Consider the following 57,671-nt stretch of genomic DNA (forward strand, 5'->3'; position numbering starts at 1 on the left):
CACTACACGTCTGTCACTGAGTCGCTGTACTAATGGCAGGCTATAGGCCAGTGTTTTACCGGAGCCAGTCGCGGACTGTCCGACGAGATCACGGCCGTCCAGCAAAGCTGGAATCGCTTGAGCCTGAATGGGGGTTGGTTCTTTAATGTCCATTTTCGCTAATACCGAGCGTGTGGCAGCATGCAATGGAAAATCCTGAAATGATGGCATGAAAAAAAATCCTTTCGACCATATGCGCCTTTTGTGGACGCGCAACAGCTCCCTGGAGTAATAAGTGTCAGCAGGGAGTATCAGGAGCAGGCCGTAGCAGGATACGGGAGCAATGCTGCTAGCTGATATCAGGTACGAACGTGAGTGCAGGAAGAGTTTATCTATAGAGGATTGCTCAAAGCCCTTTAGTGTCTTTACCGGGGAACAGTAGTGCGAGCAGTCTGTTCCAGGCCATGCAAACATTCATAACTCTGCGAGTATATATTATTGCATGTGGTTTGTCAAGCAAAGGAAGAGGCGTAGGGCCAATTATCTGGCCCTATTCCTCAGGAATTGCTGACTATCTGGTTGATGTTTTGCAGTTCATCCGGACTGAATTCTACATGGTCAAGTGCGGCAACGTTCTCTTCGATCTGTTCGATGCGTGAAGCCCCGATCAGGACACTGCTGACAGCAGGATGTTGCAGGCACCAGGCGATAGCCATCTGGGGGAGTGTCTGGTCGCGTTGCCTGGCAAGTGTATTGAGGCGGCGCACTTTCTCGCGTTTTTCCTGGCTGGCTACATTTTCAAGACTTTTTTTGCCCCATACATTGGTGGCCCGTGAGTCGATTGGTAGCTCCTCTCCCAGATATTTGTCGGATAGCAAGCCTTTTGAGAGTGGACTAAACGCAATCACACCGATGCCATTGTTCTGAGTATGTTCAAATAAATCCTGTTCACAGCGGCGTTCAAAGATGTTGTAGCGTTGCTGATGGAGCAGGATTGGTGTGAGCGCCAGGCGTTGGGTGACCTGGATAGCTTGCTCGAGTTGTGCGCCTGAAAAATTACTGATCCCGATGTAGAGTGCTTTGCCCTGGCGAACGATCAGATCGAGGGCGCCCATGGTTTCCTCTAATGGTGTCTGGGGATCAGGTCGGTGTGCATAAAAGATATCAACATAATCAAGTTGTAAGCGACGCAGGGATTGATCCAGACTGGCGACCAGGGATTTCTTCGAGAGCCATTCTCCATAAGGTCCTTCCCACATGTGGTAGCCAGCTTTCGTCGAGATCAACAGTTCATCGCGGGGCATCGCCCGCAAGATTTTTCCGACCAGTTGTTCAGCGGCTCCTGGTGGACGACCATAGTTGTTGGCCAGATCAAAGTGAGTAATACCCAGATCAAAAGCACGATAAAGACAGGAACGGGCCGAGGCTTCATCGCGATAACTCCCATAGGTCTCATGGGCCCCTAGCGAGATCGCTGGCAACTGTAGTCCTGAGCGCCCACACCGATTATAGTGCATCTGCTCATAGCGGTTCTCATTAAATACTTCCGGCTGCCCTGCAAGTACTTGTTCCATGTGTTCTCCTTTATGGGGATAGAACTTAATGCCCGGTTCAATGGAAAAATATGCTCCCTTTTACTGTACACCTGAGTCCAAAGTCGCCTGATACAACAATAAATGAGTGCTGCAGGTGCGAGGCTTTATAGCGAGAAGCTGAGCACAGTATGAGGTCCATCTCACAGAAATACTCAGTAAGCAAACTCCAACTTTTGGTTGAGGGTATTTGTGTTTTTATGTACTACTATATTTGAGTAGTAGCTAGTTGTTTTTGTAGTTTTACATTCCCATCTAAGGAGAAAAAACATGGCCGTACAGCCTGATAAAAACAATCAACTGGTTGTCAGTGTGTTTGATAATATCATGAAAGCCAAGCAGGCTCAGAAAGATATAGAACTGTGGGATGAGGCGCAAGCCGCTATAAAGCTTGGTGGTAGCGCTATTATCTATAAAGATACAGTTGATGGGAAGATTAAGCATGAGCAGAGTGCGAAGTTTGACTGGAAAAAAGGAGCTTTGATTGGTCTGCTGTTGGTTCCACTGACAGGTGGACTCTTACTACCAGTCTTTGGAGCGGCGGCTGGCCTGGCAACTACGTGGTTAAAAGGGATCAAACGAGAAGACATTGATAAGATTGCTTCGCAGGTCAACGCAGGTAAGGCTGCCCTGGCAGTTCTTTGTGATGAACATGAGATGCCGATGGTATCCGCGGAACTGACGCGGTTAGGTGGAACAACCATTACCGGTTATAAAATTCCTGATAAGACGGCTGTAGATGTGCAAAATGCGGTGCAGAGTGCGGCGGATAAAGGGCAGATCGGTTCGCATGGTAGCGTAAGTTAAGCTGATGCTAGCGACTCCTTCCCTTATACCAGGGAAGGAGCCTTATTCTGTTCCCCTTCACGCATGCTGGAAAGATTAATTATCCCATGGCTGGCGTTTGGGTGGAGTTGAGTTCGAGGAGGATGGCAATAGATTGCTTCCAATGAGTTCGCTGATCAGAGGATCAAGATCGGTTCCACCGGGCATGTGATAGAAGGTCATGTGTGTGCGTTTGGTTTCACGTACGCCCTGGATCATGCGCGCCAGTTCGCTCTTTATTTTTTTTAGTTCTTGTTCATTGACGGCTGTACGCTGTAATCGTGTGATGAGCATGTTGACCGCACTACCAACTTGCCAGAGTACGTTTTCCTGACTGTAAGGCGCGCGCACATTAAGATTACCATTGGCGGCTTCTACCAGCGTTTGCAGCAATATTTGAATACCGATGTCCAGCTCTTTTTTCTGCTGGACCATCTGGCTTTCTAATTGGGCGATAAGTTCGGCCTGATTAGCGCGCTCAATGGCCCTGGTGGCATTACGTACCCACAGATAGGTGATAAAGGCCACAATGATCTGAATGGCGATTGGACGCAGGAGTATCGTATAGTCAGTCTCGGTCAATACCTGGTGTAAGTCGGGAGTATGTGGCTGGAATATCAGATCCAAACAGATGAATGCGCAATTGAAAAGTGCTATATAAATAACGTTTCTGGCTGGAAGAAATGATACTGCGATAATGATGGATAGAACAAATAAATCATAGATTGGCAGAGAGTTCTGAGTGAGCTCAAAATGTGGATAAGATAACATGATTGAGATCAGCGCTGCATCCACTGCAATAACGAGCGTTATGCCCAACCATCTGATTTTCCCTTGCTTATTGAAGATCATTGCAAGAAATGTGGCTATGATCAAACCGATGACTGCTGGTAATACATGATAATTGGTGCTGGTTAGACCCGCAGGTATAAATGCAGCACAGGCGAGAAAGGAGATTAACAGGAAAATACTGGCTATCCGTGTACGGTTAAGGGGATCATCTTCAATTTTCACCTTCCGCTTGTCTGGTTCAACCAGGTGATACCACCAGGACAAGAAGCTTTTCTCTTCTTGCTCTTTCATCACAAAAGCTGCTGAATCTGGCAAGTTCGCGTAGTGACGATTGGCTGTTGATCTCTTTACATCCATGCCAAGAGCACTCCTTGTTGTTTGTATGTAGCTGTTAAATAGACACTAGCATGCTCTCTCCTTATTTACCACTTTTTCTTTAGCAGGATCACGAGAGAAAAATAAGTGGATATAGTATGAGAGAAAAACAGGCTACTGTTGTTCGTTTGACGGTAAAAAGACCAGTTAAAATTCAGGCGTGGATAAAATAAGTGCTTCATCGCGAATACTATCAATAAATTATATTTTTGTCAATAGTTATAGGATGTAGTACTTGATTATAAATTAAGTTTATCGCATGGTTTTTGCATAAAATTCAAGTTTATGCTCTTTGACATACGCTGCTATAAAAGATTACGCGCTGGCCAGATCTCCTGTCTGTTTCGCTTCAATTTGAGTATAAAGTAATTGTTGCATCGCATGGATGTTAGAGATGATGAGCCTGGACTCAAAAAGAACGAAGCTTAAGCGGGCCGAGGCGATTTTATCTTGTGTGCGTAGTTTACTGCGCTTTGCTTCGAGCTGTCTCAAGATAGAATCTACATCTGGCACTGAAGTGTTTGTCTGTTCGCCACGTAGTGTGGCGCTCAAGGATTCCAGCATGCCGGCAATTGCGGCTTCCAGCGGTGCGAGCATGGGTAAAGGAGGATGTGATGGCATATTCAATAAATAGGCTTCGAGTGAGATGATATTTTCGGCTATCTGCTCAGCATTGGTGAGCATACATTGGGTGGTGTTTTTATCAAAAGGATATTTTTCTGGTTCTTTCAGGGCTTGATTAACCGAAGCCTCAGCATTGGTTCGTGCCAGGCGTGCCTGCTTGCGGCATTCGAGAATGCTGGCGGGATCATAGTTATCCGGATCAATATAAGCGTTTATGACTTCGATATAATAATAGTTTAATGCTTCGAGCCTGTCTGCGATGCGCGTAGATATCCTGAGATGTTCCCAGGTGGGCCAGAGCAGATAGACTATCAGTGCAAGCATACCACCAATAATTGTATCGACGGTGCGATAAATTCCTAGCTCAATCGTATGTTTATCAACAAAGTTTAAGAGGACAATAATTTCTATCGTCATAAAATAGGAAAACATCCCATAGTTGGCGATGAGCAGGGCATAGGCACCGAAAGTTACGATGACTTCTATAATGAGCAGTGTTGTATAAGTGGGAGGTAAGATATCCAGTAGCAATGAAATCGATAATGCGCCCAGCATGGTGCCGAGCAAACGTGCGATGCCACGTGTGAATGTGGTGGTAAAGTCTGGTCGCAGCACCAGTATCGCGGAAATCGGGATCCAATAGCTACGCTCAAGGGGTGAAAAGCGATAGATCATAGAGGCGATGACCATCACAATCGCCAACCTGATGGCGTGCCGAAAAACAGTAGATTGGAGGGTGAGGTTGGCCTGGATCGTGCTCAAAGGATTTTTGAGTTGAACTCGGGTATGGGCTTTCAGCTGTACGCGCCATTGTGGTAGCTGTGGACGCCAGGCAAGTACTGGTCGGCTTTTATGTGTTGAGCGGTTGAGTTTGTCTGCGTTACGTAAATGGGCGCGCAGGGATTTGTAATGAATTTGAATCTGTTGCAGTTTGTAGTTATCAGGTTCATGCTGAACGAGCTCTTTGATCAGTCTATCTATATACTCATAACGCTGTGTTTGTTTATCCGCTAGCGCTGTCTGTGTAATATCTTCGGCCATAGCATTCAGGATATTTTTTAGCTCTTTTCTGATTTCGGCCGCTGTTTGTTCGTATTGTTCTCCCCCTTGTTCGATGAATAGTTGTAGCGTGTCGGACATGATTGTCAGTCGCAGGCGAATACTGCCTGCTTGTTCAAAAAGGCGATAAAAAATTTTAGCTTTTTTCCCAACAGGCTTATTTGTCGTGAAAATATCCTCGGCTCGCCTCAAATCGCTACTTATCTGACGTATATTATCAATGTCATTCGGATCTTCTGCATAATCTGCCAGGGACTGATAGATAGTGATGAGTAGCTGGCTTTCTGAGCCGACCTTTTGTCTGAATGGGATAACTGAGAGCATGATCTGGAGAAGGGCTCCGATAAACATCAACAGCGCTTGCAGCAGGGCCTGGACAGGACTGAGCGTGAAGTGGGTCAGAATAATCATGGCGATGGTGGATTGGAGTCCAATGATCATTGCATTCTGATTGATCGCCAGGAGGAGTCCTGTGGCAAAGCTCCAGATGCCAATGGTCAGGATCGAAAGCCAGGGATAGGGTTCGGTCAGGGCACCTATACAAGCCGAGATGGCTACGCCCAGTCCAACTAAGATCATGGTACGCAGGCGGATACGATGAGTAGACGTCAGGCTCACACTCCCCAGGCTTGATGCTCCACCAGCAATCGAGACGCCCTCAATAATATGTCCTGTGATTACACCGAGGACTAATGGTAGAACAAAACCGATGGTGCTAACAATTGAACGAATAATAACAAGCTGTGAACGATCAAAACGAAAAACCATTTTCCATGCGTGCTTGAGCGCTTTTAGCCATGATTGACTTTGAGCACGTAGATTGGCTTTGGATGCTTGCTGCTGTCGGGTGGATCTTGTTGTTGACGCCATAGATTTTTAATTCTTGCTAGCAAATACTACCTACTTCTTTCTCTACCTTCTATCCTTTTCACGGTGATTAGTTGACTAATGATACAAACAGAGTTGCCGTGATAATCTGCTTGATTCCATCCCAGGATGATGATGCAGCTATCCCTTCATGAACCACGTGTGGCCTTGCCTGGCATGTCTTGCCAGTTAGCAAATTACAGCATACAATGAGCTTGTTTTAAATCCTTTGTCTGATACCAAAGATGTGGCACAGCTATAAATGAGCAATGCTATATCTGTGTATATAAATCTATTAGATAAGCTTGTCGATAAAAGGAGTAAAGATGCAACTGGCCTTTCTTGTAGGTATCACAACCCTCTGCGTCACAGTTTTTGTGTACCTCTGGTTAGTTAGACTGGAAAAAAGCAGGCAAACAACAATTCTGGCGGGACAAGGTTTGGTACCAGGCACAACGCCCATCTCCCCACCTTCGCAGGCAGCAGTGGCTTCGTCACCTTTCGCATCTGCTCCTGCGGCAGGACCAGTTTGGGGCGCCCCACCACCCTCAGGGGCACTGTCACCAGAGCCCCCTTCGGGCGCATTGCCACCAGAGTCACCCTCAGGCGCATTGCCACCAGAGTCACCCTGGGGCGAACTGCCATCAGCGCCACCCTGGGGCGAACTGCCACCCTCAGGCGCATTGCCACCAGGCCCCCTCCGGGAGCACCAGCCTTGGGTGCTGCTGATAACCAGTCGCCATATCAACCAGATATTCCTGTCTGGCAGCGCAAGAGACCGTTTGAAGAGGTGGTGAATAACAGCTTTGAGGTTGAAGACGCTGTCGTTTTGCAGACACCTGTACCAGCAACCCCATCTGGCAAAGCTTATTATTTGATTAAGCGCAGAATGCGTATCACGTATAGTCGTTTTGCTCATGTCGGTAAAGCCTGCTATATTTCCATCAAGATTGCGGGGGATTTAAATGATCTTTCAGCAATGACCAGAATTCAGCATACAACCTTGCAAGTTGCCCCCAATAACTGGTTGTTACTCAATGCCTATGAGCCCGAGCCAGTATTACAGGCTGAGTTGCATTTTGCCGATGGCGAATTTAGCTGTAGTCGTAAGGTGTTGCGGCAAAGATTATTGCGGCAGGCGGAAACAGAGTTTCAATTTGTGGTGAAACCACTGAAAGATGAAGATTGCCTGTTGACAGTCGAACTTTTCTATATCCATGAATCCGCCGCCAGTCTGGTTCAGGATGATACAAAAACAATTGCTGAGAAGATCTTATTAACCAATCTGGTGATTACCGCGACCAGTTTCTTTGGCTTCCATGCGGGCCAGCTCGCACTGGTAAAGCGTTTGATCAGCATTATTGGGGTGGCCCTGCTTATTTTTTTAGCCATTCGTGATGGACAATTTGCTACTAATTGTGATCTTCAGCAGCTTAATTGTACAACCGACGTTGGCAAGATATTCGAATATTTGATTTTGATACTTGCTAACATTGTCAGTGTACCTGTATTGGATGAGTTGAAGGAGCGCCTGACCAGAACACGCCATTAACAGAGCTATAGAAGACTGGATAAATTTCAGATGTGTAAAAGGTTCTGGGATAATATATTATTGAAAAGATAGCTTTGAGTGCATGGTATACTTGTGATGAATGTGACAGGAAATAGAAGTACCATGGATGATCTTTTGGCCCTTCTCTATACTTTCTGTAGAAAGGAGTTACGTTATGCAAACTCAAAGCGCACGACTAAGTGATGAGGAGATTCAGGTACGGCTCCTGGCAATTTCCGATTGGCAGTTAGAGCGAGGCGAATTACAAAGTACTTTTTCGTTGGCTACATTTCCACAGGCGATCTTTTTTGTTGATGCAGTCGCTCACGTTGCTGAAACTGAGCAGCATCATCCTGATATTTCGATCTCTTATGACAAAGTAACGTTGCGTGTGGCAACCCACGCTGCCGGTGGTATTTCTGAAAAGGATTTCACGCTGGCCAGGCGTATCAGCCAGCTCTGGCAGGTGCTACGGCCCCTCTAAGTATGGCTATTTACCAACGCTTCTTTTTACAGTGTTGTACACTTCATTGATTGGGATACGTTTTCGCGCTACTTGCAGAACGTATCCTTTTGATTTGAGGATGCATGCACAAGTATTTGTGCATACGCATGTGTTTGTTACCTGAAATGATTCCACACAGCATCTCAGGAATATTCGAGAAATTATGTATCAGGAGTTTTCAATTATGGCTTCATCAACACAAGGCAAGGTTCAGGTGGGAGAGCAAGCCCCTGATTTTACATTGCCGACCCAGGATGGACGTACGGTAAGTTTAAAGGATTACCTTGGTCAGAAAGCAGTCGTGCTCTATTTTTATCCCAAAGATAACACCCCTGGCTGTACGGCTGAGGCCTGTGCTTTTCGCGATAGTTATGAAGTATTTAAGCAGGCCGGCGCTGAAGTTCTGGGTGTGAGTTCAGACTCTGTGGATGCGCATCAAAAATTTGCCACCAAATATCGATTGCCTTTTATCCTGTTGAGTGATAAAGACGGGGCGGTTAGAAAGCTGTATGGAGCCGTTTCGGCGTTTGGATTGTTGCCTGGCCGGATTACCTATGTAATTGATAAAGAGGGGATTGTACGCCATGTGTTTTCTTCACAGCTTGCGGCCGAGAAACACATCGATGAGGCACTTATCACTTTAAATGCTGCGAAATAATCCACCAGAATAGATTTTTGAGGGAGACCGGCGCAAGGTATGTGCCTTGCGCCGGTCTCCCTCAAATCAGGAAAAGCCATCTGACGTTATTTACTTGTTTCGACTTCTGACTTTTCTGTCGGTGCAGATTTGGCTGGTGTAGACTTTGCGGGTTCAGTGCCTGCGGCCTTGTTCTGATTTTGTCCCGAGCCACGCGCTCTAACTCTAACTGTGAGCGTTCTTTCTGGCGGCGAGCGCGGCGAATATCGATAAGCTTATTCCAGGCTTTATAAAGAATAGGATTATAGATGTAGTCCTGGGTATTGATCACCAGGCGAGAGAAGCCATCAAATCCTTTTTTGAATTCATAGACGCCCCACATTTCTTCGCCGGGCTTCAAAATATTGGGAATAGCGCGGAAATCGAAGAAGCTACAACCATTCTCCCGGGCCCACAAGAAACAATGATACTGGATCAAATAGGTGGCTTTAAGGTTGCGTTTGCTATTGGTTGAGCCACCAAACATATCCCAGCACCAATCACCCATTTTGATCAGCATTTTGGTCGCAATTGCCTCGCCATCATGCTCAGCCAGGAAGAGCACGGCCTGTCCACGTTTCTGATACCGGGTAAACATCTCTTTATGATAGTCTTTGCTGTGAATAAAGAAGTCATCCCGCTCACCGGTGACGGAAAGGATATTGTAGTAGGTATCAAAGTCCGCATCGGTGGTCGCCTCCCGAATGGTAACCCCTTTGCGTTGTGAGGAGCGCACATTCTGGCGCCAGGTCATCTTAAAGTTGGCCAGCAGCGTCTCAGGATCTGGTCGCACGTCCAGCACCCAGCTACGGCGCGAGACACCTGTGTGGGTGTTGGTTTTGAAGCCCAGTTTCTTAAAGGCATTGAGCCAGTCTTCAACCTGTGTATCATCGTCTGGAATATTTGGATCTATCCGTAAAACAATCGCACGCTCTTTGCGGGCAATGCCCTGAGCATGCTTGACCAGGGCAGGCAGCGCTGGCGAATCTGGTGCCTCTAGCACTGGACCACGAATGCAGTAAAGATAATTCAGGTGCAAAACAGGCAAAGGGATAGCAACGACGTGGAGCTGCATAACGCCGATCAACTGGCCATTACTCAATGCCCCCAACCGATAGACGCGTGCTTTTAGATACTGGTTCAGCTCACCCCACTCATATGATTGCATTAGATGTACATATTGTTGTTGACTTACGAAGGCATTCCACTGCTCTCGGTCTGTAATCTCTTGAATAGTTATATTAGTTGATGTATTCATGATAGATAATACTTTCCGCTGAATTATGGATTGATACCGATCTTACAATAGACGCGTGCATAACTGTTCAACACAATATGATCCGGTGCATTGTTTTGACATCTTCTCTTCATTATTTTTGATGCCTGCTCCCTGGTGACCTTGTGCGCAGAGGCGATCACAATTTTTCTGCGCAGATGCCTGCCTGTTTACGTCTTTCTGTCTTTTTCTATTTTGACTTCATCTCAACCTCTGACCAGACCACGTATGAAACCATGTGGATTGACCAACAGGATCCCGATAGGGCATAGAGTTTGATACCCTATAGTTCTGTCGAGATGACGCACAACATCCTAAAAAAACGTTCGTTCTGCTTTGTTCGTGTTCTCTGCCGTTGTGACTATCTTTTTCTGCTTCGCACCGTGAATCTTTCTGTGCCACAGACCAGTTATTCTTTTAGCACTTTATTTGTATACCATATTTCGTAGCTGAACCGATAGCAGACAGAACTTTTGGATTATTCCGGGGCGCGTATTCGTAGGGATTGGGCTGTCGAAAAAAAGCTGCTTTTTCGACACAGCCGTTGATAGGCTGTGCGAGCACACGGTATGCTTCAACCCACGATTAGTCTGATTTCACCATGAATAGCCTGATACGTAGTGTTCTGTCCTGTATGCCATAATTTCTGGCACTAACCTCTTTAACGGAGAGATTGGCTTCTGTATATAGTGATAGTAAGTGTTGTGCTTTGGGATCGCAAAGTATCGCCAGACATGGTTTTTTGTCCAGTCTTTCAGGATGCTACGTTTAGGTTATGATGACGCGTTGCATGTGGATGTTACCGCTAGGATGACGTGTCGGTACTAATAGGGACTTTGTCGGTAAAACCATCGGACTTTGCGTAGTTGCTCCGGGTAAGCTACATTATTTTTCTCTCATTATTTGTTTATCAGTGGTGACTAGTAATAAGTGTTTACCCTAAAACCTATTATTCAACGTCTTGATTCTATAAATTGAACTGTATATGCATTGCCAGTGCTTTTACTATGAATGCATAAACATCAAAAATGCAGCGTATGTTTTGTATTCATATAATACAGCTCAGTTTAAACAGCAGGCTCGTAATAGTGTCATCTACTGGAAGAGTATTTGTGAAGTGAGTATAAGGAGGTCAATCATGGCCCGACATAAACAAACAGATACTGTTGAAGTACATGGAAAGAACGATCCTGAAATGGGCGGTGATCTGCTCACAGTAAGAGAGGTTGCTCGTCATTTAAGGGTCGATGATACAACTGTACGCCGCTGGATTAAGTCCGGAGCCTTAGAAGCTGTTGCGCTGCCGCATAGTGGTAAGCGTTGCGGTTACCGTGTACGTAAGAATACGCTGGATGCTCTGTTCAATACAGGAACACCATCCACTGTCTAGAAGTCTGTCAGACATCATGTGATGGGGAGGTTGGGATGCAAGGGGCGGCGAGCCCCTTGACTGGGGATCGGGGGCTGTGCCCCCGTCATCCCCCCCCCCCTCCCGCCCGCGTAGCGGGCGCGCAACCTATCACACGACATTTGACAATATACTAGTTTTGTTATAAAGGGAGAGGAGTGACACCTGTGGGTGTTGCTCCTCTTTTGTATAATTTGATAATTGAGAATCCTTTACGTTTAACTACTTAACCCATATCAGGTGGGTCTTGATTAATGCTGGGATTTTTTACTGCTTAGCTTATTGGCTCAGCAGTTGAAGCTATAAAAATAGATGACTCGTGCGTAAGAAAGAGTTGCAGAAGAATATTTATTGTAAGGAGTGTCTGCATGATGCAATGGTTGACCGCCATTGGCGGTATTGTTTTGTCCGATCTTGTTTTGAGTGGTGATAATGCCCTGATTATAGGGGCCGCAGCTGCAGCCCTGCCGCGTACTCAACGTAAATGGGCCATTATTATTGGTGGTGGGGGGGCTGTTATCCTCCGTATTATCTTCGCCATTGCTGCGACCCTGCTTTTGCAAGTTCCGTTGTTGGGTGTGTTTGGTGGCCTTATTTTGCTGGTAATCGCAATCCGACTTTTGTTAGAGCGAAGCAAAGAATCCAGAAAATCTGACTCTGAGAAGCAACACGAGCAAGATAGACTAACCCAAAAAGGTGCCGATGGCTTCCTGGCCTCGTTACTCACCATTCTGGTGGCCGACGCTACTATGAGCCTGGACAATGTGCTGGCGGTTGGCGCGTTAGCTGAAGGTAGGATCTTATTTCTCGTTATCGGATTACTGCTCAGTATCGCGATTTTGTTAGCTGGTAGCTCGCTGATTGCTAATCTGATGGATCGTCTGCCCTGGTTATTGGATGTTGCCTGTCTGGTATTGGCCTGGACAGCTGCCCATATTCTGCTGGGTGATGATAGCTTGCAAGGTTTTTTTGATAGCTTACCCTGGATACAGTTTGTGGCCCCAGCCATTACAATTGCTATCGTGTTTGCTGCAGATATTTTTCTGCATAAACGTGATAAACGGATGCAGAAAAATCAAATAGTTTCATAACAATACACGCAGTCACCCATCGAGCGACTGCGCGTATCACTGGCTGATGAAGAAGAATTCAAGAATATTTGGGTGGCGTCTGTGGTTGTGAAATGTGATCACCATCTGTATCATGTCGAGGATAGGTGCCACTTGATTGTGAAATTGGCACGCGGGTATAGGATAGGGTTTTACCCTGTAGCGCGGCGATCAATGGATCAATAGCGGTTTGTGTGAATGAGATGCGTGGTGATAAGCGTTGCTGTTCAGCTATCTGGATTGCCCGAACTGATGAAGAAACGGCTTGCTCCACACGTTGTAGCTCTTTCTCGGCCAGTACTGCTCGCTGTAAGCGTACAAGGAGAGTGTTTAATGCACGGGCAATTTGCCAGAGTGCATTATCCTGGGTCAGGGGCGCACGCGCATTGAGATTACCGTTGGCAATAGCGACATGGGTTTGCAGAATCTGTTCGATACCCTCTTCCAGGTCGCGCTTCTGATCACCTAATGCATGTTCCAATGTCGCGACCATCTCAGCACGGTCCGCACGCGCGATAGCTTTAGTTGTGCTCTTGACCCAGACATAAGAAACACCGGCGACGATGAATTGCAGCGCGATTGGCCTGACCATGGTGGGAATCAGCTGGGTCTTCATATCGATAATGAAAAATGCTGTGTGTGGCTGATAAAGCAGACTGGCTAATATGATGACGCTATTAAAGAAAGCAAAGATGAACACGCTGCGTACTGGCAAGAGAGATACAGCCAGTAACTCACCCATAATATACAGATCATAGAGTTGCATGCTGGGCTCGTCTAGCGGCGTTATCAGACCAAGAGCTAACGTGAGCATTAGCTCAAACATAATGACGACGGTCAATGAAGCAACCATGGCATAGCCGTATTTATTCAGGAAAAGAGCGGCGATAGCCGAGACGACCAGACCAGCATCAGCCCAGACAATGGCTGGCTGAGGCAGGTAGAGACAGCACGGCAGAAATGCAATTACTACAATTGTATAGTAAAATAGCACCGTACTGAGCAGTTGTGACTTACGCACCGTTTCACGCTTGACAAAACTGGCATCTGATCCTACCTCTGACATAGAGGTCGATTTATACCACCATTGAATCAGCGAAAATTTTGTTGTGGTGTTATCAGGTAGATCGATATGGGTTGGCGACCAATTTTGAGGTCGAGGCGTCTGGGGAGATGAGAAATTTGCCATGATGATACCCTCCTACATTACACCGACATAACTATGATCTTCATCGATAATAAAACACGCAGGGCCTCTTCAGTCACCGCCGGTGGAAGAGGCGAATGTGATTTGATTTCTTCGATATTGGTAACACCATCGATCAAATCATAAACAATAGACAACATGAGTTTTTGTCTGGATGTCCATCCTTCTAACCTATCAAGGTTAAGAGGAGCAATGGTTTTTGGGACAGGAGAATTTTGCGTAGGACGCACTGGTATATCTGCCCTCGGATTCGCCGAAGGAGGGGCCGGATTCGGTGATAGCGTCCATTCAAAAGGACCCCGCTCACTATCGACTCTGGTAAGAATGTCCTTGTCTGTTGCATGACGCCGACCCTCCCTATCCTCTACATAGCAAGCTACTACCTTTCCTTCAACCAGGTGCAAAAATCCCTTACAACGTCCACGAATGCCTGGTACATGATGCATTTCTGCATGTAGCAAGCCATTTTTTCGATACCGCTCGAATAATGCAAGGCTGAACAGAAGGCCAAGACTTGCATCAATACTGTCTTTTCCCACGATGCACCTTTAATTGATAGCTAAACGAGCAATTTTTCTCTGCCGCCCTTTCGTTTTATCTCACGTTTTCTTGTGTTATGGAAATTCATTGCTTGTGTATCTAAAACCTTTTTTCGGAACGACATAAGAATAATCAGGTTACATATTAAAATCTAACATAGAATCATTTGAAACGCTATTAATTCTGTATTAATAAGTGTATATATAATAAGATGCTATTGATAATGCGAAATTGAATACTACTGACGCGTGGGTCGTGATGGCGCCATAGCTCAGCAATTGTAAGCTGATCAATTATATAGAAATGATGTAGCCTGGCAGGCGACTTCACTCACATGATCGCATGACCACGGTATCTATTCTGGTGAGTGAGGATGTTGTGGCTGTGATAGATTGTATGATAGTTTTGGATGAGATTATGTACTAAGGAATATGTAGGAGGTAATGTTGATGACTCAATGGCATGAAAATATTATTATGGCTAATGGTATCCATATTCATTATTATCAAGCTGGCGATCTCAGTAAACCAACCATTATTTTGCTTCATGGCTTGACTGATAGCGGGCTCTGCTGGACACATGTGGCGCGAGCATTAGAGCAGGATTATGCAGTCATTATGCCGGATGCGCGCGGTCATGGATCTTCTGATGGAGTAGCCAGTGGCTTTTCTAACGAGATATTGGCTGATGATGTGGCTGGGCTTATCCAGGCGTTGCAGCTTGAGAAACCTATCTTGCTTGGACACTCTATGGGAGGAATGACGGCCCTGACGGCGGCGGTGAGATATCCAGAATTGCTGCGGGCTATCCTGTTGGAAGATCCTTCTATCATTGATCGTTCGCCTCAACAAGCAGGAAGCGCAGCCCGTTCTACTCAGATGGTAAAATGGCTGACTGATTTAAAAGCTATGAGTAGAGATGAATTACTGGCCCGTGTGCGCCGGGAGAATCCTACCTGGCCGCAGGAAGAATATGGACCATGGGCTGATGCCAAGGTGGCTGTGGACCTTGCTGTCTGTCAGAGTATTGGCGTGATTCAACGTTACTGGCGCGATCTCAATGCGCATATTACGTGTCCAGTTCTCTTGATTACAGGGGATGTTGAACGTGGGGTGAGAGTGACACCAGAGACTGCTCACGAAGTGCTACGTTACTGGCCAGCCGGTGAAGTCGTGCATATTGCCGGAACTGGCCACAATATTCGTCGAGATAATTATCCTGATTTCATGCAGGCTGTACAAACATTTTTACACAAAGTCTCATAACCCTTTTCAGGTGTATCAACTCATGTACAACTAATGCTTGATGCATAGCAGAGCGATGGTAACCATTGTTCTACTATGCATCAACCTGAATATACCCTTCGCCAATAAAATGGGACTGGCCTCCTACGAAGACACCAGTAATGGTGTTATTTTTTTGTTGAATTTTGATCTGAATGAAACTTGGCCGCCCCATTTCAATACCCTGTTCACTGACTATTTCTATGCTGGCAGTTGATTGGACGAGTTCATGGTGTACCAGGTAACAACCAAGAGGACCACTTGCAGCGCCGGTGGCTGGATCTTCACTAACCCCAGTCCTGGCGCAAACATGCGGCTATGCACGGTTGAACCCGCTATTTCAACTTCCCGTGTGAATGCAAGCACCTGGGGAGCAGGGAAACCGCTGAGCTCGCGCTCCCACAGATCCTGTCTGAAGCGTATGCGATGCATTGCCTCTAGCTTTTTGATAGGCACAAAGAGGAATGGTACGCCGCATGAGACTGCTTCCAATGGTAGTTCATTTTCAAGATCTTCTCGTTTGAGTGAGAGCATGCTGGCTATTATCTCGCGGTCAGCAAAAACCGGACCAAATGTGGGTAGCGGCTGTTGCATCTGAATGGTATGCACCTGTCCTGCCTGTGCAAACAAGCTGACAGCAATGGGTCCAACTCCCTCTTCAAAGGTGAGCCGGGTCTCAGCTCCTTTTAACGAGATGAAGCGCTGATGGGCAAGCACAAATGCCGTCCCCAGTGTTGGATGACCCGCCATCGGCAATTCGGCCGCAGGCGTAAAAATGCGTACCTGATAATCATTGCCAATCTGCTGTGCGGGTAATACAAAGGTCGATTCTGAGAGATTGAGCTCACGAGCCAGGATTTGCATCAACTCTGCGGAAATACCTTCTGCGTCGGTAAAGACTGCCAGTGGATTACCCCGAAAGCACGGTCGGTAAAGACATCTACGAGATAATAGTGCAGCTTTCTCATTTGTTTGCATTGCTCCTATTGTATACTAATTATGTTGATAATGATTAAAACAACGATATAGCCATTCAGCACTATTGATGCCGTCCCTAGTATCAACGCCCCAACGCAGAGCAGCGATATCCAAAAGAATGATGAATAACAAAAAGTACAGGATTTCCATGGCTTTTCTCTTTTCTGGTTCTCATGCCAATGATGATTTCGATATATTTAACTATTTGTACATTGCCCTTGTATTAAGTGTACATCCATGCTATTATCGAGTCAAGGAAACAATTTTGATTATATGCATCAAAAAAAATGATAAGAGGATAGCTATGGAGTTACGTCAATTACTGACATTCCGCATGGTCGCAACCACGCTCAGCTTTAGTCGTACCGCTCAGACCCTTAATTATGTTCAATCAAGTGTGACAGCCCAGATGCAAGCTTTAGAGGAAGAATTAGGGGTGCGGCTCTTTGATCGTCTGGGCAAGCGTATCGCCCTGACTGACGCCGGCAAGCGTTTTCTCCCTTATGCGGAAAAAATCCTGACGTTATCGGATGAGGCGCGTCTGGCAGTAACTGATGGAACTGTTCCCAGTGGCACGCTGACGATTAGCGCGCCCGAAACGCTCTGTATCTATCGGCTACCCCGGCTGCTACGACAGTTCCATGATCGCTTTCCCCAGGTGAAACTCATCTTCAAGCCCGAACCATTTGGAGATATGAAACGCATGGTGAGTGACGGCGTAATTGATGTGGCTTTTATCATCGATGAGCCTCAACGCTCTACCGCCCTGGTGATCGAACCTCTGGTCGCTGATCCATTGCTTATTCTTGTATCCGCCGACCATCGGCTGGTTCAGCTACCTGTCGTTCAGGCTAAGGACTTCGATGGCGAGCCGCTATTACTCACTGAGGCGGGTTGCAGCTATCGCATTTTGTTTGAGCGGGCCCTCAACGAGCAGGGTGTGCATCCAACGACGAACCTGGAGTTTAGTAGTGTCGAAGCTATCAAGCAGTGTGTCATGGCTTCGATGGGTATTGCCTTTCTGCCTGCGATCACAGTTGAGCATGAGATTGCCCAGGGACGCATGGTGGCTCTACATTGGCCGGATCATCTATTCCAGGTACAGACGCAGGTCTTATGGCACAAGGAAAAATGGCTCTCCCCGGCTCTAGACGCCTTTTTGTCTGTGACCAGAGAAGTGATGGGAGAGCAGGCTATGGCACCCGTCCGTGTTTGATGCTGTTAAAGCCAGCATTGCTCCAACCAATTGCAATTGTGTGTGACGCTTCTTGTTGACAGAGATACTGATAGAGCTGGTGAGCCGGGGTTGTCTCGGCCCATTGGGGTTCCAGGTGGGCAAAAGAGCTACGCGCGGTCCTGGTACCTCCTGAACCATCACCATCCATCACCGTATCGATGATAATACGGCGCGCTCCACTGTTGAGTAAGCGCTGCCCGAATAGTTCCCGGTTGGTGTAGGGCAGGCAAGGACTGACCGTGATCTGGCTTGGTACTCCGGCCTCGCTGGCTGACTGTATTAATTTCCAGCGCTTTTCCAGTGCAGGACCACCTTTGAGATTTTTTAAATATGCCTGGTTGTCTGTTTCGATGGTAACAGAGAGCCAGGCATAAGGAATTTGTTTGATCAGTGTGATATCCCGTTCTGCTAGAGGTGAACGCGTCTGGATTACGAGTAAATCGAGATCTGGATAGTGGGCAAAGACTTCCAGACATTGGCGGGTTACCTGGTAGGTTTGCTCGAGTGGTTGATAGGGATCTGTCGTGCTGCTCATGAAAATGCGCAACTGCTGTCGTGATTCTGTTTTCATGCGCTTCAGTGCCTTATCCAGCAACTCAGCGGCATTGATTTTAACCTGTAACGCCCTGCCCCAGGCTGCGCCACCGCCTCCGAATATCCACTGTGGTAAAAATTGGGCATAGCAATAGGTGCCACAGGTAGTTTGTCCAAAGCCACAACCTACATAAGCTGAAAGCGCATGGCTGAATGGATATGGTCCCTGAGCCAGAAAACCTTTGCGTTGTGGCGTCAATATTCCTTTTGCTTCTTTCACTGTGACATCCATTTTGGATAGACCTGCTTCCTTTTTGTTATCTTTACATATTACCTGTAAGTAAAGTTGCCTCTTTATGTACGTGTGTGAGTAGGGAGAAGTTAAATAGGAGTGGGGCTCAGACAACCTCTCTGGAATTGCACATAGGTAGCTTGAAGAATTATGCTATAGTTATAATGCCTGGTAAAATAGATCCAAAAGGCGAGGGTATGGGGAGTATAACGTCTCTTTATGACAACGAAAAAACCTTTACAAAAAATCCTGAAAATTTGCGCTATTATGATGCTGGTGATTGTATTGGATGCAACTATTACTTTAGATTGGTCAATCAATGATCTTATAAGATTTGCCAGCGGTACACAGCCCAATATCCTTCAACCTCCGACGCAAAACGCCTTCTTTTTCCAGATGTCTCCACCATGGGGCACTGCTGTTTTAGATGGGCAACCACTCATCACGCTTCCACAAAAAATGGATCAAGCTCCTTTAAACTTGCCAGTCGGCACACACACACTGCAGTGGCATGCTGAACCTTTTGCCACGCAAGCATGTACCTTCAGCGTGCCAGTCACTACTGAAGCTAAGCATAGCTGCCAGCTGACAAATATTGTTGATTCATCAGAGGCTAATGCTACATATATGGTAGAACTCCCTGTGCGACCAACGTTGAATTCTTTGCCCTCACAGCAGAGGCAGATGTTGATCCAGGCGACGCAGCGTTATCTGGATACGTTGCAAGCTCATGATACTGTTAAGCCGGGAGAACCTTTTCGCTATAACGCCAGCTCACCGGTACAAACATCTTTACTGCCACTTTCAGGAACCCTGCGTTTTTTGCTGGACACGGATACAACCACCACGGCTGCTTGCCAGGGTCCATTGATCGGAACGCAGTGCCGGGACGGCCTGAATAATGATTGCCGCTTGTTCTGTACCCAGATTTCGTCACAACCTGGCACCCTGAGCGGTAAACCTGTCTGGGAAATTTTTGTGGTTACGCGACCAACCTGGGATTATCGCCAACCAGATGGCTCGCAAGTGCCTCTGAAAGCACAAACAAGTCGCCTGGGCGATCAACAATATACGTTGTTACAGGTATCCTGGGATCAACATGGCTGGCATGTCATGAGCCATAGAGCTGGTGATAGTTCTTTTGATGATCCCAATTGTACGCTGATGATCAGTCATATCCTGGATTTCTCGTCCTTGAGTTCCCAAAAACCTGAGCCTGATAGCGATGTTCATGTGACTATTCAGCACTGGACATTCACTTCGGCCCAGAATAGGGCGCTGGGATGTCTGTCTACCATAACTGCCTCAAGAGATACTGGATCGCTGGCGCCTGCTTTGTTTTTGTGGCGCTTTGGTGTCTTTTTAGCCGCTAATCCGGTTGCCAGTTCCCTTGAGCCGCATATTCCTGTGGTTGATGTAGCAATCGAGCAAAAGATTCAAGCTATCAAAGATCATCCTGCGTTTATTTCGTAACTGATGCAAATAGCTGCAATAGGTACGGCTTGCTCTCGCAAAAATGAATGACGCCCGGAAATCTCTGCCGTACTGACAAAAATCATCTAATGGCATATACTGATAGTGACCGTAATGTGAGAACAAACATTGCTGGCTATGCTCATAGCCAGGAAAAAGGATAATCCATTGTGGATGAGAAAGATACTAATCGCCTGGAGGCGTTTAGCGATGGTGTATTTGCCGTCGCTATTACATTGCTCGTTTTAGATATTAAGCTGCCTTATGCTGATTCTAGCGGTAAATTATTGGGAAACAGTGAGTTATGGCAGGCGATATTTGAGCAATGGCCTATGCTCCTGGCGTTTGTAACCAGTTTTTTCACCATTGGTATCATGTGGTTGAATCATCATCGTATTTTCAAGCATATTAAGCATTCTGACACATCATTGGTATTTCTCAATATCATACTTTTAATGCTAATTGTTTTTATTCCAGTTCCTACAGCTCTGCTGGTGGAATACATTACCCATCCCGAGCTGAATACTGCTGCGCTGCTGTATAGTGGCACCTTTTTTGCGATGGCCCTGTGCTTCAACCTGCTCTGGCGCTATGCCTCTTATAAAGGCCGATTGCTTGGTCAGCAAGTTGATATGGATGGGGTAAATAAAATTAGTCGGCAGTACCTCTTTGGTCCACTTGTCTATATTATTGCATTGGCAATCGCCTGGATTAACACCCCGGCCAGCCTCATATTTAACCTGTTGCTGGCCATCTTCTTTGCGCTACCCGATACTCCGATGAAACCGGGTAAAAAAGATCAGGATCCTCAACTTCCTATGAGCGAGTCCGTATAGGCCCAATATTGTTTATAAGGAAAGGAATAGCGATATGAGCGAGATCAAGCAATCCGAGCAGGTGCATCCTTATGAAGCGATTCCCTATGTACAGTTGCCGGATGACTATCAACTTCATCTGGGTGAAATTCTGGGCGAGGCTTACGCGCAACACGGTCCAATCTTTCGTGCCTCCTTCTTTGATATGCAGGATATTGTTTACATGGTTGGTCCTGAAGCAAATCGCTTTGTGCTGGTCAGTAACCGCCAGAAATTTTCCAACTATGTGGGGTGGGGCACGATTTTTGGTGTAGTAGAGACATTTGGTCGTGGCTTGCTGAGTATGGATGGTGCAGAACATGATCAGCAGCGTAAAGTGATGAATCCCGCCTTTACGGTCAGCTATATGGATCGCTATTTGCCGTTGATGAATCGTGTCATTCGCGAGCAGGTGGCGACCTGGGCGGAGCGACCAGAGGTGAACATTTATGACGAGGCGCGTAAACTCACGTTTGAAGTGGCTGCAGAGACCTTAACCAGCCTGAAACCAGGGGCTGAAGTAGAGCGTTTCCGTGAGCTCTACATGTCTCTTATAGATGTTCCTGAGACAATTGCCACGAACCAGGAGTTTCAGGAGCATATAAAGCGTACGCATCATGAGATCGCCCAGTTGTTAGAACCCAAGATTGAAGAGCGTCGTCAGCATCCAGGCGACGATGTTTTTAGCTTGCTGGTTAATGCTCGTGATGCACAGGGAAATATGATGAGTAATGAACAGATCATTGCCCATGTAAATATTTTGCTGGTTGCTGGTCATGAGACTTCAACCAGCCTGAGTGCCTGGTTACTCTATTTGCTTACCCAGCATCCAGAGTATACACAACGTATCCTCACAGAGCAGGAGCAGATCCTGGGCCAGAAAGTTGATCCTGGCTTAGATGATCTGAAGCGTATGAAGGTATTAGAATACGCGCTGAGCGAAGCGGAGCGCCTCTATGCTCCTGTTCCCAATGGACCCCGGGGTGTGACTGAGGACTTTGTCTTTAATGGCTATCAGGTGCCTGCAGGCTCGTTCCTGTTTTATTCTATTATTGGCTCCCACATGCTGCCACACATCTTTAAAGATCCAGCAACATTCGATCCTGATCGCTTTGCTGCCCCGCGCGAAGAGCACAAGAAGCATCCCTATGCTTTAGTTGGATTTGGTGGTGGTCCTCGCATCTGTATTGGTATCAATTTTGCTCAGATTGAAATCAAGGCTATGGTTTCACATATTCTTCGCAACTATAAACTTGAACTCGTGCCAGATCAGCACATTGTCCAGGTATATGGCGTGACCGGCCAACCCATGAATGGGATTTATATGCGTGTCAGCAAGCTATAGTTACAGTTATGCTGAAAAATGAGATCATGTTTTGTCGGTAATGTGTTATGATTGCAGAAACCAGTAAAAATAAAGTACTTGTCAGGGAAAAATAAGCTATGAACGGTAGATAGACTGTTACTGGCTATTTTTCTACAATCAACCATGAAGGTTGGTTGCTGCATATCTGTATCGTATTGTTGCGATGCGGGTGTCCAAGCCTGGAGGTTTGCTATGGTTTTGCATCCCTATAAGGATACCTATCATTTACTTGATGCTGTCCCCTTGCCCCCTCTACAATTATTACGCCAGCGTTTCCCACGACCGCGTGTGCAGGATATTGCTGAAGCAGTCACGCTGGCACTGGCATCACAAGATATTCCCTCACAACTTAAACCAGGGGCCCGGATTGCGCTGGCCGTTGGGAGTAGAGGCATTGCTGATCTGGCCTTGATTGTGCGTTCCCTCGTTGCCAATCTCAAGCACGCAGGTGCGGAGCCGTTTATTGTGCCTGCGATGGGCAGTCATGGCGGTGCCAGCGCGGAAGGCCAGCGGGCCATGATCGAAAGCCTGGGAGTGACGGAGGAGTATTGTAAGGCTCCGATTATTTCTTCAATGGAAGTCGATCAACTTGGTTCTTTACCCAATGGTATGCCCGTATACCTGGATCGTGTTGCGCATGCGGCTGATGGCATTATTGTCATTAATCGTATCAAGCCGCACACGGATTTTTCCGCACCGATTGAAAGTGGTTTATCTAAGATGCTGGCGATCGGGCTGGGTAAGCACCAGGGCGCCCTGACGGTCCATTCGTGGGGCTTGAATGGACTCTGCGTGCAGGTGCCAGAGGTGGCGAAGTTTTCGGTGGAGCACGCACCAATCCTGTGTGGACTGGCGATAGTCGAGAATGCTTATGATGAGGTGGCTGAGATTGCATGTGTGCAGCCTTCCGGCATTGGCAATGAGCCTGAACGTTTACTCTCTGAGCGGGCCCGTTCGTTGATGCCGCGTTTGCCATGGGATAGGTTGGATGTGCTGGTAATTGATGAACTGGGTAAAAATATTAGCGGTGCTGGTATGGATCCGAATATTATTGGCCGTATGCGTTGGGGTCCACAAAAAGAGACGGCGGCAGATGTGACTACGATTTCGGTGTTGCGCCTGACAGAGCCATCCCATGGAAACGCCATTGGTCTCGGATTGGCAGATTTTACCACGGCACGCCTGGCTGAGCAGATCGATACACAGTCTTTTTATATTAATTGTCTAACGGCCGGTGTTATCGCTTTAAACTCGGCCAAGTTACCATTGGTGCTGGAAACCGAGCGTGAAGCAGTGACGGCAGCGATTCGTAGCTGTGGTCGGCCCGATGCCAGCCAGGTGCAACTGGTGCGGATCAAAAATACCTTAAGCCTGGAATATATACTGGCCAGCCCTACAAGTCTGGAGACGATACGTCCCACGGCTGATATTGAATTACTTGGATCTCCTCAGCCTTTTTATCTGGCGGCAGATGGTACGCTACCAGACTTTGAAGCTATACTAAAAAACCTGGCCTGACTATTTTTTGATGCTATTCAGTTATTGTGGTACAGGCATTGCAAAGGAAGTAAATGGTGGCTCTATGGATACTTCTAAAGTACCTGCAAATGCTGCGCAGTTACATACTATTGAGTCGGGAGTGGTCGCCCGTGGCAAACCTGTAGCGTTGCAGGATGTGGCTGTTTTGCTGCATCCAGAGGATGATGTGGCGATTGCGCGTGTTCCTCTCAATCGTGGCGTGCTGCTCCGTCTTCCTACAACATCTGGAACGATTGAGGTTGTTCAGCGTATCCCTTCAGGTCATAAGCTTGCTTTACATGCGCTTGTGGAAGGGCAAGCAGTGCGACGCTATGGCTCAATTATTGGCTTTGCGAGCCAGGCTATTCAAGCGGGCGAGCATGTACATAGCCATAATCTTTCCGTGGGTAGTTTGAAGCAGGAATACGAGTATGCGGTGGATGTGCGCCCGGTGGCTTTTGTGCCTGAGGAACAGCGTCGGACCTTCATGGGCTACCGGCGTCCGGATGGTAAGGTGGGGACGCGCAACTACATCGCTATTATCAGTTCGGTTAATTGTTCCGCTTCAACGGTGCGTGCGATCCAGCAACGCTTTGGTCCTGAAGTGCTCCAGGCCTATCCAAATATTGATGGTGTGATTGGATTGACACATAAGAGCGGCTGTGGCATGCGGACCGGCAGCGCTGCGGTCGAACAATTGCAGCGTGTCCTGTCTGGAATGGCTTTGCATCCAAATATCGGGGCATATTTGCTGGTGGGTCTGGGCTGTGAAAGTAATCAATTGCAGGATATGATTGCGGCTATGCAACTGGATTCGGCGCAGCAATGGAAGCAGCCGCTGGTACTAACATTGCAGGAAAATCACGGCGTTGCGCATACAGTTGCTGAAGCTGCCCGTGTGATTGGTGAGCTCTTGCCACAGGTCAATGCTGTACAGCGCGAAGCAGTACCGATCTCAGAATTAAAGCTGGCCCTACAATGTGGGGGTAGTGACGGTTGGAGCGGCATTACCGCCAATCCTGGCCTGGGATTTTGCGTTGATGAACTGGTGCGTCAAGGCGGAACAGCAGTCCTGAGTGAGACGCCTGAGATTTATGGTGCCGAGCACATCTTGTTGCGGCGTGCCCGTAGTCGTGAGGTTGGCGAGCGCTTTGTCGAACGTCTACGCTGGTGGGAACATTATACCGCCATCAACGAGATGGAAATGGATAATAATCCTACTCCAGGCAATAAACTGGGTAGTCTGACCACGATTTATGAGAAGTCCCTGGGCGCTACTGCTAAAGGTGGCACAACTCCACTGAATGCTGTCTATAAGTATGCCGAAGCAATAGATGAGCGTGGACTGGTCGTCATGGACACACCTGGCTATGATCCTGTCTCGGTTACGGGTCAGGTGGCGGGCGGCTGCAATATTATTGTCTTTACGACTGGCCGTGGCTCGGTGTTTGGTTTTAAACCTGCACCCTCGATCAAGGTCGCCACCAATACACCTCTGTATGAAAAGATGCCTGATGATATGGATATCAATGCCGGGGTAGTGCTTGATGGTGTGAGTACTGAGGAGGTGGGCCGCAGCATTCTGGATGAAATAATTGCTGTCGCCAGTGGAAAGCAGAGTAAGAGTGAAGCGCAAGGCATCGGCGAAGAAGAATTTGCCCCCTGGATTCTGGGTGCAACTATGTAGCCCGATTTGATGACTCAGGGGGCCGACTACGTAGGAGTACAAGAAGCCGCCGCCCCTTCAGGGCGTGCGAAGTGTCACATTGCCAGGGTGATCCACCTGATCTGAACCGCGGGATCACCCTGGTTGGGATTATGCCAGGGTGATCGCTGTTTGTTCGGTTGAATGCTCTGGCTGCCATGGACGTGGCAATAATGGTGCCTCGATCACGGTTGGTCCGGCATGGGTACTGGCCTTTTGTAGTGCTGCGCTTAACTCTTCTGGTGTGTTTACACGCATACTCTCGGCATGGAAGGCACGTGCCAGCGCCACATAGTCGGGCGCGAGCAAATCGGTGGCGATATAGCGGCTATCATAATTCTGGTGTTGATCGGTTTTGACGCGGGTAAAGGTGGCGTCGTTAAAGATCACAACGATGACTGGTAACTTTTCCTGGGCCGCGGTTGCTAGCTCGCTACTATTGAGCAGGAAACCACCATCACCACATAGTGCGATCACTGGTCGTCCAGGCAAGCCTGCTTGCGCGCCCATGGCCAGTGGCAGCCCACTACCAATCGTGCACAATTCGGCTGGATGAATGAAGGTACGGGGATGGCGCACAGGAAGATATTGGGCGGCGGCATATCCCAGCATGGTCATATCCGCGACCACCACTGTTTCCTCTGGCATCTGCTCCAGAGCATCACTCACTCCTTCAAGCATGCGGAAATTTTCGCCCTGGTATGCGACTGTATGGAGATATAGCGCTTCGCGTAGATCATCCAACGCACTATAGGGGGCGCGGCGTTCCTGTGGGAACTCCTTCATGAATTTATAGAGCGCCTCCAGTGCTACTTTGGCGTCTGAGATAATGCCAACCTGGGTACGATAATTATGTCCAATCTCCATTGGATCGATGTCGATATGGATTAATTTTTCGGGTAATGGTAAGCGGCCATTGGCGGTTCTCTCGGCACCCAGTTTGCTGCCTACGACCAGTACTGTATCGCGGGTGGCGATAAAAGCATCCAGATCAAGGGGCAGGTTGTCGTTGGTGGTGAGTACGAGCGGATGTTTTGTTGGCAGTACGTCATGGCTTTTACTTCCCAGCAGGACGGGAGCTTGCAGGAGTTCGGCGAGTTGTAAGAGTTGTTGGTTGGCATTGGAGGCCGTTACACCTGCACCTGCGATGATCAATGGGCGTTGCGCTTCACGTAATACTTCTACTGCGGCCGCCATAGATTCTAGCGAAGGGAGAGTCCGCTCGATTGGACCTGCGACTGTAATATCTACATCTGCTGATTGGGTGAGCAGGTCACAGGGAATCTGGATATAAGCGCCACGGGGCCGGCCTTGCTGCATCATGCGGAAGGCATCGTGGATCGCTTCAGGAATCTCTTCGACATAATTGACCGCTCGGGTCCAGCCGACCAGGGATTGCATGATCCCCAGCTGATCTTTTACTTCGTGGAGTTCGCCACGAGACCGGCCTTGCGACGCACGGGAGAGTGAGCTACTGATAATCAATAATGGAATAGAGTCAGCATAGGCACTGGCGGCTGGAGTGGTGACATTTGTCACGCCAGGGCCGGTAATCGTACAGACGACGCCCGGGCGCCCGGTAGCTCTGGCGTAGCCTTCTGCCATGAAACCCGCACCTTGCTCATGGCGGGCTAAAATGTGGCGCAGTCCTGGCTCATGATAGATGGCATCATAAATTGGTAACGTATGGACACCAGGAATGCCAAAAATAGTATCGACATTATACGCGCGTAATGCGGCGGTGACTGCTTGAGCGCCAGTGAGATGCTGCCTATTGGTCACGCGAGAGACTCCTCTATTTATAATATTTCTTGTACACAGTGATAGGACGCCTATTCGGACGTCCCATGAATATATTTAATCTTTGTATATTTTTTTATTAGCTTACCACATTGTGAGTAATCAAGCACCCTCAATGGGACTGGTATCTTATAGCGAGAAAAATGTATGTGAAGTAATAATCTTCCGTGAACTACCCACAAAAAAACAATCTGGCGTTGACCACCGGGTTGTTTTGCCATGTACATCTAAAGACGTTCGTACAACTAGTACTTTTGGGAAAAGTGTCAGGGGGAATATATAGACGTATTATCGATCGAAAAATCCCTTTATTGACAATCGGAGCGCCCTTATTTGATGCCTGGGCTCTCTATGTTTATTTCTGGTTGCCAGGCTAGATATTAGCACACCCTTATCAAAATCTCGTACATAATTCCTTACAACGCTGAAAATCAATCTTTTGGGGGAGCCTGCCAGGGATTAATCAGGTGTATAGTCATGAGGTGATTGATTTTACACCTGTATATTAGACTTTTATTTGTGGTAATAATTTTGAGTATGTAGTTTATGAAGGATGTTTTTGTATTATTACACTTATCATATTTATAAAAATCTTAATACAATATGTGAGGATAATTATTATTTTGCTCTTCAAAATCTGTGTTTATTATTCGTTTCACTGAAACGAGAGTTTATTTCATGATTGAGTTTTTGGCTGTAACGTGATATACAGTTTATAAATATGCAAGGAGGCATAACCATTTGCTTTGCTAAGAGGCTTCATCTAATCGTGTGAGCGTAACCTTCGGTCAGAGTGCATCCTTTTTACGTAACTGATCAGCTTTAAACTGCTGGAATGGAGTGACTCGTCAGCCGCAAGTAAGCGGCGTTCACACTTGATTCTTTGAGAGCACATAGTTAAGGAAAGGTTTTATGTATAAACCAATGAATTTTTACCTTAATAAGAAGATATTTCGCGTCAGAAAATATGAAATAGTTGTATATAGTCTTATCGCTTGTGCTACTTTATTGCGACTGGTGTTGATTTCCCTTAATTGGCCAGCCACAAACAGTGATGAAACTACGATAGCACTGATGGCTCGGCATATCGCATTTAATGGAGAATGGCCTACATTCTTTTATGGTCAGGCGTATCTGGGACCTGTAGAAGCCTATCTGGCCGCTCCATTGTTCCATCTCTTTGGGCCAACCTTGTTTGCTTTACGACTGGAACTTGTGCTTTTTTTCATGCTTTTTCTGCTGGGGATGTATTATTTAACTGCCCTGTTACATTCACAAAAATTTGGTATATTTATCACTTTTCTCTTTTCCTTTGGTTCTGGCGCGATAATTACGCATCATCTAAGAGCTATCGGTGCCTATGCGGAAACAGAATTTTTTGCCGTAGCTATCTGCCTGGCTGTGATCTGGCTGGCGCTTACTGTGCATCGGATCGAACTGCCGCGGCGTACGACGGTCTCGCGCGCCTGGTTATATGGAGCGTTAGGTTTGATCATCGGGCTATCTATCTGGGTAGACATGTTGATCTTGCCTTTTGTCTGCCTTGGTGTAGTGTTTCTGCTGCTCTTCTGTCGGCGTGAGTGTTTTTCCTGGGCTGGCTTATGTTTGCTGGCTGGCCTGATCATAGGTCTGTTGCCTTTGATTATCTATAACTTGCATGCTCCGGCCGGTCAGAATTCTCTGGATGTCCTGATCAATCTGCATGACGCAGGCAAGAATGTTAAATATTCTTTGCTGCAAAAGCTGACTGGCACCTTTGGTACCGGCTTGCCTGATGGATTAGGTTATGTGCCTGGTTGTGTTTTGGGGCAGGCTCCTGCATCTGGCACCTCGAATGCTACTTGTATGATTACTCGTTTTGGTTGGAGTGTCGGCTATCTTATTCTGTGGTGTGTCGCGATGGTTATGACACTGGTCACCATCTGGAAAATATGGAAGGTTCGGCAAGGCAACTCTCTATTCAATCCCGCCTGGAATTTTGAGGAGCACAGGCACCTGATTGTTGCCTGTGGCCGCTTGATGATCCTGATTGGAGCGCTTGGTACACTTTATTTGTATGCGTCCAGCCCTGTTGCTGTGACTGCACCGGGAGCGACCTCACGTTATCTGATTTGCATGCTGCTATCAGTTCCAGTCGTTTTATGGCCTTTATGGAGTGGCCTGGATACCTTATTAACCATACGTAAACCTGCCCATCTTACCTGGATGCTAGCTAAAGCTTCGCTACTTCTGCTGGTGGTTGTTGTCTATATCGCAGGGACGTATAACATTTTTGCTACGAGTGTTCCTACAGATCAAGCTACTTATAATCAGCAACAGCAAATTGTGAATAAATTGCAAATGATGCATGTCAGGTATTTTTATACTGATTACTGGACCTGTAATAATCTCATCTTTCTGAGCAATGAAAAGCTTATTTGTGGGGTTGTAAATCCTGACCTGACCAATGGCTTTAATCGCTATACTCCATACTTGCAAGCAGTACAGCGCATTGACCATCCAGTCTATGTTTTTCCGCGAGGATTAGGTCAGAATAAAGAGCTTGAAGAAAGATTAAAGTTTAAGTACTTTTCTATTGCTTATCGACGCCTTGATTATAACAACTACATCATATATTTGCCCAACTAATTTTTCAGTACAAGATTGATATTGATTATGCATGCCGATTGTTCATACTATAGATAGGAGTGCTTTTTTAGCCGGTGTATGGATAGTAGTGTGTGAGGGATGTGCTGGTATGGATAGGGTTGAATGCAATCGGATGCATAAAGAAATGGCTGGTCCGCTGCTCAGGTGGAAAGAGTATACGTGGCGTGGTTTTCGTCTGTGTTTGCTGGCAGGAGTTGCCAGTTGTCTCTGTTTCTGGTGCTGGCCATTAGGAGCGCTGGCGTCTCCTGCATCTGTGCAATATGCTGAATATATGAGCTCTACTCCGCTTGCCAATGCCCTGTTGAAGCTTGCACCTGCAACTGTGCTGGTGCGTTTTTCAGCGCCTCTGGATGTTCAGAATAGCAAGCTTATAGTGGTAGATGTGGATGGTAAACAGGTAAATGTTGGTCGCGTGACGCAATATCACCATCAACTGGATACTCTGATGATAAATATGCAGGCTGATCAATCTGAAATCTATGTTGTGAACTGGCATACCACTTCGATGCAGGGCCACTATCGAGACAGCGGCAGCTTTCGTTTTTTTGTCCACATTAGTTCATTGCTGCAAAGTACGTTGAGCAAAACTATTGGCAATCCATCTTCTTTTACTCCACCAGGCATATCACCCCCCGCTTCTATACACGCGCGCAAACCGGATACTATCACTGTACCACCTGCAAAAGCCAGGTTTGTGGAGATTCCATTATGGATCGCGGGCGTGGTTGGTTTGATTAGCCTGTTGTCAGGTATTGGTCTGACCTGGATTTTTTCAAAACAAGCTGAAGAACGTCGCGCTATAGAGCTCATCAGCGTCATTGAAGATGAGTAAATGAAAATTGATAATACCCTATGCTGATTCGTCTATTTATTATAGCCCCGATATCTACTTAACTTGTTGCGCTCTTTTTTGGTAAAGGGAGAAAAGGAGTATTCAGATGATCAAGCCATCCCTAACGAACTCTCAACCGGTTCCAAATGTTTCAAGAGCGATTCAATGTAAGAATTGTCAGAAGACTTTTACGATTGCTTTGGCCGATGGCGGTAAGGATATCCACTTCCTGAACATGATTAGCTGGGATTGTCCCGCGTGCAGACGACATAATCTTACGCCTTTTTTAAACAAATCTACCTCTTAAATTGGACGCGTGCCTTTTGTAGGCACACCCACTGTTGTGCCACCTTCGATCTATGCTGAGAGCATAGGTGCTTCAAGTACCTATGCTCTCAGCATTCTTTTATCCTTTCCTGGTTGTTCAGTTGCCTGTTATGATACTGATACATAGCAATGAAAGGGAAATATTTATGAAAATATTAATTTTAGGTGGCACTGTTTTCCTGGGTCGTCATCTGGTAGATGCGGCGCTGGCTCGTGGCCACGAGGTGACATTATTTCATCGCGGTATCCATGGCAAAGAACTTTTTCCCGAGGTTGAACACGTGTATGGGGATCGCACAAAGGACCTTTCCGCGCTGGAAGGCAGAGAATGGGATGCGGTGATTGATACCTGTGGTCAGCATCCCAAACATGTACGCTCTTCTGCTCGTTTGCTCTCGCAGGCAGTGAAACATTACACATTTATCTCCAGTATTTCTGTCTATGCTGAATTTCCTCAACCAGGCATGGATGAAACAGCGCCTGTGGGGCGTCTGACTCCTGAACAACTGGCCTCAACTGAAAATAGCGCAACTCCTTCGATGGAATTTTATGGTCAGTTAAAAGCATTGTGTGAGGAAGCCGCGGAAGAAGAGATGCCCGGTAGAGTCTGCAATGTTCGTCCTGGCCTGATTGTCGGACCTTATGATGTGAGCGATCGCTTCACCTACTGGCCTGGTCGGGTGGCCCGAGGTGGGGAGATAGTGGCTCCCGGAAGCCCGGATAACCAGATACAGTTTATTGATGTGCGCGATCTGGCCGAATGGGTGCTCCACGTCGCTGAGACAGGTCTGACAGGTGTCTATAATGCGACAGGACCCGCCGAAGTACTGACGATGCAGCAACTGTTGGAGGAATGCAAAACCGTGAGTGGCGGTGATGCGTCCTTTACCTGGCTTGATGATGATTTCCTGACAAGGCACGAAGTTGGTTCCTGGATGGAGATGCCCCTGTGGATACCTGCCAGCGAAGGGATGCCTGGTTTTCTTTCTACTAACATCCAACGTGCCCTCAATGCTGGACTTACCTTCCGGCCTCTGGTCACCACTATTAGAGATACCCTTGCCTGGGATCGCACACGCCCTCCTGGTGAACGCCGCACTGGACTCAAGCCCGAACGCGAAGCAGAACTACTGGCCATGAAACCCTGATCGTACCGGCAGTCCTCGTGACTGCAATCAGTTCACGTATGAGCTATCTCCTCAGCGTATCGGCAGTCACAAAGACGCCTGCCGATACGCATTATGCTTTTTTTACTCTACCACTTTTTATTGACATCCTCTATTCTATATGCTACCTTCTTTTTGTGTTGATAATGAGCAATAAGATGAGATAAAGCTTGATCTGCACATAAGGATTTTAATATTTCTTATGTCTGTTCAAGTCTTCAAGACCTTCCTCGATGCTGTTGCGTTAATATGCTACCTTGTAGCACGAATCGTAGCGTTTCCCAGACTGCGTGTTGTGTCTTCATGCGACATTGCTATCTTCAATTGTATTGCGACCATGCATTTACCAGGCAAGTCATTAATCCCAAAAAGGAGTAGAACGACATGGCAGGCAACAAATGTGTTGTATACGTTGAACCGGGGAAGGTGAAGATTGAGAGTATAGCGTACCCTAAACTTGAGCTGAAAGAACAACATCGTAAATGTGAGCATGGGGTAATATTACGCGTCATTGCGACAAATATTTGTGGCAGTGATCAGCATATGGTACGCGGTCGTACAACTGCTCCGCAGGGGCAGACTCTTGGCCATGAGATAACCGGTGAAGTTATTGAAACAGGACGCGATGTTGAGTTTATCAAGGTTGGGGATATCGTTTCTGTACCTTTTAATATTGCCTGTGGTCGGTGCCGCATGTGTAAGACAGGTAATACCGGTGTCTGTTTGAATGTGAATCCGGCTCGTCCGGGGGCAGCCTATGGCTATGTGGATATGGGTGGCTGGGTTGGTGGCCAGGCTGAATATGTCATGGTTCCTTATGCAGATTGGAATCTTTTGAAGTTTCCCGATAAAGCTCAGGCAATGGAGAAGATAAAAGATCTGACGATGCTTTCTGATATCTTCCCAACAGGATATCATGGAGCCATTTCTGCGGGTGTAACGACCGGCTCAACCGTATATGTAGCGGGTGCCGGGCCGGTTGGATTGGCCTGTGCCGCTTCGTGTCAACTTCTGGGGCGGCGGTGGTGATCGTCGGTGATATAAATCCTGAACGCCTGGCACAGGCTAAGAGCTTTGGCTGTGAAACGGTTGACCTGCGCACTAAAGCTGAACTCCCAGATATGATTGCGCAGATCGTTGGCGAGCCGGTGGTGGATGCAGCGATAGATTGTGTTGGTTTTGAAGCCCATGGACATGGTAAGGGCGCGGGAGAGGCGCCTGCTACCGTGTTGAATGATGTCATGAGCATCACACGCGTGGCCGGTCGCGTGGGTATTCCTGGTCTATATGTGACCGGTGACCCGGGCGGTGTTGATGAGAGTGCAAAGGTTGGTCGATTGGGGGTCAATCTAGGACTTGGCTGGGCGAAATCACTGAGCTTCACGACCGGTCAAACGCCTGTCATGCGCTATCATCGCCAGCTAATGATGGCTATTCTGAACGATAAAGTTCAGATCGCTAAGGCCGTCAATGCTACCGTAATACCATTGGACAAAGCTCCGCAGGGCTATCAAGATTTTGATAAGGGTGCAGCGAAGAAGTTTATATTGGATCCTCATGGCTTGATCAAATAAAGCTGAACAGGTTTTTTAGGATTGATACAGGCACGAGGAACAGTATAGATGTTCTTCGTGCCACTTCTTTCTCTACTATATGATTATGTTTTATAGTTGTATTTATAATCTTATTTCTCTTAATAAGTATAACTTTGCGGCTTTGAGATTCGTTGTATGAGGGAGGAGGATGATAGTATGAAGAACACTCTGCGCAAAATACTTGTAGCCGCACTGTTTACCTGTTTGCTGTTCGTTTTGTGGATGGCCAACTCGTGGGTAGTACCTGCGGCCAGTGCTGCTGTTCGTCCATCCAGCAAGGCTTCAATGGCGGTTGGCGGAAAGGTGATTGATGTTAACCTCACGCAGCAAAGACTAACGGCTTTTGCAAACGGGCATTCTGTATTCTCTACCCTTGTATTGTCAGGACGAGCAGGCTTAGAGACACCAACCGGGACGTATTCTGTGTTCGGCAAAGAGAGTCCAACCACCTTCTATTCTCCCTGGCCTGCTGGTTCCCCTAATTATTATCCACCTACTGCTATTAGCTACGCCCTGGAATGGAAGCCGGGAGGTTACTACTTGCACGACTCCTGGTGGCATACCGTCTATGGACCAGGTACCAATGGCCTGCATTCGGATCCTGTCTATGGTCCACAAAATGGTTCCCATGGCTGCATCTCTATGCCGCTAGCCGCTGCACGCTGGCTGTATAACTGGGCTCCCATTGGTACACCAGTACGGATCCATATGTGATGGCATTGCGCTGGTAGATTTAAACAGGTAAGATTGGCGATAGATTCCAGGCCCGTATGATTGCGTGAACCTGGGATCTTGTGCTTTTTCTGGTATAGAGGGGCTATCTCTGTTGGTCTGAGATTTGGGCCGTCGAGTATACTGTATAAAGAATTGTTAAACGCTGATATTTATGCTCAACGTAACGATAAAAAATCGTCCGCCAGGAAGGGATGCATTTACGTGGATAGCATTGAATTCATAGATTATATCGAACCATATATCGAAGCATCTGTAGATTACATTGTGCAGGATATGCAGCAGTGTGGTTTATATGATGCTAATCGTCATGAGACGTTCTGGAATATGCTCTTTGAGGAGATTGGACACTTCCTTGTGCGCACATATGATTCCTACGAGGTAGAAGAACTGATTGCATCCTCTGGAACAATGTGCTGGGCCTTTGGCTATGATCAGGATGTTGCAGGCTGGACATGGATACGGGGCGAAGAAACGCTGGTGCGTCTTGAAGAAGGACCTGTTATGCAGGCCCTGCGCAATTCCCATATGGATATTGCCGCGTTCTATCAAAAATATCCCAGACAGCACTGGCTGGAGATCTGGTATGGTCCAGGACCGGTCAAGTTATTACGACGCAGAGATGAGCAGTTGTTACTGACATTGCCGGCTTTCTTGGAAGCTCGAATTGAATTGCTCCAGCATCGCTTGAATCGGTATTATACCAAAGATCATCAAGATGAGCGGGAAGTTGAAGCTGAAGATGCGGCTGGCATGGTGGTGAAAATTCGCCAGAAAAGACTGATCATTGCTGAAGCTGATGCACCACAAGCATTTCGCTACACCTGTCAGATTGAGCAGCCACGCGGCTTAATCCAATTTAGTAGCGAGAAATTCCCTTCAAAATCATTGGACGAGCTTATCCTGATGCTGAACTATGATTTTGCTGATTTTGAGCACTTCTTTGCCCGTAATCGTTTTGAAGAAGTGATCGGACCAATCATGAATAAAAATGCTGTTCTGGCCTGGAATACTGTCGCGCAGGCTCAAGAAGACGCACGTGCGCTCATCATAGTAAAAGAAGACGAACATAACGCCTGACCTATTTCTGACCACGCTATCTTCTTCACTGTCGTTATCTCATAGACATTATGTACTCACTGATGGATGTGATCTACTCCATTCATCAGCTATACCAATCTAATAGTCTGTTAGATATCATGTGATGGGGAGGCGGGGATGCAAGCGAGCATGCCGGGGGCATGATCAAGCGGCGAGCCCCTTGACCGGGGGATCGGGGGCTGTGCCCCGGCATCTCCCCCCAACCCGCCCGCGTAGCGGGCGCACAACTCATCACACAAAGTTTGACAATGTATTAGCAAACAATCTTGCCCTCAAAAAATATACGCGGCGGACGTATACCCTATTGAGATAGATGATTTGACGCTACCAGTGGGAGATCTTCGCAAATTATGTTCTCCTGGCCCATCGCATCCCTTCTCGAAGTATTTATCTTTCTATCAGGCAGATACCAAAATTTTCTTGAGTAGTTGCAATTTGTGGAATTGGTTTTTATAATTGGAGATAGTACTTTGTCGAACGTACATATATTCGTAGTTATATTTTCTTCTTTGCGCTCGTTTATACTTTGTGATCCAATATAAATCTTCAATCAAGTATCACTAATCGAGTATCGTTACGCAAGGAATCTTCTTTGCTCATATGTAAAAGAACTACTGTTTGAGCTATGTAGATAATGTAAAACTTGAATTTGTCCAGAGCGGCTGAATGTATCTTTTAGTTGCTTTGAGCTATTTTAAGGTGAGGAGAAATAATATGCAGTGTCGTGTATGTGGAGCGCCTCTTCCATCTGGTGCTAATGCCTGTCCATCCTGTGGTACTGTTGTGCAGACACCAGGGAGTAATCCACAGGGACAATTGCCCCCCACCGCTTATGCACCACCACCACCACCACCAACAAACTATGGGAACGCGCCAGTGCCACCGCCCCCTTCATATCCTTCTGATCCCTATCAGAAGCCTGCTCAGTCTGGCCCATCGTATCCTACCGATCCCTATCAACCGGGGCAGCAGTATCCACCGTCTGGATCATACAATCAACCAATGAACAATCCTCAGGCTGGTGGTCCATCATATCCTGGTGGTCCGGCAACGCCATTTCAGCCACCCCATAAGAAGTCGCGGCTTGGATTGATACTTGCTATTATAGCTGTGGTCGTAATACTTGCCTGTATTGGGTCAGTAGTCGCTGCCAACAGGTTTATTGCATCGAATACTGGCAATGCAACTCCTACGGTAACAACCAGTGCAACACCTACCCAGGCTGGCAGCACGCCAACTTCGACCAACGCGCAGCCTGGAACTTCTCCCTCGGGGACGAGCATTGATACTCAGGCTTCGCAAATTATTACTGATCCCCAAACAACAGGGAGCGTTAATAAAGATACGTTGCAGCCAGAGCCAGGATCGGTAGCGACAACCTTTAAAGTCAATAAACCAATTTATGTTACCTTTAAACTTGATCCGAATAAATATGATATTGCCACAACGCCTGCATGGGTCAATGTCCGTTTCTATCGAGGATCTGACAGTATCCTTAAAGATGATCCTTTGCAAGTAAAGACGCGTGTGACTGTGGGATACTTTGGTGCCAGATATTATCTGCCTACTCAAGATGGTGCGGCCGAGATTTACTGGTGTCATACAAGTACCTGTAGCGATGGGAAACTGGCCCAGGTGGTCCATTTTACCGTGACCGCTTAACTAGATCTCTGTCAGGCTTCATAAGAAAGATGAGCCCGCTACGCGGGCGGGAGAGGGGAGGGGAGGCCAGGGCACAGCCCTGGAACCCAGTCAGGGGATTGTATCCCCTGCACCCCTGCCTTTTGCGATACGTTCTCTCTGGGTCATGGCAGTCAGCCTCCTTCAACTTCTAAAAATAGACTGCCAGGCATGGTAGTACTACCACCGTTACAGCAAAATTACATATTTTTTAGCGAAAATGTATGGGTGATCTGTGCTGTTTGATCTATCATTGCGCCTACTGAGCAATAGCGTTTTTCAACTAATGCAATGGCCTTTTGCACAGAATCTGCATCAAGATTGGATCCAGTAAAATGGTGCTCAACTGTAATGGTATGAAAATTATGAGGGGGCTGCGAGACTTTTTGTCCATGGACCTCGATGCTATAGTCGCGAATATCCTGTTTCATTTTACGCAGGATCGTGACAACCCCGATACCCGCACAACCTGCCAGCGCGGAGAGTAACAACTCCATGGGACAGGGTCCGGCGCTTTCTCCTGTGTCTGGTTCGTCAGTATCTATCATCAGCGCATGGCCTGTACCTGTTTCTATATTGAAGCGCAGGTCCGTGTCCAGTCTGGCTTGAATATTTAGTTCCATCTGCATACCAGTGTGTTTCCTTTCTGGTAAATCTACTTGCTCTATTCATCCCATGGTTGTTTTCTCTATTGTACAGTATTTGTTCATCCCACTGTCATGAGTGGGAAGTGTTGTCAGATTATGTAGATTCTGGCGCGTGGCTGGTGGTATGCTCATCCTGGCGTAAAGTGGATCTTTGCTGACTCCCGTATGTTTATTTATAATGGCGCTGAGACGTCGATCAGAAAGGATTTTCATTGAGATGATGCATACCGAGCCGTTGACATTAACGGGGAAACATGTGCGCCTGGAGCCATTGCAGTTGAGCCATACTGCTGCTTTATTGCGTGCTGGCCAGGATCCTGGGATCTGGACATTTATGTCCTTTAATCCCAGTGCTTCAGCAGAAGCTATGGAAAGTTGGATTAGCGAGGCTTTGAGTCTACAGCAGGCTGGCATGTGTTTGCCGTTTGTGATTATTGATCAGCGTAATGGACATGTGGTGGGTTCAACCCGATATCTGGATATTGTGGCGAAAAACTATGGCCTGGAGATCGGCTGGACCTGGCTCGCTCCCGAAGCCAGACGTACAGTAGTGAATACAGAGTGTAAGTATCTTTTGTTGCGACATGCATTTGAAGATCTGCGGGCTATTCGCGTACAGTTGAAGACTGATAGTCGGAATGAACGTTCTCAACGTGCCATCGAGCGCATTGGTGGCGTTAAAGAAGGTGTATTGCGCAATCATGTAATTATGCCAGATGGCTATTATCGCCATTCAGTGTATTATAGTATTCTCAATACCGAGTGGGAACAGGTCAAACATAATTTAATCACTAAGCTGGAGCACGTATATTAGATTCCTGATTCTTCAGAGTAAGTCTGAGGTCAATAACCAGCTATTTTTATCTGGATGGCGCTAAATGCCAGGTGCCAACGTGTCTGTTACCTGTTTGGCTTGCATACTGTAGATACACCTTTCTTCACGGCTACGCTGCCGGTCTATGGTCTCTGATTTTCCTGCCAGCTTGCTGTAGGAATGTAATCTCTTGTACATATACGGTAGCCCCTCTTTGTAGCCATGTCAATGTTCTCTGTTATGCAGGCAGTTTTTTACTCAAGCGCAATTACCGTTATTCATCAATAAATCAGAATAAATCCATTTTTTAGAAGTAATTTGTAAAAAATGGATTTTTTAATCTTTTGTGCTATAATTTTAGCAGCTTCTATTGTGTCACTGTACAGGTTTTGTCGACAAATCAAAATGGAAGTGGTTTGATGAAGTGTAGAAGAGGTAGAAGAAGATGCTCGACTTAAATGATTCAGTGGTGAAACTATTCTTTATTGATGGTGGCAATGGAACCTGGAAATGTAAGAATGGGGTATGTTTAGAGGGGAGATTTCGACTTTCTATCGCAGTAATGGAGGGCCTTATCTGTTTGGCATTCCACTGACTAATGAAATCCATCTTCCTCAATATCCTAATACTGCAATTGTTCCCTGTGAGCGAGCCATGATTGCGTTTGATCCCGAACGTAAAATTGATGCCCCCCGTCTAATGGCCCTTGCTATCTTTTACACATCGACTCAGGTGTTGGTCAGCAACTATTACTACAACGCTTGAATGCTGTTATCCAGAGCCTCTCCATAAAATTAACCCAGATCCACACTCTATCCCAGATCTAATGTAACGTTTGGGTGGTGAATAGTGTGATGTGTACGTATCTGTCTCATTGTCTTACCGCACAATGTAGAAATAAAGTAATTTCGTTTCCTGAAAGGAAACTGTACCTCTAGTAGAGAAAGGACAATGCAACATTATGGTCGACATATCAAAATCACGCTTCCATATCGGCGTCTTGCAAATTGGAATTATTGTTTGCGTACTGGCCACCGCGTTTATCCATCTCTATCTGGCGCTACAGCCAGATGAGGATTTACGCACCTGGTTTATCCTGAATAGTATTGGTTATCTTGTTTTATTAGTGGCTCTTTTTTTACCACCGTTGATGCCTTACCGTCGGATAGTGGATTATGTCTTGATTGTCTATACTGCTGTGACGATTGTGATGTGGTTCTTGATTGGATTACCTTCGGAGCCGATTGGTTATGTGACCAAAGCGATTGAGGCCGTTCTGATCATCTTGCTGGTGTTGGATACGCGTATTGGCCGCAAGCACTCCGCACGTTATCAATAGGCCAGCTCGGCTACATTTGTAGTGGTTCATGGCATAGTGAGAAGTGTATGCAGGGATGCAACGCTCTTCTTTAAATTTCCTCTTGCTCTTCAGCTTCTTGACTGACTGCCTATACTTTATCTTTCGTTTCCTGGTAACGATTGTTTGTATAGCGTGCGATCACTTTACGCCAGAAAGACTGAGCCCTGGCGTTCTCGATCTCCTGCCGCACGCGCCAGCGGCCAGGAAACATATCGAAAATTTGATGGGCTACTACCTCGCCGAGTCCCTGCTGACGATATTTGCGTAGGATAAATAATTCAGTGATACTATACATGGCAGGCTCATCGATTTTTTGTACCAGTACAAAACCCGCCAGTTTGTGCTCAACGCGAATCAAAAAAGGATAGCGGTTCTGATCAGTCCAGTAATGATCTAAATACGGATAATCGAAGAGTCCTGAGTCGCCAATATTCTGAGAAGTGAATTCACTGGAGTCATGCTGGCAAAGTTCTAGTAAATTGCGGATGATAAATTTCTCTTCGAGAGCGGCAATGGTAATTTCAACTTTCATCGTAACTATGCCTCTTCATCTCTGATTGTAAGAATGCGCTGGTCTAACTTATAGATTATATGCGCATGTGTTATTCATAATAACGAATGAGCAGCCCCGGAATCCCTGCACTTTCTGTTGATTTTGAGCTCTCAATGCTATTGAGGACAGGATGAAGTGACTCTTTTGCTTTATCTTTTAAATCCTGGGCGCTACTATTTATTTATTGGCGTTGGTGTTGGCGTAGGTGCGCGCATAGGCAGGCTAAATCCCCAGTTCAATAATGCTGGAGCATCCGTAAAACGATCTGTTTTCTCTTTTCCCTGGAGCAGTACGCCAATCAATGTATGGTGAGCGTTCTTCCCGGCAAAGACCAGGCACGAGCCAGCTTCGACTGTATATCCTGTTTTAACGCCGATCACCCCTGGATAAGATTGCATCAGGTCATTGGTCGTGGTCCAGTTATAGGCACCATGATCGGCTGTCGCGGGCAGTTGATAGTGTTGAATTTGAATAATTTGTGCAAACATTGGATTGTGCATGGCATAGCGTGTGAGCTGTGCCAGATCGGCCGCTGTACTGTATTCGTTAGGATCCGGTTTTTTATCAGCTCCGACGTAATAGGTCAGTCCATCAGGATTGATGTAGTGGGTATTTTTGAGATGAAGTTTGCGTGTGTAATCGTTCATCAGTTTGACGAAATTGGCCGGTGAACCACTGATCGTATCGGCGATGGCGATAGCGGCATCATCGCCTGAAGGCAACATCAGGCCATAGAGGAGATCAATCATACGCACTTTATCGCCAGCCTTGAGATTAGCGTTACTTCCTAGATTGTCGGTAACCTCTTTGACGGCATCCTGTTTGACTTCCACTATCTGGTCAGGATTGCTTTTCTCTAAAGCGATGATCGCAGTCATAATTTTGGTCGTGCTGGCAACAGGGAAGCGCTCATTGCCTCGTACATTGGCCAGAACATCATTGTTATCTGCATCCAGTAGATACAGTACTGGTGATTTGATCACAGGCGGTGTCATGCCGGTTGCGCTGAGAACCGGCATAGGAGTTGGCGTGGGCGGTGGATTTAATGTATTGACAATTTTTGTACCAATAGGTGTGAATATCATCAATGGTATGGTCAGGATAATTTCAATTGCCAGTACAAACAAAATAGTGGCAGCTACATGTCGCTTCATAGTAAAAATTTATACCTCTATTTTCTAAATAGCCTGGATCAGGGGAATATGTTTGCTCTTTTATATACTCTGTGATGTGATTATTTTTGAGTATTTGCTGGTGTTTTCCTCGCTCACAGATCGGAATTACATCATAAAGCGTAGTGGTGTCAGAATATGCTCACCCAGTTTGGTATACCAGGGACGTTGATGCCATCGTTGAGCATTCAGTTCTACTGCATCCTCAGTGTCGCAGGCGAAGAGACGTTCCATTTGTTGGGCAAATTCTGAACTATAGACTTCAACATTAATTTCATAGTTGCCGAGCGAGCTTAAACGATCCAGATTCGCTGTGCCTACCGTGGACCACTGGCCATCAACGGTACAGGTTTTTGCATGCAGCATGGCGTGTCGATAGCCCAGTACTTTGATGCCAGCCTCTAAACATTCGCTAAAGTAGCTATGTGATATCCAGTCTGTAACCACATGATTAGAGGTCCAGGGAACCAGAATGCGTACATCTACGCCGCGCAAGGCCGCCGTTTTTAGCGCTTCTAACAGACTACCATCAGGCACGAAGTACGCGTTTGAGAGCAGAATGGAGTGTTCGGCCCGGTGGATTGCTTCTATATACATATCGCGAATGGGAAAAGCCAGGCGCAAGGCATCATTTCCGTGCAGGTTAATCAACGGATCGAATCTACGTGGATGATGGCGGCTAATTTTTTTATCTTTTTTGCAGAAGCGATTCCAGAAGTCGGTGAACGAGCGTGCAATCTCAGCCGAGGCTGGCCCTTCAATGCGCACGTGTGTATCGCGCCAGGAGTTGGCATACAGGCTACCAATATTGTAGCCACCAATGAAACTGGTGTGGCCATCTACGATGAGTAATTTACGATGATCAAGCGCATAGCGTCGTGGATCAATCAGATGTTCTATTGAGCCAAAGGCCTGATATTGGAGCAGGTGGATGGCAGGATCAAAAGAATTTTTGAAATCCTCAGGAACGACCAGATTACCGATGCGATCAAAAATAACATACACCTCGACACCCTGAGCCGCTTTTTGTGCCAGATGAGATTTAAAATCCCAGCCGGCCTCATCGTCTTTCCAGATGTACGATTCGATATAGATGCTCTCTTGTGCCGTATCAATCGCTGCGAGCATTGCCTCATAGAGATCGCGCCCATAGCCATATAACTGTAAACGGTTAGCCCCTACCTGGACCTCTTTCAGCTCGATACGCGGAAAACTACGCTCCTTTTTGTTGCGATCCCGAATTGCTGAAATGACTAGAAGTATGGAAGCAGTCAACAGCTGGACGGAAAAAGTGGCAATGAGGGCATTACGGAGTAATAGCCATGCTGAAAAATGATTGTGCCCGAATTTTGAAAAATAGTTTTTAAGATGGAATTCAGGCTTTTTAAGCATATTTTTGCGGTGAGATTGTAACGCTCTGACATTTCTTTTCATCTGTGTGTATCAATCTACTATATCGTTCAGTTGTGTGTGCAAAGTCGTTTGCTAGACTGCACTCATACGATTGAACGCTATGCCATTATTGCGACGATAAAAATGTTGCATTTTCTTTTTTAATTATAGCATGTACACAGCTAAACCAGTATATTGTACTATATCAATAAATACGTGAATATATTTAAAAGGCTTTAGCTGCAAAATGTATCTCTATTTGTTGGCTGGCATAGTGCGAATGGGCTATCTGATCTTTTGTATTGGCCAGACCAGCACATCGAGTCGGTGTGAATAATACAGGAGTGGATCGGTAGCGGGTAGTTGGGTACCATGGGCGCTGGCCATCGTGTTGCGACTTATTTCCAGTTCAGCTGGCTGCAGTGGCCAATGGGCATGATGAATATTGGCACGATAGACTTGACTTCCTCTATTCGTGTAGAGGCAATAGCGATCGGTGAGCCAGGCTTCGATAGATTGGGGTTGTGAATAGGTGACGGGGCCAGTGGGTCGATAACGAGCGATAAAGTCAGCTTTTGCCGCTCCACGGTGGGTGCGTTGACTGCGATAGTTGATCGTATCTCCTACACGTTGACATTGCATCAGTGCATTAAAGTAAGGAAGATGAAAGATTGAGCGTGCCAGTGCGACTGCGACTGGATTACCCGCATCCAGACTAAAGAAATAGACACCTGGTTGTCCATCAATAGTAACATAGGTGCGCACATTCAATTCTGGAAATTGCGACAGGTGTTGAAATGCAAAAAGTCCTCGTGGTCGTACATCGCTCATTCTAAAGGGAACAATTCCTAGCCAGGCTTCACTGGCAAAGGTATCAATCTCAAAGCAAGCTGGCAATACATCTTTGAGAACCGCTGGTGCAATTGGCCAGTGCGCGAACAGTAATTCATGCCAGTTTTGCCGCATAATCCAGGGTTGTGGTGGAGGGGGATAGCCTCGATGACTTGTTGCGCGCAGTATCTCTTCGGACTTCATGTTGGGCCTCTATACATCTGATGGCAGCATTGAACAGTCTTTTTCGTCCATGCTGCCATCTGGGAAGCGAACGTTTTTGTATTTAACGAATCTGTGGTTGATAAGGGCCACTGATGCGCTCAAAGCGTGGGCGATAGCGGGTTTCATGATAATCCGCCGGATCCACGCGCCGGGCAGGAATATCTTTGCCCGGGATATCAGTGCAGATATAGGCACCATTGCGATAGGCTGCCATCACATTATACATACCTTCGCTCACCTTACTCATGATGAGATTAGCAAAGTGAATAGCGATATCTTTATCATAAACTTCCGCTTCACCACTGCGTAAGAAATAGGTCAGATCGATTGGAAGGAAACGCACTCCTGGAATGCGGTCGGTCAATTGATCTCCCAGGAACTCTGCTACATTGGCTTTCTTTTTGTGTCCATAGGCATCGGCCTCTCCCACGGTTGGAAGGGTAACGCCCATGTTGGCTCCCTCAGACATCACAACAATTGAATAACCCTCTGGATTTTGTCGGTCCTGTAATATCAGGTCAGCCAGGCGATCAATGTTGATAGGAACTTCTGGAATAATGAGCCGATCGGCCCAGGTGACGGCTGCGGTTTCGAGGGCGGTAAAGCCTGCATCGCGGCCAAACATCCGGAACAGCACGGTCTGGCGGTGTGAGCCTGCCGTCGAACGGATGCGATTAATGAATTCTCCCGCGCGACTGATCGCAGTTTGAAAACCAATACAGTAATCAGTCCCGGGTACATCATTATCCATCGTTTTCGGAATGGCCCATACAGGTATGCCTTTGTCCGCCAACTTTGAAGCGTAGCTCAGAGTATCATCGCCACCAATGGCTACCAGCCCATCGAGTCCTAGAAACTCTAGATTAGCCAGGACCTCTTGTGTCAGGTCCACGCGATCTTCAGGCTTATGCCCTTCGCCATAAGATTGCAGGTGGGCAGGTAATTCACTGACACTGGTGTTAGCAGGATTAGTTCGTGAGGATTGCAGGATCGTGCCGCCCTGACGATCAATACTACGTGTATTAAGACGTGTTAATGGCATCAGATAGCCATTTTTCCAGGTGGAGGAATCTTCAGCTTTAAAGACCAGCGCATCCTGACTACGGGAGCGATCAAGAAAAGTGATGCCCTCCCAGCCAGCGCGCAATCCCATAACCCGAATACCCATGGTTTCAGCACGATATACCAGTGCTTTGATGGCTACATTGAGTCCTGGAACGTCTCCACCACCGGTCAACACGCCTAATGAGCGGATGGGCCTTGATACATGTCCTGGCATGGTAAACCTCTTTTCAGTTGAGCTTTACTTTCTATTACTTTGGTACCCCTGGTCTCGATCAACCAGCGGGCATTTTCCTTCTCTTCATTGGCTGGAAATTTTTTCCCTACCATAAAGATGTATAGGGAAAATTATATCACTCTTGTCGATCAGAAGTCTGATATCTGCATAGAACCATATCACTATTTATTTTAGAAGCCATGTATATAGTTCGTACATTTATCGCCAATATAAAGCTTTATACATGTGCATTCTTATCTGCTACATATGTCTATTCCATTGTGGAAATATAAATAAATTTTCCACTTTCTCTCTCGGATTTGCCGGGCTTCAAATCTGGCATGAGCCTATCTGATCACTCACATAGATTAATGCATAGATTGAAATTGTACCTTACTGGTATGTACTCTGCGCGAAATTGTTTTTTCCAGTTGAATGGCAGGGATAGTTGGGGGACAAGTCCAGTAAAAATAGAGAGAGTGAGTTATCTATCCGCACTACTATCATAAAAAAAGTAAAGATAAGCTTGCTTTATTTATGATTTATAGCGTTACATATTATTGTTGTAAATTCTGTCGCAACGTAGCAAGCGTAAAAGAATTCAATACCATTATAAACTAAGAGGTAAGGAGATGAATGTGAATGTTGCCAACAGACATGAAAGAAATTTAGTCTTAAGCCAGCATTGTATGGCTTATGCCCGCATGGGTATTGGATTCATGGATGATTTTATATCTCTTGCTGTACATGCGTTGATGGTTCCACTGACCGTATGGCGGAAATTTTCACAGATGCTGGTAGCTCAAGTAACGGGCGGTCAGGGTTTCAATGCTCCTGCCTGGCAATATGAATCCATGGCCGGCCATGAGCGAGCGATCATGCATATGACATCACTCAGAGATATTTCGTTGGATGTTAAGCGTTTGCAGGCTGGGAAATTGGCGCTCAATATTGAGCCTTGTGATCTGATTGCACTGGCGCGCCGCGTGGTAAAGTATCTACAGACCACTACGAACAAGCATCATTTTCAAGTTCGTACCGGCCTGGATTATCTGATCATCATGGCTGATCCATTCCGTATAGAACAGGTGCTGATAAACTTACTTAAGAATGCAACCCGCGATAGTCCCGAAGGAGGTACTATTTTTGTCGATATCTGGGAGGGCCATGAATCTGAAAATGTTCGTGTGGCGGCTCTGCTGGTAATGGATTGCGGTTTAGATATGCCTGATAAACATAGGGCGAAGCTTTTTGGTCGTTTCAGTCGCATAGATAATGCATGGACACTGAAAGGGGAGGGCCTGAGCTTACATCTTTGCCGTGCATTAATAGAGCGGCAAGCAGGGTATATCTGGGTTGAGTCAGTTGAGCATCACGGCACTACCTTCTATGTTACGCTCCCGGTTTACTCTTGAGACTGCTTTTTCCAGGTTCCATCACGTTCCTACTAGTCTGTCAGACATCATGTGATGGGGGAGGCGGGGACGCTAGCGAGCATGCCGGGGGCATGATCAAGCGGCGAGATCCTTGACTGGGGGATCGGGCGCACAACTCATCACACGAAGTTTGACAATGTACTATGGGTATAAGCACATAGCAAAGAGAAGGCCACCAGGTCGGATAAATTAGCCGACCAGGTGGCCTTCTCTATTTTAGAAAGAAATGGATCTCTAATTGATTTTCTTTTTCACTGTTTTTACTATAACCGGGTCATATAAAACATATCTATGGTTCTCTTTTTCAGTGAAAGTGTGCTTAGTAGGCTCGGCATTCCCACTCTACCCAGCGGAAACCATCTCTTCTAAAGATCTCATAGGCAGCGCGGGTGTTCGCATATGGATTAAAGGGTGAACTGGCGGCCTGTGAAGTAGTTCTCCAGGTGCTTGGATACAGGATCTGGAAGAGACCTGATGCATAGCTACCACCAATGGGCATGACGTTGCGAGCATTGGGATTCATAGTTGATTCACATTGAGCAATATGGATAGCCTGAGTTGAGTAGCCACCGAAAACACTGCGAATCATACTAACCAGATAGGTTTCATTGGTGGCGGCATGCGTGGTCTTTGTCTGTAGACCGATCATTGTACCAAACATTGTCAGACCCAGCAGCAGGGCAAAGGCGATAGTGAGCATACGACGCTTTGGATTGTTTATTGAGTGATTTGCGCTTGTATTTTGTAATGAAGTCAAGTTTATACTCCTTTTGATGAGAAACTACGTTGCATCGTTGGCAATCGATGCATTGAGCTCTATTATTTACTGTCTCACCCAGCAGTATCCTGGATTTACCTATCCACCAGCTATGCTTACACATCAGGACGAGCAGTCATAAGTATGTATGTCTCTACGTCCTTACCTTCAATATTCCCTGGAAATAGGCGAAAAAAGCACAGCCTGTTCCTGGGTCTGATGAAGTGGGAAATGGAAACCTATCTTTTTAGACAGGTAGATGGGACCCTGAATACTTCGCTATTTGAAGATTGTGTTGTGCAAGACCACGGGGATACCGGGACTAATTCTATTGTTTCTACTGGATGAATGCCTTGTTTTATAATTTGTCGTTTTCGTAGTTAAGTTTTTATTGATCTTAATGGTATTGAGGAAAAAATACTTTTCCTTGATATTTTCGTTACCTTATGATTGATCAACTATTGTACTACTATTACATCTGAGGATACTAGCACTACAAGTACAGCGGAGGAATACTGTTACTACACTACTCTGACTACACTACCGGGAGAGTTTGTTGTATTATACTGCTTCGTCTACGTCACCGCACTACTATAAGTATGACCTGTGTTTTTCTGGCTGTCAAATTTCTTTGCCATTTAGTACTATCTACTGAGAGTCGAATTAAATGGAAACCAGAATAAATGTACGATCTTTTGTAAGTATTGCTTGATTGAGATATTTTGTCAAATGTGATAGGCGTTTAGTACTTATCACATTCAATTCGCTACCTTGATCAATAATTTCTATCGTCAGGAGCTATCAATAGTATGATCTAATTAAGTCCTATAGTCAAACTTAATAGGTACATAGTACTTTGTAAGCTCAATTCCATGATTTTTATAATCACGAAACCATTCATGTACTACCAATAGTATTGATTGATTCAGTCTGATTGTCAAAAAATATAGGTACATAGTACTTACACAGATGATTTTCCGCACAGACTGGCGTAGAATGGAAGTCATAGTGATAAGAATAACCAGGTTAAGATTGTTATAATGCAAACTGGTTTATGGGAGAAGTTAACTAGTAGTCTGTCAGGCACCATGTAATGGGGAGGCGGGGATACAAGGGGCGGCAAGCCCCTTGACAGGGGATCGGGGCTGTGCCCCCGGCATTTCCCCTCCATTCTCTATCAGTAGTGATATAGTTTAATCTTATTGGAGCTCGATCTCGCTGCCCAGCACCCTGTTTAAGGTCTCGCGTTTGATGCGATATGCCTGACGTGCATTGACGTGTGGCAGAACTACTGCTTCCAGAGCGCCCTGTTTTACCCAGCGGCGAACGGTGGTGTCATCAACGCGAAGAATCTGTGCAACTTCCGATACGGTTAAAAGATCACTCATTGTCTATGTCTCCCTTAATAATGCTATATATGCTTACACTCATTATTTTCTATATAGACGGAAAATGGTGTGAAACATTGTCGTAATTTGATATTACGCAAACATTGTATAACAATGTTATGAAATTGTAAAGCAGTGATACTTTATGAGGAATGCGCATGTCATTTACTCATTCGCGGTACTTAGAAGTAAAACAAATAGTCTATCCGTGTGTAATATGAATAGTCTATTCGCAGATTTTTTACGTTTCACCATACCTTGTTTAGCACATTTGCTAAAAGCACTTTATCCTGAATGAGCCACGGGTGTAGCAATAGGATAGGACTGGTTTGTAATATCTGCGACTAAAACTGTTGGCATTCTTTTTTGTTATCGATCGCAACAAAAGAGGGGATTCCAGACAAGAAAACAGGAAGCCGGTGGCGAATCTGCCACCGGCTTCCTGTTTTCTTGTCTGGCTCCATTGGAAAAGTTCGCCCGCGTAGCGGGCGAGAGAGGGGGAGGGAGGCCAGGGCTGTGCCCTGGAACCCAGTTATGAGTCATCCCGAATTTTTGAGGAACATTTCTAGCCGGAAAGAAAGAGAGAAAACCGGAAAAGTAAGAACTAGGCAAAGAGGGGTCTCCTGAGTTAAACTGTTAAAAATTCAACTGACAGCAAAAAACCAGGAGGCCCCCAACTCATGCCATTTCAGTATGACATACTTCAACCCGAGGAACAAGATGCGCAGAGAGCATCACAGGAATTAGCTCAATTGCTTGAAGAATTTCTTATGCCACTTTTGATTGTGCTTGATAGGCTGATAGATAAGAGGTTAGTGCGAACGTTAGTACAGGTATGCGTTGCAATTATTCGTTTCAGAAATAACAAGCAGGGACTACTTTTGAGTGAATTAGGTTCCTACCTCGATGGATATGCGCAGCAATCAAAAACAGCGACTGCTGGAACGAAGAGAGTGGGAAACCTGCTTCGCTCCATAAAATGGAATTTTTTGCAGATAGATCACTATTTACTAGAAGAAGCTGATAAAGAGGTGACACGTATGAGAGAACAAGGGAAAAGGATTATTTGCCCTTGGGATGAGAGTGTCATAGAAAAAGCAGAAAGCGAGAAATTAGAAGGAATCTGTCCAGTAACTTCTAGTAAAGCGAAAAGATTGCAGCGCTCAAAAAAAGGCCTGGTCTTTAATTTTCCACCAAAGAAAGCGATTACAGTGGCAGGAATGCAGTGGACAGCAGCATTGATCATAGGAATGGAAGGAAGGGTAAAAGTAGCAGTGATGAGCTGGTGGACTACCAGAGGTGATGATGCGACAAAGTTAAGAGAACAACAAGAAAAGTTATTGAGAAAAGTTGTTCGGAAATGGGGGGATCAGCTCCTTCACATATTTGATCGTGGAGCAGCATCAGGCCCTTGGATACAAGTGTTACAGAAATTACGTGTGCGTTTTGTGATTCGCTGGAAAAAAGGGCATTTCTTTTTCAATGAGAAAGGGGAAAAGAAGAAATTATGGCAGATTGGATTACATAAAAAGTATTTATCTCATAAAGAAATACGTGATAGCCATACTGGTGAAAAGATGCCTTGTGATGTTTGGTGGGCGCCGATATGGCATGAGCAATACGAGTATCAACTTTATCTCGTAAAAGTTCGCGTGAATAAGAAAGTCTGGTATCTGGTAACTAATGAGCGTATTCGAACTGCAGAGCAGGCTTGGGAGATTGTTTTTGCTTATCGGAGACGTTGGCAAATAGAACTCGTATTCCGCTATGGAAAGAGTGAGCTGGCGATGGAGAGTCCGCGTTTGTACGCGATGGAAAACCGACTCAAGCTGTTAGGTATCGTGACACTTGTTTATGCTTTTCTCCTCCATTTACTCACTCCTATCCACGGGGATCTTGTTGAAATGATCTTGCATTTGAAGTGCAAAAGAACCGGAAAGCGATGCAAAAAAGCTATTGCACCGCTTTACCGCTTACGTTGGGCGATCAGCCGTCTGTGGGACGACTATCGTCCAAGCCTTGGCTACCTTTTGGCTCCCAATATCCAGACATTACAGTCTTTGTCAGATAAAAGGTGTTAGAAAAGCATCCCGAAAATTCGGGATGACTCATACACCCCTGACTTTCGCATTAACGTTGATAGAGTACTAGTGGTACTTTGTCGTGCTTGCACAGCTAGTATTGTTTGAGATGTAGATTGAGCTCCAGTCCTCTGGAGGTGTCAGGCCCTCGGCATTGTCTGCCACACCAACTACACAGGGCTTTCTCACTAATGTTGAGATTTCCTGCGCAATCGGAATCCAGGCAACATCATTAACCAGAGCTTGTTCGACCTGATTATATTGTTGCATGCGCTCGGTGGAATTTGTATTAGCATCTGCTTTAAGCATCAGATCCTGATTGGCCTGCTGGGTAGAGGCATAAGGCTGCTTGTTCTGACCATAGTTCATGCCATTTTTGTCGACGCCTTTGCCAAAGAGCAACGTTAGCCAGTCCTGGGGATCTGGATAATCGGCAAACCAGTCGGCATACCACATCTGGATCCCTTTAGGATTATTGGCCGCCGCATTTGCCTTATCCAACAAGGTACCGAAGTCTGTATCGCTGATCTTAACGTTGATGCCCAGAGTGTTTTTCCACATCTGTTGCATGGCACTAAAGGTGTTGGATGCGTCGGCTGAGCCTTCAGTTGCAACTGTGAAGGTAACTGCAGGGAATGTTGCGGTGGTGTAGTTGGCCTCTTTCATGCCTTCATCGAATAATTTTTTAGCTTGCGCGCTATCACCTTTGGTCTCTTTCACATTCTGCGGACCAGTCAGGCTTTCATTGTAGCCTGGCATACCTTTAGGAATAATGTGGTTGGAGGCGATATTGGTATCTCTATTGACGTTATGCGCCAGCGCATCTTTGTCCAGAGCTAATGCGAACGCCTGCCGGATTTTCAGATTGTCAAAAGGTTTGGTAAGGTAATTCATGGCAATGAAATCAATTGCCAGAATGGGTACCTGATGATATTGCTTATCAGGTAGTGCCTTAGCAACGGTGAGCATGGATGTTGGCACGCCAGTTGTATGAATCTGGCCGTTTTGATAATCCTGGAAAGCGGTCTGGGCATTTTTATAAAATGGAATGATGACTTTTTTTAGTTTGGGTGCGGCACCAGCATAATTGGGATTTGGGACCAATACGATCTGTTTGCCATGCTCAAATGTGTCAACTTTCCAGGGACCTGAACCACCACCTTCGTTCAGGTGATCGGTAAAGTTGGCGCCATATTTCGTGATCAGTTTACGTTCAACCACAAATGAGGTGTTATATGTCAGGGCTTCCAGAAAATAGGCGGCCTTCTGGCTGGTTTTTAAGATGATGGTTTGAGCGTCAGGAGTGATGATGCTGTCGTTAAGTAAAGATGGGATTTTACCCGCATTTCTTTTGTCTGAGTCTTTGATCAGCCCGAGATAGGTCGTGGCGACGGCCGATTGTACTTTAGGATCCAGGGCGCGGTCAATGCTGTAGGCGACATCTGCGGAGGTGAGTGGATCGCCATCGCTAAATTTAAGATTGGGCTTTAATTTGAATGTCCAGGTCAAACCATCCGCACTGGTCTCATAGGATTGGGCCAGCTGGTTTTGTACCTCAAGTTTGTCATTGAGAGATACGAGTCCGGAAAAGACCATATTGATGGTTTTGATGGAGTTGAGGTCGCCAGCGAGGGCGGGGTCAAATGTTTTGAGGTCGGCACGACCGGTGATCGGCGTAACCAGAATTTGTTTATCATCCGAGGCTTTGTCTGAACCTGGTTGGGATGTGGTTGGTGTGCTACCGCATGCGGTAAGTAGAGCTGTCAATAGACATAACAACGCCGCAATTATCTGGCGACTCTTGGATTGACTTGGTCTCATGTGTGACGTCTCCTGATTCTAGGGGATGCTTCCTGTATCTCCGTGCTTGTTGTTCACTATCGTTCTTTATTAGAGAATGGTCACAGATATTTTATAGAGAAAGAGCTCCTTCCTATTCTCTCGATTTCACTTGCCTATTCATGAAAGAGGGTTCATACGTATACTACGTTAAGCACTTGAAAGATCTCACACAGAAAATAGTATCTATAGAAATATATAAAAATAGCTACAATATAAAATAAATACTATAATAGATAACTTTTATTCTACGCTAGAGGCTATTTTTACTCATGATATAATGAGCCAAAAATTGCGAGAAGGCGTGTCATATGGTTACAAAGGATGATATTGAGCAGGCGGCCCGGCGACTGGATCCCTATGTCAGGCGTACCCCGGTTATCGCGCTTGAGAAGGGAATCTGGAATTGTACTGGTCATGTTTTTTTGAAACTTGAGCAGCTCCAGCATTCTGGATCATTCAAGGCGCGTGGTGCTTTTAACTGTTTACTATCTCGACCAGTTCCAGAGGCTGGCGTGGTCGCTGCGTCTGGAGGAAATCACGGTGCCGCAGTAGCATATGCGGCTCAGAAGTTGGGGCATCGCGCAGAAATTTTTGTGCCTGAGATTTCATCGCGCATCAAGGTTGAGCGTTTACGCGCTTACGGTGCGCAGGTCCATATTGGTGGAGCTACCTATGCGGATGCCTGGTTGGCCAGTGAGGAATGGGCACAGCAGACAGGTGCTCTGGTTGTGCATGCCTATAATCAGCCAGAAGTTATTGTCGGCCAGGGAACAGTTGGTTATGAACTGGCACAACAGTTGCCTGAACTGGATACGTTGCTGGTGGCGGTTGGCGGTGGAGGCTTAATTTCAGGTATTGCCAGCTGGTTCCAACGTTCTGTGCGCGTTATCGGCGTAGAGTCTGAGGGAACCGCCAGTATGTTTCAAGCTTTTAAGGCGCGTCATCCGGTCGATGTGGAGATTTCGGGATTGGCGGCGGATGCTCTGGGAGCGCGCCGTGTTGGCGAACTGAATTTTGCCATTGCCCAGCAGTATGTAGATCGGATGTTACTGGTGAATGATACTGCGATTGCTCAAGCCCAAAAAACGCTCTGGCATGATTTGCGTATTATCGTTGAACCTTCAGCCGCCGCAGGCATTGCTGTTCTGCAGACGGGACTGTATTGTCCCGCGCCTGATGAGCGCGTTGGTGTCTTACTCTGCGGTGGCAATGCACAGCTGGAGGCTTTCTTGAGTAGATAGTGTTTCACGTGTTCGCAGCGAGCCAGAAAAGGCCCGATATATAGCTTCAGCGCTACATACCGGGCCAACTACTCACCGCCACAAATTTAGTATCTGTCTTTGTTGGCGGCTCGTACCATCATACCTTTTTTGAACATCCGACCACGAGCTTCTTGTGGCTGCTGAAACTGTGTGACCAGTACGACACGCTTCTGAGCAGCCTGACCCATTTTCAGATCTTCCTTCTGGTTGATCTTTGTAAAGACCATCATACCCTTTTTGAACTGTACCATACTTTCACCTCTCAGCATTTTGCTCTTTGTTGTAACGTTCTCCTAATACAAACCTTTAACAGTCGAACCGACCATCATACCTTTTTTGTACATTCGGCCACGTGTCTCTGGCTGCTGCATTCGTGTGACCAGTACGACACGCTGCTGAACAGTCTGACCAAACTTCATATCGGTTGTCTGCTCAACCTGATTGAAGACCATCATACCCTTCTTGAACTGTATCATACTTTCACCTCTTATTGCTGTAATTTTTGCCGCGAGACAGGATTGCGGCCTTTCCTTCAATAACTACTGTGGATCTTGCTGGCTATTCAACGTTTCTACAACTTACTGTTCTACTAATCTATTCTTTATCACCAGCTCAAAAGCGGTAAATTTTCTACTATTTTTCTGAGATTTATTGCGTGTTATCCCCTGTATTTTTAAGTACCCATCAGGCTGTAGTTTCATGAAAATGAGCACAAAAATCCCTGGAGATACATTTATAGTGCAATTTTTGCACAAAAAGATCAACCCGATAGGCTTGATGAAAATGAGCATAATCGAACAATGATGTACGATTAATACTATGTGGGTACTGTAAAAATGGGTGCTGGAACCCAGCAATAAACTTGAAAGTAAAAAATGGGAAAGTTGCTTCAGACACCTCTCGGGCCGTCACAGGAAGCAGTAAAAGACAAAAGAGAGTTTGGCGCGAACTCTATGAGAGTTTACAGCCGCCAAATCGATAGATGTCTTCACCTTGCTGGTCTATCAGACATCCACTAAAGTAGGGGTTTAAGCGATGGGATACCAAGACAGACGCGGCGCGATGGTTAAAAAGCATTGGTGCTTTCATTCGTTACCTCCGTCCCTTTCTGTCTGGATATTCAAAAATTGCAGAATCTTTTCAATCGATGTATTACAATACAAAGATAACATGGAAGCACTACCATTGTCAAGCTAAATCTGGACAAATTTATCATATTTGTTCAAATTGGTGAAAACATTTTTTCACATTCATCAACAAAGGTATTTTGGCTTGAGAAGCCAGGGCCGTCAGACGTGGTTTATCGTCATTGCAAGGGCAGATAGAGTTAACCGGAATGGCCTCTGCTGATGAATAGGATCGGTAGCGCAGGCAAAACTGGCACCCCGAAGGATACCAGTTTTGCCTGGGTTGGCGGAGTTGGAGAATATTAATGGCTACTTTTGATCTGCGCAGTTTTTTGGCTTGACACAGGAATTATTAAATGGTACACTCAGCTCAAATCAATGCACGCAAAGGAGGTAAAGATGAAATTTTTAATTTTTACTACTACACCCTCCGCTCGTTCTGGGCAGGAGCTTTCGGCTGTTATGCTGGAGCTTGCCCGGAGGTAAGTGCATTTCATCACTACCATCAATTGCTTATTCCCCTTGTGATGACGCGGAGATAGAGACATTTTGTGTTTTTTACACATGTTTTCTATCAATATGTCGCGCATTAACCGCTTGATGGACCACTGGTGCACTTGCCACCTGTGGTTTTTTTTATGAGCAGTAAGCCACAGGTACAGCATGCTGTCACCGTGGCTGGACTTGTCTTCAGCATTCCTTCTCCACGGTCTTCCGGGATATTACTATGCCTGTTTTCTTAGATTGCATAGTACCTACCCCTCGTTCTACAGCCGATAAACCTGCTCGCTGGTTTTCCAGTTTGATTACCCGCACGGGTATAGAGGTAACAGTATGTCTTTTTATGCTATGCATTTGCGGCTGTCGGTTGAAAATGTTTTTGGTGTGTTGAAGGAGTATGGATTATGGTAAAGAAGCTTCCAAAAAATTTGTATCAAGATGACGTTGAGGGGCTAGATCAAGAGCCAGCAGTACGCTGGGAGCCGATCCGCCGTCCTGTTGTCCGTGTAAAACAGGAGAAGAAGGCCAGTTATGAGAGTAATGAGGAGGTGCAGCGCTGGCTAAAAGTACAGGGGGTTGATCTCAACCAGGCGCCTGCCTTTAATCCAACTTTTTTGTCTTCCCAGCGTGACGCACCCTGGATCCTGTCTTCTTTGACTCCCTTGTATGAGCAGAAGCTGATTGTGGATATTCTGCATGTTGTGAAAAGTGGCAAAGAAGCTACCGTCTTTTGTTGCCTGGCGCATCCAGAGACTGGCCTGGACTATCTGGCCGTGAAGGTCTATCGTCCACGCATGTTTCGGAGTTTGAAGAATGATGCGGATTATCGTTATAATCGTACGCAACGGGATGAGCAGGGGCGTGTTGTTCATGGGGATAATCGTTTGCGAGGCGTTGCTCGTAAGACGGCCCGGGGCCACGCTGCCCGTGTGATGTCCTGGATTGAGTATGAGTTTACGACTCAGCGTATGCTGTATCAAGCTGGCGTCCATGTGCCGATGCCGGTGGCACATGTAGGTAATGCCGTTTTGATGCATTATGTGGGCACTGTGGGACATGCGGCCCCACTGCTACGGGATGTGCGTTTGGAGCCTGATGAGGTGTCACCTTTGTTTGATCGCTTGATGGCGGACATTGAGTTAAGCCTGGCGACCAGGCGCGTTCATGGGGATCTATCCGAATACAATATTCTGTACTGGGAACGTAATGTTACGATTATTGATTTCGCCCAGGCGGTTGATCCCTGCTATGATGAAGTGTTTCCGCTTTTTGCGCGGGATGTGCAGCGTGTTTGTCAGTACTTTGAGCAGTATGGCTTACACAATGATGCGCAACAGCTGGCGGCTGAAATGTGGACCCGTCATATGGGAGGTCATGTTGAGGATATTATTCTGTAAGTATCCCGCCTGATTATTGAACAGCAGACATGCAAACATGAGTCATCCCAGATTTTAGGGATGAGCTTGTGAAAGAAGCGAGCATTTCTCCTCAAGAAG

General features: G+C 46.4%; 46 protein-coding genes and 2 pseudogenes (1 of these 48 only partly in view). 27 read left to right on the forward strand and 21 right to left on the reverse strand.

Translation table 11 applies throughout. The annotated features are described in order from the left end of the window. Together KDW_RS24430 and KDW_RS24435 are read right to left on the reverse strand one after the other, a co-directional pair. Positions 1-210: the beginning of a DEAD/DEAH box helicase gene (locus tag KDW_RS24430; protein WP_162005579.1), read on the reverse strand. Its footprint begins 1,368 nt before the window's first position; 210 of the gene's 1,578 nt are visible here — the first part of the coding sequence; it begins with the start codon at positions 208-210; its stop codon lies off the left edge, out of view. Between the two features lie 326 nt (positions 211-536). Continuing rightward, the gene (locus KDW_RS24435) at positions 537-1,553 is read right to left on the reverse strand and encodes an aldo/keto reductase (RefSeq protein ID WP_151758558.1); all 1,017 of its coding nucleotides are present in this window, start codon (positions 1,551-1,553) and stop codon (positions 537-539) included. 288 nt (positions 1,554-1,841) lie between these two features. Between KDW_RS24435 and KDW_RS24440 the strand changes: the two genes are divergently transcribed. Beyond that, on the forward strand, positions 1,842-2,378 hold the full coding sequence (locus KDW_RS24440) for a DUF1269 domain-containing protein (protein ID WP_151758559.1): 537 nt from the start codon (positions 1,842-1,844) through the stop codon (positions 2,376-2,378). 75 nt (positions 2,379-2,453) lie between these two features. On the opposite strand, the gene KDW_RS24445 is transcribed toward KDW_RS24440, so the two are convergent. Both KDW_RS24445 and KDW_RS24450 read right to left on the reverse strand, forming a co-directional pair. Then, positions 2,454-3,545 (reverse strand): hypothetical protein, encoded by a 1,092-nt coding sequence (locus tag KDW_RS24445; protein WP_151758560.1) that lies wholly within the window; start codon positions 3,543-3,545, stop codon positions 2,454-2,456. Between the two features lie 333 nt (positions 3,546-3,878). Then, the gene (locus KDW_RS24450; protein WP_151758561.1) at positions 3,879-6,116 is read right to left on the reverse strand and encodes an FUSC family protein; all 2,238 of its coding nucleotides are present in this window, start codon (positions 6,114-6,116) and stop codon (positions 3,879-3,881) included. Between the two features lie 526 nt (positions 6,117-6,642). Between KDW_RS24450 and KDW_RS24455 the strand changes: the two genes are divergently transcribed. The 3 genes from KDW_RS24455 to KDW_RS24465 all read left to right on the forward strand — a co-directional run bounded on the left by KDW_RS24455 (position 6,643) and on the right by KDW_RS24465 (position 8,828). Then, positions 6,643-7,665, forward strand: a complete 1,023-nt coding sequence (locus KDW_RS24455; RefSeq protein WP_151758562.1) for a hypothetical protein — start codon at positions 6,643-6,645, stop codon at positions 7,663-7,665. 175 nt (positions 7,666-7,840) lie between these two features. Next, complete coding sequence (locus KDW_RS24460; RefSeq protein ID WP_151758563.1) at positions 7,841-8,149, forward strand: 4a-hydroxytetrahydrobiopterin dehydratase; 309 nt, start codon at positions 7,841-7,843, stop codon at positions 8,147-8,149. 205 nt (positions 8,150-8,354) lie between these two features. After that, positions 8,355-8,828, forward strand: a complete 474-nt coding sequence (locus KDW_RS24465) for a peroxiredoxin (protein WP_151758564.1) — start codon at positions 8,355-8,357, stop codon at positions 8,826-8,828. Between the two features lie 61 nt (positions 8,829-8,889). On the opposite strand, the gene KDW_RS24470 is transcribed toward KDW_RS24465, so the two are convergent. Next, positions 8,890-10,104: a lipid II:glycine glycyltransferase FemX gene (locus KDW_RS24470; RefSeq protein WP_151758565.1), complete on the reverse strand. Its 1,215-nt coding sequence runs from the start codon at positions 10,102-10,104 to the stop codon at positions 8,890-8,892. A 1,156-nt stretch (positions 10,105-11,260) separates the two neighbouring features. Between KDW_RS24470 and KDW_RS24475 the strand changes: the two genes are divergently transcribed. Together KDW_RS24475 and KDW_RS24480 are read left to right on the forward strand one after the other, a co-directional pair. Then, on the forward strand, positions 11,261-11,512 hold the full coding sequence (locus KDW_RS24475) for a helix-turn-helix domain-containing protein (RefSeq protein WP_233097897.1): 252 nt from the start codon (positions 11,261-11,263) through the stop codon (positions 11,510-11,512). Between the two features lie 386 nt (positions 11,513-11,898). Continuing rightward, complete coding sequence (locus tag KDW_RS24480; RefSeq protein WP_151758566.1) at positions 11,899-12,621, forward strand: YjbE family putative metal transport protein; 723 nt, start codon at positions 11,899-11,901, stop codon at positions 12,619-12,621. A 58-nt stretch (positions 12,622-12,679) separates the two neighbouring features. On the opposite strand, the gene KDW_RS24485 is transcribed toward KDW_RS24480, so the two are convergent. Next, entirely contained in the window at positions 12,680-13,828 is a 1,149-nt protein-coding gene (locus tag KDW_RS24485) for a methyl-accepting chemotaxis protein (RefSeq protein ID WP_151758567.1), read from the reverse strand. Between the two features lie 17 nt (positions 13,829-13,845). Continuing rightward, on the reverse strand, positions 13,846-14,385 hold the full coding sequence (locus tag KDW_RS24490; RefSeq protein ID WP_151758568.1) for a hypothetical protein: 540 nt from the start codon (positions 14,383-14,385) through the stop codon (positions 13,846-13,848). Between the two features lie 450 nt (positions 14,386-14,835). Between KDW_RS24490 and KDW_RS24495 the strand changes: the two genes are divergently transcribed. After that, positions 14,836-15,651 (forward strand): alpha/beta fold hydrolase, encoded by an 816-nt coding sequence (locus KDW_RS24495; RefSeq protein ID WP_162005580.1) that lies wholly within the window; start codon positions 14,836-14,838, stop codon positions 15,649-15,651. Between the two features lie 73 nt (positions 15,652-15,724). On the opposite strand, the pseudogene KDW_RS24500 reads toward KDW_RS24495, so the two are convergent. Beyond that, positions 15,725-16,647, reverse strand: a pseudogene (locus KDW_RS24500) (PhzF family phenazine biosynthesis protein). A 304-nt stretch (positions 16,648-16,951) separates the two neighbouring features. Here KDW_RS24500 and KDW_RS24505 point away from each other — a divergent pair. After that, positions 16,952-17,863, forward strand: a complete 912-nt coding sequence (locus tag KDW_RS24505; RefSeq protein WP_151758570.1) for a LysR family transcriptional regulator — start codon at positions 16,952-16,954, stop codon at positions 17,861-17,863. Here KDW_RS24505 and KDW_RS24510 read toward each other — a convergent pair. Beyond that, the gene (locus KDW_RS24510; protein WP_162005581.1) at positions 17,841-18,698 is read right to left on the reverse strand and encodes an SPL family radical SAM protein; all 858 of its coding nucleotides are present in this window, start codon (positions 18,696-18,698) and stop codon (positions 17,841-17,843) included. The two genes, KDW_RS24505 and KDW_RS24510, sit on opposite strands and share 23 nt — an antisense overlap. A gap of 231 nt (positions 18,699-18,929) precedes the next feature. On the opposite strand from KDW_RS24510, the gene KDW_RS24515 reads away from it, so the two are divergent. From KDW_RS24515 to KDW_RS24535, 5 genes are all read left to right on the forward strand, one after another. After that, positions 18,930-20,183 (forward strand): hypothetical protein, encoded by a 1,254-nt coding sequence (locus tag KDW_RS24515; RefSeq protein WP_151758572.1) that lies wholly within the window; start codon positions 18,930-18,932, stop codon positions 20,181-20,183. Between the two features lie 170 nt (positions 20,184-20,353). Then, a complete protein-coding gene (locus tag KDW_RS24520) occupies positions 20,354-21,019 on the forward strand; it encodes a TMEM175 family protein (protein WP_198925524.1) in 666 nt (221 codons plus the stop codon). 34 nt (positions 21,020-21,053) lie between these two features. Then, entirely contained in the window at positions 21,054-22,382 is a 1,329-nt protein-coding gene (locus KDW_RS24525; RefSeq protein ID WP_151758574.1) for a cytochrome P450, read from the forward strand. Positions 22,383-22,595: 213 nt separating this feature from the next. Further along, positions 22,596-23,921 (forward strand): nickel pincer cofactor-dependent isomerase, group 22, encoded by a 1,326-nt coding sequence (locus KDW_RS24530; protein ID WP_162005582.1) that lies wholly within the window; start codon positions 22,596-22,598, stop codon positions 23,919-23,921. Between the two features lie 64 nt (positions 23,922-23,985). Further along, entirely contained in the window at positions 23,986-25,608 is a 1,623-nt protein-coding gene (locus KDW_RS24535; protein ID WP_151758576.1) for a UxaA family hydrolase, read from the forward strand. Between the two features lie 129 nt (positions 25,609-25,737). Here the strand turns inward: KDW_RS24535 and KDW_RS24540 are convergent, their stop codons facing one another. Next, positions 25,738-27,408, reverse strand: a complete 1,671-nt coding sequence (locus KDW_RS24540; protein WP_151758577.1) for a thiamine pyrophosphate-binding protein — start codon at positions 27,406-27,408, stop codon at positions 25,738-25,740. Between the two features lie 930 nt (positions 27,409-28,338). Here KDW_RS24540 and KDW_RS24545 point away from each other — a divergent pair. The 7 genes and pseudogenes from KDW_RS24545 to KDW_RS24575 all read left to right on the forward strand — a co-directional run bounded on the left by KDW_RS24545 (position 28,339) and on the right by KDW_RS24575 (position 37,490). Beyond that, a complete protein-coding gene (locus KDW_RS24545) occupies positions 28,339-30,054 on the forward strand; it encodes an ArnT family glycosyltransferase (RefSeq protein ID WP_233097898.1) in 1,716 nt (571 codons plus the stop codon). A gap of 109 nt (positions 30,055-30,163) precedes the next feature. After that, entirely contained in the window at positions 30,164-30,907 is a 744-nt protein-coding gene (locus KDW_RS24550) for a copper resistance CopC family protein (protein WP_162005583.1), read from the forward strand. Between the two features lie 473 nt (positions 30,908-31,380). Next, positions 31,381-32,382 carry an NAD-dependent epimerase/dehydratase family protein gene (locus KDW_RS24555; protein ID WP_151758580.1) on the forward strand — a complete coding sequence of 334 codons (1,002 nt, stop codon included), beginning with the start codon at positions 31,381-31,383 and terminating at the stop codon, positions 32,380-32,382. Between the two features lie 402 nt (positions 32,383-32,784). Then, a pseudogene (gene fdhA / locus KDW_RS36150) lies at positions 32,785-33,974 on the forward strand (formaldehyde dehydrogenase, glutathione-independent). Positions 33,975-34,151: 177 nt separating this feature from the next. Further along, positions 34,152-34,709, forward strand: coding sequence for a L,D-transpeptidase (locus KDW_RS24565; protein ID WP_162005584.1), 558 nt, complete (start codon positions 34,152-34,154; stop codon positions 34,707-34,709). A 222-nt stretch (positions 34,710-34,931) separates the two neighbouring features. After that, positions 34,932-35,807, forward strand: coding sequence for a hypothetical protein (locus tag KDW_RS24570; RefSeq protein WP_151758582.1), 876 nt, complete (start codon positions 34,932-34,934; stop codon positions 35,805-35,807). A gap of 735 nt (positions 35,808-36,542) precedes the next feature. Continuing rightward, positions 36,543-37,490 (forward strand): hypothetical protein, encoded by a 948-nt coding sequence (locus KDW_RS24575; protein WP_151758583.1) that lies wholly within the window; start codon positions 36,543-36,545, stop codon positions 37,488-37,490. 218 nt (positions 37,491-37,708) lie between these two features. Here KDW_RS24575 and KDW_RS24580 read toward each other — a convergent pair whose 3' ends face one another. Continuing rightward, complete coding sequence (locus KDW_RS24580) at positions 37,709-38,137, reverse strand: OsmC family protein (RefSeq protein ID WP_151758584.1); 429 nt, start codon at positions 38,135-38,137, stop codon at positions 37,709-37,711. A 235-nt stretch (positions 38,138-38,372) separates the two neighbouring features. Here KDW_RS24580 and KDW_RS24585 point away from each other — a divergent pair, with 235 nt between their 5' ends. The 3 genes from KDW_RS24585 (at position 38,373) to KDW_RS24595 (ending at position 40,308) form a co-directional block, all read left to right on the forward strand. Beyond that, positions 38,373-38,969, forward strand: a complete 597-nt coding sequence (locus KDW_RS24585; RefSeq protein WP_151758585.1) for a GNAT family N-acetyltransferase — start codon at positions 38,373-38,375, stop codon at positions 38,967-38,969. 525 nt (positions 38,970-39,494) lie between these two features. Further along, complete coding sequence (locus KDW_RS24590) at positions 39,495-39,734, forward strand: hypothetical protein (RefSeq protein WP_151758586.1); 240 nt, start codon at positions 39,495-39,497, stop codon at positions 39,732-39,734. Between the two features lie 196 nt (positions 39,735-39,930). Continuing rightward, positions 39,931-40,308 (forward strand): DUF7475 family protein, encoded by a 378-nt coding sequence (locus KDW_RS24595; RefSeq protein ID WP_151758587.1) that lies wholly within the window; start codon positions 39,931-39,933, stop codon positions 40,306-40,308. A 109-nt stretch (positions 40,309-40,417) separates the two neighbouring features. On the opposite strand, the gene KDW_RS24600 is transcribed toward KDW_RS24595, so the two are convergent. The 5 genes from KDW_RS24600 to KDW_RS24620 form a co-directional block, all read right to left on the reverse strand. Further along, a complete protein-coding gene (locus tag KDW_RS24600) occupies positions 40,418-40,861 on the reverse strand; it encodes a GNAT family N-acetyltransferase (RefSeq protein WP_151758588.1) in 444 nt (147 codons plus the stop codon). Positions 40,862-41,055: 194 nt separating this feature from the next. Next, on the reverse strand, positions 41,056-42,036 hold the full coding sequence (locus tag KDW_RS24605) for a D-alanyl-D-alanine carboxypeptidase family protein (RefSeq protein ID WP_151758589.1): 981 nt from the start codon (positions 42,034-42,036) through the stop codon (positions 41,056-41,058). 126 nt (positions 42,037-42,162) lie between these two features. Beyond that, complete coding sequence (locus tag KDW_RS24610; RefSeq protein ID WP_151758590.1) at positions 42,163-43,488, reverse strand: phospholipase D-like domain-containing protein; 1,326 nt, start codon at positions 43,486-43,488, stop codon at positions 42,163-42,165. Between the two features lie 243 nt (positions 43,489-43,731). Next, the gene (locus KDW_RS24615; protein WP_151758591.1) at positions 43,732-44,481 is read right to left on the reverse strand and encodes a YqjF family protein; all 750 of its coding nucleotides are present in this window, start codon (positions 44,479-44,481) and stop codon (positions 43,732-43,734) included. A gap of 82 nt (positions 44,482-44,563) precedes the next feature. Next, on the reverse strand, positions 44,564-45,781 hold the full coding sequence (locus tag KDW_RS24620; RefSeq protein WP_151758592.1) for a 6-phosphofructokinase: 1,218 nt from the start codon (positions 45,779-45,781) through the stop codon (positions 44,564-44,566). A 638-nt stretch (positions 45,782-46,419) separates the two neighbouring features. Here KDW_RS24620 and KDW_RS24625 point away from each other — a divergent pair. Then, positions 46,420-47,196 (forward strand): sensor histidine kinase, encoded by a 777-nt coding sequence (locus KDW_RS24625; RefSeq protein ID WP_162005585.1) that lies wholly within the window; start codon positions 46,420-46,422, stop codon positions 47,194-47,196. A 340-nt stretch (positions 47,197-47,536) separates the two neighbouring features. On the opposite strand, the gene KDW_RS24630 is transcribed toward KDW_RS24625, so the two are convergent. Together KDW_RS24630 and KDW_RS24635 are read right to left on the reverse strand one after the other, a co-directional pair. Next, entirely contained in the window at positions 47,537-47,974 is a 438-nt protein-coding gene (locus KDW_RS24630) for a transglycosylase SLT domain-containing protein (RefSeq protein WP_233097901.1), read from the reverse strand. 1,199 nt (positions 47,975-49,173) lie between these two features. Then, a complete protein-coding gene (locus tag KDW_RS24635) occupies positions 49,174-49,362 on the reverse strand; it encodes a helix-turn-helix domain-containing protein (protein ID WP_126630766.1) in 189 nt (62 codons plus the stop codon). A gap of 680 nt (positions 49,363-50,042) precedes the next feature. Here KDW_RS24635 and KDW_RS24640 point away from each other — a divergent pair. Beyond that, positions 50,043-51,443 (forward strand): transposase, encoded by a 1,401-nt coding sequence (locus KDW_RS24640; RefSeq protein ID WP_151754717.1) that lies wholly within the window; start codon positions 50,043-50,045, stop codon positions 51,441-51,443. 66 nt (positions 51,444-51,509) lie between these two features. Here KDW_RS24640 and KDW_RS24645 read toward each other — a convergent pair whose 3' ends face one another. Further along, positions 51,510-53,264, reverse strand: coding sequence for a peptide ABC transporter substrate-binding protein (locus KDW_RS24645; RefSeq protein WP_151758594.1), 1,755 nt, complete (start codon positions 53,262-53,264; stop codon positions 51,510-51,512). Positions 53,265-53,593: 329 nt separating this feature from the next. Here KDW_RS24645 and KDW_RS24650 point away from each other — a divergent pair, with 329 nt between their 5' ends. Continuing rightward, positions 53,594-54,526, forward strand: a complete 933-nt coding sequence (locus KDW_RS24650) for a threonine/serine dehydratase (RefSeq protein ID WP_151758595.1) — start codon at positions 53,594-53,596, stop codon at positions 54,524-54,526. 86 nt (positions 54,527-54,612) lie between these two features. Here the strand turns inward: KDW_RS24650 and KDW_RS24655 are convergent, their stop codons facing one another. Both KDW_RS24655 and KDW_RS24660 read right to left on the reverse strand, forming a co-directional pair. Further along, positions 54,613-54,798: a hypothetical protein gene (locus tag KDW_RS24655; protein ID WP_151758596.1), complete on the reverse strand. Its 186-nt coding sequence runs from the start codon at positions 54,796-54,798 to the stop codon at positions 54,613-54,615. Positions 54,799-54,840: 42 nt separating this feature from the next. After that, complete coding sequence (locus KDW_RS24660; protein WP_151758597.1) at positions 54,841-55,023, reverse strand: hypothetical protein; 183 nt, start codon at positions 55,021-55,023, stop codon at positions 54,841-54,843. Between the two features lie 1,556 nt (positions 55,024-56,579). On the opposite strand from KDW_RS24660, the gene KDW_RS24665 reads away from it, so the two are divergent. Next, entirely contained in the window at positions 56,580-57,572 is a 993-nt protein-coding gene (locus KDW_RS24665; protein ID WP_151758598.1) for an RIO1 family regulatory kinase/ATPase domain-containing protein, read from the forward strand. Positions 57,573-57,671: the final 99 nt, after the last annotated feature.

The sequence above is a fragment of the Dictyobacter vulcani genome, assembly GCF_008974265.1.
Taxonomy (GTDB): Bacteria; Chloroflexota; Ktedonobacteria; order Ktedonobacterales; family Ktedonobacteraceae; genus Dictyobacter; species Dictyobacter vulcani.

Coding starts and splice junctions, on each gene's coding strand:
- KDW_RS24655 (WP_151758596.1), bottom strand. CDS start 54,798: ATGGTACAGTTCAAAAAGGGTATGATGGTCTTTACAAAGATCAACCAG.
- KDW_RS24480 (WP_151758566.1), top strand. CDS start 11,899: ATGATGCAATGGTTGACCGCCATTGGCGGTATTGTTTTGTCCGATCTT.
- KDW_RS24555 (WP_151758580.1), top strand. CDS start 31,381: ATGAAAATATTAATTTTAGGTGGCACTGTTTTCCTGGGTCGTCATCTG.
- KDW_RS24485 (WP_151758567.1), bottom strand. CDS start 13,828: ATGGCAAATTTCTCATCTCCCCAGACGCCTCGACCTCAAAATTGGTCG.
- KDW_RS24525 (WP_151758574.1), top strand. CDS start 21,054: ATGAGCGAGATCAAGCAATCCGAGCAGGTGCATCCTTATGAAGCGATT.
- KDW_RS24660 (WP_151758597.1), bottom strand. CDS start 55,023: ATGATACAGTTCAAGAAGGGTATGATGGTCTTCAATCAGGTTGAGCAG.
- KDW_RS24650 (WP_151758595.1), top strand. CDS start 53,594: ATGGTTACAAAGGATGATATTGAGCAGGCGGCCCGGCGACTGGATCCC.
- KDW_RS24460 (WP_151758563.1), top strand. CDS start 7,841: ATGCAAACTCAAAGCGCACGACTAAGTGATGAGGAGATTCAGGTACGG.
- KDW_RS24450 (WP_151758561.1), bottom strand. CDS start 6,116: ATGGCGTCAACAACAAGATCCACCCGACAGCAGCAAGCATCCAAAGCC.
- KDW_RS24615 (WP_151758591.1), bottom strand. CDS start 44,481: ATGAAGTCCGAAGAGATACTGCGCGCAACAAGTCATCGAGGCTATCCC.
- KDW_RS24575 (WP_151758583.1), top strand. CDS start 36,543: ATGCAGTGTCGTGTATGTGGAGCGCCTCTTCCATCTGGTGCTAATGCC.
- KDW_RS24515 (WP_151758572.1), top strand. CDS start 18,930: ATGACAACGAAAAAACCTTTACAAAAAATCCTGAAAATTTGCGCTATT.
- KDW_RS24495 (WP_162005580.1), top strand. CDS start 14,836: ATGACTCAATGGCATGAAAATATTATTATGGCTAATGGTATCCATATT.
- KDW_RS24565 (WP_162005584.1), top strand. CDS start 34,152: ATGAAGAACACTCTGCGCAAAATACTTGTAGCCGCACTGTTTACCTGT.
- KDW_RS24640 (WP_151754717.1), top strand. CDS start 50,043: ATGCCATTTCAGTATGACATACTTCAACCCGAGGAACAAGATGCGCAG.
- KDW_RS24445 (WP_151758560.1), bottom strand. CDS start 3,545: ATGGATGTAAAGAGATCAACAGCCAATCGTCACTACGCGAACTTGCCA.
- KDW_RS24470 (WP_151758565.1), bottom strand. CDS start 10,104: ATGAATACATCAACTAATATAACTATTCAAGAGATTACAGACCGAGAG.
- KDW_RS24465 (WP_151758564.1), top strand. CDS start 8,355: ATGGCTTCATCAACACAAGGCAAGGTTCAGGTGGGAGAGCAAGCCCCT.
- KDW_RS24550 (WP_162005583.1), top strand. CDS start 30,164: ATGGATAGGGTTGAATGCAATCGGATGCATAAAGAAATGGCTGGTCCG.
- KDW_RS24605 (WP_151758589.1), bottom strand. CDS start 42,036: ATGAAGCGACATGTAGCTGCCACTATTTTGTTTGTACTGGCAATTGAA.
- KDW_RS24475 (WP_233097897.1), top strand. CDS start 11,261: ATGGCCCGACATAAACAAACAGATACTGTTGAAGTACATGGAAAGAAC.
- KDW_RS24435 (WP_151758558.1), bottom strand. CDS start 1,553: ATGGAACAAGTACTTGCAGGGCAGCCGGAAGTATTTAATGAGAACCGC.
- KDW_RS24600 (WP_151758588.1), bottom strand. CDS start 40,861: ATGAAAGTTGAAATTACCATTGCCGCTCTCGAAGAGAAATTTATCATC.
- KDW_RS24535 (WP_151758576.1), top strand. CDS start 23,986: ATGGATACTTCTAAAGTACCTGCAAATGCTGCGCAGTTACATACTATT.
- KDW_RS24440 (WP_151758559.1), top strand. CDS start 1,842: ATGGCCGTACAGCCTGATAAAAACAATCAACTGGTTGTCAGTGTGTTT.
- KDW_RS24610 (WP_151758590.1), bottom strand. CDS start 43,488: ATGAAAAGAAATGTCAGAGCGTTACAATCTCACCGCAAAAATATGCTT.
- KDW_RS24580 (WP_151758584.1), bottom strand. CDS start 38,137: ATGCAGATGGAACTAAATATTCAAGCCAGACTGGACACGGACCTGCGC.
- KDW_RS24545 (WP_233097898.1), top strand. CDS start 28,339: ATGTATAAACCAATGAATTTTTACCTTAATAAGAAGATATTTCGCGTC.
- KDW_RS24645 (WP_151758594.1), bottom strand. CDS start 53,264: ATGAGACCAAGTCAATCCAAGAGTCGCCAGATAATTGCGGCGTTGTTA.
- KDW_RS24595 (WP_151758587.1), top strand. CDS start 39,931: ATGGTCGACATATCAAAATCACGCTTCCATATCGGCGTCTTGCAAATT.
- KDW_RS24585 (WP_151758585.1), top strand. CDS start 38,373: ATGATGCATACCGAGCCGTTGACATTAACGGGGAAACATGTGCGCCTG.
- KDW_RS24530 (WP_162005582.1), top strand. CDS start 22,596: ATGGTTTTGCATCCCTATAAGGATACCTATCATTTACTTGATGCTGTC.
- KDW_RS24590 (WP_151758586.1), top strand. CDS start 39,495: ATGTTTAGAGGGGAGATTTCGACTTTCTATCGCAGTAATGGAGGGCCT.
- KDW_RS24620 (WP_151758592.1), bottom strand. CDS start 45,781: ATGCCAGGACATGTATCAAGGCCCATCCGCTCATTAGGCGTGTTGACC.
- KDW_RS24635 (WP_126630766.1), bottom strand. CDS start 49,362: ATGAGTGATCTTTTAACCGTATCGGAAGTTGCACAGATTCTTCGCGTT.
- KDW_RS24505 (WP_151758570.1), top strand. CDS start 16,952: ATGGAGTTACGTCAATTACTGACATTCCGCATGGTCGCAACCACGCTC.
- KDW_RS24665 (WP_151758598.1), top strand. CDS start 56,580: ATGGTAAAGAAGCTTCCAAAAAATTTGTATCAAGATGACGTTGAGGGG.